At 50.9% G+C, this 57,671-nt stretch carries 52 protein-coding genes, 1 pseudogene and 2 CRISPR repeat arrays (2 of these 55 cut by a window edge); of the genes and pseudogenes, 37 read left to right on the plus strand and 16 right to left on the minus strand.

Features of this window, described 5'->3' with window-relative positions; translation table 11 throughout:
• From C6Y32_RS04775 to C6Y32_RS04815, 9 genes are all read left to right on the plus strand, one after another.
• A protein-coding gene (locus C6Y32_RS04775) for a DEAD/DEAH box helicase family protein (RefSeq protein ID WP_475600676.1) crosses the window boundary here: on the plus strand, positions 1–6,177 show its 3' portion. 1,656 nt of this gene lie to the left of the window's left edge; 6,177 of the gene's 7,833 nt are visible here — the last part of the coding sequence; the start codon falls outside the window, past its left edge; its stop codon occupies positions 6,175–6,177.
• A 1-nt stretch (position 6,178) separates the two neighbouring features.
• Positions 6,179–7,246, plus strand: coding sequence for a DUF3849 domain-containing protein (locus C6Y32_RS04780; protein WP_105204198.1), 1,068 nt, complete (start codon positions 6,179–6,181; stop codon positions 7,244–7,246).
• Complete coding sequence (locus C6Y32_RS04785) at positions 7,243–7,587, plus strand: plasmid mobilization protein (RefSeq protein WP_105204200.1); 345 nt, start codon at positions 7,243–7,245, stop codon at positions 7,585–7,587. The genes C6Y32_RS04780 and C6Y32_RS04785 overlap by 4 nt, the downstream gene beginning before the upstream one ends.
• Before the next feature lie 140 nt (positions 7,588–7,727).
• Complete coding sequence (locus C6Y32_RS04790) at positions 7,728–8,033, plus strand: hypothetical protein (RefSeq protein ID WP_105204202.1); 306 nt, start codon at positions 7,728–7,730, stop codon at positions 8,031–8,033.
• On the plus strand, positions 8,030–8,341 hold the full coding sequence (locus tag C6Y32_RS04795; RefSeq protein WP_105204204.1) for a CD1845 family protein: 312 nt from the start codon (positions 8,030–8,032) through the stop codon (positions 8,339–8,341). Before C6Y32_RS04790 ends, C6Y32_RS04795 begins: the two co-directional genes overlap by 4 nt.
• 103 nt (positions 8,342–8,444) lie before the next feature.
• On the plus strand, positions 8,445–9,038 hold the full coding sequence (locus C6Y32_RS04800; protein WP_105204206.1) for a type IV toxin-antitoxin system AbiEi family antitoxin domain-containing protein: 594 nt from the start codon (positions 8,445–8,447) through the stop codon (positions 9,036–9,038).
• Positions 9,035–9,883: a nucleotidyl transferase AbiEii/AbiGii toxin family protein gene (locus C6Y32_RS04805; RefSeq protein WP_105204208.1), complete on the plus strand. Its 849-nt coding sequence runs from the start codon at positions 9,035–9,037 to the stop codon at positions 9,881–9,883. The genes C6Y32_RS04800 and C6Y32_RS04805 overlap by 4 nt, the downstream gene beginning before the upstream one ends.
• Positions 9,880–10,230: a hypothetical protein gene (locus C6Y32_RS04810; protein ID WP_105204210.1), complete on the plus strand. Its 351-nt coding sequence runs from the start codon at positions 9,880–9,882 to the stop codon at positions 10,228–10,230. The genes C6Y32_RS04805 and C6Y32_RS04810 overlap by 4 nt, the downstream gene beginning before the upstream one ends.
• 59 nt (positions 10,231–10,289) lie before the next feature.
• Positions 10,290–11,702, plus strand: a complete 1,413-nt coding sequence (locus C6Y32_RS04815) for a relaxase/mobilization nuclease domain-containing protein (protein WP_105204211.1) — start codon at positions 10,290–10,292, stop codon at positions 11,700–11,702.
• Positions 11,703–11,874: 172 nt separating this feature from the next.
• Here the strand turns inward: C6Y32_RS04815 and C6Y32_RS04820 are convergent, their stop codons facing one another.
• From C6Y32_RS04820 to C6Y32_RS04830, 3 genes are read right to left on the minus strand one after another with little or no spacing between them, the layout of a single operon-like run.
• Positions 11,875–12,999, minus strand: coding sequence for a VanZ family protein (locus C6Y32_RS04820; protein ID WP_105204213.1), 1,125 nt, complete (start codon positions 12,997–12,999; stop codon positions 11,875–11,877).
• 39 nt (positions 13,000–13,038) lie between these two features.
• Positions 13,039–14,415 carry a sensor histidine kinase gene (locus C6Y32_RS04825; protein ID WP_105204215.1) on the minus strand — a complete coding sequence of 459 codons (1,377 nt, stop codon included), beginning with the start codon at positions 14,413–14,415 and terminating at the stop codon, positions 13,039–13,041.
• A complete protein-coding gene (locus tag C6Y32_RS04830; RefSeq protein WP_105204217.1) occupies positions 14,412–15,107 on the minus strand; it encodes a response regulator transcription factor in 696 nt (231 codons plus the stop codon). Before C6Y32_RS04830 ends, C6Y32_RS04825 begins: the two co-directional genes overlap by 4 nt.
• A 159-nt stretch (positions 15,108–15,266) precedes the next feature.
• Between C6Y32_RS04830 and C6Y32_RS04835 the strand changes: the two genes are divergently transcribed.
• From C6Y32_RS04835 to C6Y32_RS04910, 16 genes and pseudogenes are all read left to right on the plus strand, one after another.
• Positions 15,267–16,190 carry an ABC transporter ATP-binding protein gene (locus C6Y32_RS04835; RefSeq protein WP_105204219.1) on the plus strand — a complete coding sequence of 308 codons (924 nt, stop codon included), beginning with the start codon at positions 15,267–15,269 and terminating at the stop codon, positions 16,188–16,190.
• Positions 16,174–16,980, plus strand: coding sequence for an ABC transporter permease (locus tag C6Y32_RS04840; RefSeq protein ID WP_242979448.1), 807 nt, complete (start codon positions 16,174–16,176; stop codon positions 16,978–16,980). The genes C6Y32_RS04835 and C6Y32_RS04840 overlap by 17 nt, the downstream gene beginning before the upstream one ends.
• Positions 16,981–16,993: 13 nt before the next feature.
• Positions 16,994–17,800 (plus strand): ABC transporter permease, encoded by an 807-nt coding sequence (locus C6Y32_RS04845; RefSeq protein WP_105204223.1) that lies wholly within the window; start codon positions 16,994–16,996, stop codon positions 17,798–17,800.
• Between the two features lie 13 nt (positions 17,801–17,813).
• Positions 17,814–18,431 carry a hypothetical protein gene (locus C6Y32_RS04850; RefSeq protein ID WP_113998767.1) on the plus strand — a complete coding sequence of 206 codons (618 nt, stop codon included), beginning with the start codon at positions 17,814–17,816 and terminating at the stop codon, positions 18,429–18,431.
• A gap of 38 nt (positions 18,432–18,469) precedes the next feature.
• Positions 18,470–18,796: a YxeA family protein gene (locus tag C6Y32_RS04855; protein WP_279386205.1), complete on the plus strand. Its 327-nt coding sequence runs from the start codon at positions 18,470–18,472 to the stop codon at positions 18,794–18,796.
• Between the two features lie 47 nt (positions 18,797–18,843).
• Positions 18,844–19,554, plus strand: coding sequence for a transglycosylase domain-containing protein (locus tag C6Y32_RS04860; protein ID WP_105204229.1), 711 nt, complete (start codon positions 18,844–18,846; stop codon positions 19,552–19,554).
• 455 nt (positions 19,555–20,009) lie between these two features.
• The gene (locus tag C6Y32_RS04865; RefSeq protein ID WP_105204231.1) at positions 20,010–20,435 is read left to right on the plus strand and encodes an RNA polymerase sigma factor; all 426 of its coding nucleotides are present in this window, start codon (positions 20,010–20,012) and stop codon (positions 20,433–20,435) included.
• 65 nt (positions 20,436–20,500) lie between these two features.
• Positions 20,501–20,665, plus strand: a pseudogene (locus C6Y32_RS04870) (TnpV protein); the annotation flags it as partial.
• A gap of 254 nt (positions 20,666–20,919) precedes the next feature.
• Positions 20,920–21,525: an MptD family putative ECF transporter S component gene (locus C6Y32_RS04875; protein WP_105204233.1), complete on the plus strand. Its 606-nt coding sequence runs from the start codon at positions 20,920–20,922 to the stop codon at positions 21,523–21,525.
• Positions 21,525–22,208 carry an energy-coupling factor transporter transmembrane component T gene (locus tag C6Y32_RS04880; protein ID WP_105204235.1) on the plus strand — a complete coding sequence of 228 codons (684 nt, stop codon included), beginning with the start codon at positions 21,525–21,527 and terminating at the stop codon, positions 22,206–22,208. The genes C6Y32_RS04875 and C6Y32_RS04880 overlap by 1 nt, the downstream gene beginning before the upstream one ends.
• Before the next feature lie 4 nt (positions 22,209–22,212).
• Positions 22,213–23,625 carry an ABC transporter ATP-binding protein gene (locus C6Y32_RS04885; protein WP_105204237.1) on the plus strand — a complete coding sequence of 471 codons (1,413 nt, stop codon included), beginning with the start codon at positions 22,213–22,215 and terminating at the stop codon, positions 23,623–23,625.
• A gap of 5 nt (positions 23,626–23,630) precedes the next feature.
• Positions 23,631–24,590, plus strand: coding sequence for a helix-turn-helix domain-containing protein (locus tag C6Y32_RS04890; protein ID WP_087235308.1), 960 nt, complete (start codon positions 23,631–23,633; stop codon positions 24,588–24,590).
• 126 nt (positions 24,591–24,716) lie between these two features.
• The gene (locus C6Y32_RS04895) at positions 24,717–26,498 is read left to right on the plus strand and encodes an ABC transporter ATP-binding protein (protein ID WP_087384159.1); all 1,782 of its coding nucleotides are present in this window, start codon (positions 24,717–24,719) and stop codon (positions 26,496–26,498) included.
• Complete coding sequence (locus C6Y32_RS04900) at positions 26,491–28,239, plus strand: ABC transporter ATP-binding protein (RefSeq protein WP_087270565.1); 1,749 nt, start codon at positions 26,491–26,493, stop codon at positions 28,237–28,239. The genes C6Y32_RS04895 and C6Y32_RS04900 overlap by 8 nt, the downstream gene beginning before the upstream one ends.
• Before the next feature lie 11 nt (positions 28,240–28,250).
• Entirely contained in the window at positions 28,251–28,622 is a 372-nt protein-coding gene (locus C6Y32_RS04905) for a metal-dependent transcriptional regulator (protein WP_105204238.1), read from the plus strand.
• A gap of 466 nt (positions 28,623–29,088) precedes the next feature.
• Positions 29,089–29,514, plus strand: a complete 426-nt coding sequence (locus tag C6Y32_RS04910; protein ID WP_105204239.1) for an RNA polymerase sigma factor — start codon at positions 29,089–29,091, stop codon at positions 29,512–29,514.
• A 234-nt stretch (positions 29,515–29,748) separates the two neighbouring features.
• Here C6Y32_RS04910 and C6Y32_RS04915 read toward each other — a convergent pair whose 3' ends face one another.
• Positions 29,749–30,513 (minus strand): hypothetical protein, encoded by a 765-nt coding sequence (locus C6Y32_RS04915; protein ID WP_087399915.1) that lies wholly within the window; start codon positions 30,511–30,513, stop codon positions 29,749–29,751.
• Positions 30,510–31,070: an RNA polymerase sigma factor gene (locus C6Y32_RS04920; protein ID WP_105204240.1), complete on the minus strand. Its 561-nt coding sequence runs from the start codon at positions 31,068–31,070 to the stop codon at positions 30,510–30,512. Before C6Y32_RS04920 ends, C6Y32_RS04915 begins: the two co-directional genes overlap by 4 nt.
• Positions 31,071–31,422: 352 nt before the next feature.
• On the opposite strand from C6Y32_RS04920, the gene C6Y32_RS04925 reads away from it, so the two are divergent.
• The gene (locus C6Y32_RS04925; RefSeq protein WP_105204241.1) at positions 31,423–31,863 is read left to right on the plus strand and encodes an RNA polymerase sigma factor; all 441 of its coding nucleotides are present in this window, start codon (positions 31,423–31,425) and stop codon (positions 31,861–31,863) included.
• A 42-nt stretch (positions 31,864–31,905) separates the two neighbouring features.
• On the opposite strand, the gene C6Y32_RS04930 is transcribed toward C6Y32_RS04925, so the two are convergent.
• A complete protein-coding gene (locus C6Y32_RS04930; RefSeq protein ID WP_084730578.1) occupies positions 31,906–32,280 on the minus strand; it encodes a helix-turn-helix domain-containing protein in 375 nt (124 codons plus the stop codon).
• A 703-nt stretch (positions 32,281–32,983) separates the two neighbouring features.
• Here C6Y32_RS04930 and C6Y32_RS04940 point away from each other — a divergent pair.
• From C6Y32_RS04940 to C6Y32_RS04955, 4 genes are all read left to right on the plus strand, one after another.
• Positions 32,984–33,208: a DUF6870 family protein gene (locus C6Y32_RS04940; protein ID WP_176927043.1), complete on the plus strand. Its 225-nt coding sequence runs from the start codon at positions 32,984–32,986 to the stop codon at positions 33,206–33,208.
• A gap of 122 nt (positions 33,209–33,330) precedes the next feature.
• Positions 33,331–34,959, plus strand: a complete 1,629-nt coding sequence (locus C6Y32_RS04945) for a recombinase family protein (protein ID WP_105204242.1) — start codon at positions 33,331–33,333, stop codon at positions 34,957–34,959.
• A gap of 3 nt (positions 34,960–34,962) precedes the next feature.
• Entirely contained in the window at positions 34,963–36,621 is a 1,659-nt protein-coding gene (locus tag C6Y32_RS04950; protein WP_105204243.1) for a recombinase family protein, read from the plus strand.
• Positions 36,606–38,132 carry a recombinase family protein gene (locus C6Y32_RS04955; RefSeq protein ID WP_105204244.1) on the plus strand — a complete coding sequence of 509 codons (1,527 nt, stop codon included), beginning with the start codon at positions 36,606–36,608 and terminating at the stop codon, positions 38,130–38,132. Before C6Y32_RS04950 ends, C6Y32_RS04955 begins: the two co-directional genes overlap by 16 nt.
• Here C6Y32_RS04955 and C6Y32_RS04960 read toward each other — a convergent pair.
• The 6 genes from C6Y32_RS04960 to C6Y32_RS15725 form a co-directional block, all read right to left on the minus strand.
• Complete coding sequence (locus C6Y32_RS04960) at positions 38,105–39,169, minus strand: tyrosine-type recombinase/integrase (RefSeq protein WP_105204245.1); 1,065 nt, start codon at positions 39,167–39,169, stop codon at positions 38,105–38,107. The two genes, C6Y32_RS04955 and C6Y32_RS04960, sit on opposite strands and share 28 nt — an antisense overlap.
• Positions 39,170–39,279: 110 nt before the next feature.
• Positions 39,280–39,675 carry a type II toxin-antitoxin system HicB family antitoxin gene (locus C6Y32_RS04965; RefSeq protein WP_105204246.1) on the minus strand — a complete coding sequence of 132 codons (396 nt, stop codon included), beginning with the start codon at positions 39,673–39,675 and terminating at the stop codon, positions 39,280–39,282.
• 20 nt (positions 39,676–39,695) lie between these two features.
• Entirely contained in the window at positions 39,696–39,884 is a 189-nt protein-coding gene (locus tag C6Y32_RS04970; RefSeq protein WP_105204247.1) for a type II toxin-antitoxin system HicA family toxin, read from the minus strand.
• Between the two features lie 628 nt (positions 39,885–40,512).
• The gene (locus C6Y32_RS04975) at positions 40,513–41,013 is read right to left on the minus strand and encodes a GNAT family N-acetyltransferase (protein ID WP_105204248.1); all 501 of its coding nucleotides are present in this window, start codon (positions 41,011–41,013) and stop codon (positions 40,513–40,515) included.
• Between the two features lie 291 nt (positions 41,014–41,304).
• Positions 41,305–41,559, minus strand: a complete 255-nt coding sequence (locus tag C6Y32_RS04980) for a hypothetical protein (RefSeq protein ID WP_105204249.1) — start codon at positions 41,557–41,559, stop codon at positions 41,305–41,307.
• A 345-nt stretch (positions 41,560–41,904) separates the two neighbouring features.
• Positions 41,905–42,153 carry a GNAT family N-acetyltransferase gene (locus C6Y32_RS15725; protein ID WP_279386203.1) on the minus strand — a complete coding sequence of 83 codons (249 nt, stop codon included), beginning with the start codon at positions 42,151–42,153 and terminating at the stop codon, positions 41,905–41,907.
• Positions 42,154–42,359: 206 nt separating this feature from the next.
• Here C6Y32_RS15725 and C6Y32_RS04990 point away from each other — a divergent pair, with 206 nt between their 5' ends.
• Positions 42,360–42,584 carry a helix-turn-helix domain-containing protein gene (locus C6Y32_RS04990; RefSeq protein WP_105204250.1) on the plus strand — a complete coding sequence of 75 codons (225 nt, stop codon included), beginning with the start codon at positions 42,360–42,362 and terminating at the stop codon, positions 42,582–42,584.
• Positions 42,585–43,046: 462 nt separating this feature from the next.
• A CRISPR array of direct repeats spans positions 43,047–43,753; the repeat unit is 34 nt; unit sequence GTCACCACCCACCCGGGTGGTGTGGATTGAAATA.
• Between the two features lie 430 nt (positions 43,754–44,183).
• Here the strand turns inward: C6Y32_RS04990 and C6Y32_RS04995 are convergent.
• Entirely contained in the window at positions 44,184–44,867 is a 684-nt protein-coding gene (locus tag C6Y32_RS04995) for a phosphoribosylanthranilate isomerase (RefSeq protein ID WP_105204251.1), read from the minus strand.
• Positions 44,868–45,315: 448 nt separating this feature from the next.
• Here C6Y32_RS04995 and C6Y32_RS05000 point away from each other — a divergent pair, with 448 nt between their 5' ends.
• The 6 genes from C6Y32_RS05000 (at position 45,316) to C6Y32_RS05025 (ending at position 54,845) form a co-directional block, all read left to right on the plus strand.
• Positions 45,316–46,416, plus strand: coding sequence for a DUF362 domain-containing protein (locus tag C6Y32_RS05000; RefSeq protein WP_105204252.1), 1,101 nt, complete (start codon positions 45,316–45,318; stop codon positions 46,414–46,416).
• 1,659 nt (positions 46,417–48,075) lie between these two features.
• On the plus strand, positions 48,076–48,636 hold the full coding sequence (locus tag C6Y32_RS05005) for a TetR/AcrR family transcriptional regulator (RefSeq protein ID WP_105204253.1): 561 nt from the start codon (positions 48,076–48,078) through the stop codon (positions 48,634–48,636).
• Positions 48,637–48,655: 19 nt separating this feature from the next.
• Positions 48,656–49,381 (plus strand): class I SAM-dependent methyltransferase, encoded by a 726-nt coding sequence (locus C6Y32_RS05010; RefSeq protein WP_105204254.1) that lies wholly within the window; start codon positions 48,656–48,658, stop codon positions 49,379–49,381.
• 306 nt (positions 49,382–49,687) lie between these two features.
• Positions 49,688–50,600: direct repeats of the CRISPR family, unit length 33 nt; unit sequence ATTTCAATCCACACCACCCGTGTGGGTGGTGAC.
• A gap of 403 nt (positions 50,601–51,003) precedes the next feature.
• A complete protein-coding gene (locus C6Y32_RS15505) occupies positions 51,004–51,207 on the plus strand; it encodes a MarR family transcriptional regulator (RefSeq protein ID WP_207204807.1) in 204 nt (67 codons plus the stop codon).
• Positions 51,208–51,598: 391 nt separating this feature from the next.
• Positions 51,599–52,096 (plus strand): hypothetical protein, encoded by a 498-nt coding sequence (locus C6Y32_RS05020; RefSeq protein ID WP_207204808.1) that lies wholly within the window; start codon positions 51,599–51,601, stop codon positions 52,094–52,096.
• 1,801 nt (positions 52,097–53,897) lie between these two features.
• The gene (locus tag C6Y32_RS05025) at positions 53,898–54,845 is read left to right on the plus strand and encodes a calcium/sodium antiporter (protein WP_105204255.1); all 948 of its coding nucleotides are present in this window, start codon (positions 53,898–53,900) and stop codon (positions 54,843–54,845) included.
• An 86-nt stretch (positions 54,846–54,931) separates the two neighbouring features.
• Here the strand turns inward: C6Y32_RS05025 and C6Y32_RS15100 are convergent, their stop codons facing one another.
• From C6Y32_RS15100 to C6Y32_RS05040, 3 genes are all read right to left on the minus strand, one after another.
• Positions 54,932–56,329, minus strand: a complete 1,398-nt coding sequence (locus C6Y32_RS15100; RefSeq protein WP_129589386.1) for a hypothetical protein — start codon at positions 56,327–56,329, stop codon at positions 54,932–54,934.
• A gap of 239 nt (positions 56,330–56,568) precedes the next feature.
• On the minus strand, positions 56,569–57,612 hold the full coding sequence (locus C6Y32_RS05035; RefSeq protein WP_105204257.1) for a ribonucleotide-diphosphate reductase subunit beta: 1,044 nt from the start codon (positions 57,610–57,612) through the stop codon (positions 56,569–56,571).
• Positions 57,613–57,628: 16 nt separating this feature from the next.
• Positions 57,629–57,671 carry the final stretch of a ribonucleoside-diphosphate reductase subunit alpha gene (locus C6Y32_RS05040; protein ID WP_105204258.1) on the minus strand. The gene runs 2,474 nt beyond the window's last position, so only the last 43 of its 2,517 coding nucleotides appear in the window; its start codon lies off the right edge, out of view; the stop codon is at positions 57,629–57,631.

Genomic DNA, 57,671 nt, shown 5'->3' on the forward strand with positions numbered 1-57,671 from the left:
GCCGAGGAACAGGCCGAGGCAGCGGCAAAGCCGCCTGTGCCTGACTTATCCGGCCAGCCCATCACCCGCGAGGGCGACACCCTCACCATCGGCAGCGGTGAACCTACCCATGAGATCGACATCACCGTTTCTGACGAGGAATATGAGGCTATCCGGCAGACTATCCCGGAAACAGAAGAGCCTATCGCCTACGACCCCGCAACACCCCCTTACCATGTGGGCGATACGGTCTATCTGGACAATCAGGAATACCAGATCACCGAACTGCGGGAGGATACGGTGCAGCTGCTGCCTACCGGCATGAGCTATCCCATCTTCCGGGCTGAGAGCCGGGAGCGGTTCGAGCAGCTTCTACAAAACGACCTGCGAAACGGCCCCGTTACCGAGTTCCTTTACGTTGACCCGGAGAAAGCGGACCAGGACCTGCGAGAAGTGCTGACTTCCGGCCTGTTTACCCGGCACGACAAGGAGTATATTTCTCACTGGCTGCGGGATGGCGAGGGCAACACTAAAATTGCCCAGCGGTTATCTGAGCTGTATTCCGGGCGCGTGGAAACGATGGACCTTGTGACCGGCGACATAGCGGACTACCGCACCTTCACCACCAGCGTTGAGGTGGAGATCCTGGACCATGAGGAACGAAAACTTACGACCCTGGCATACCACTGGGATGAACTGGCTCCGCTTCTCCGGGGACTGTATGTGTATGAACTGGACGGCTTCTTCCAAGACCCGGAAGGCTTTAAGCGGTATGTGGTAGAAGAAACATCGGATGCGTTTGAAGAACCCTTCATTATTCGCGACCAGCAGACGGGGCGCTATTATGATCTGGATGATATATACCAGACCTTTGAAACAAGGAAAGAAGCCGAAGCCTTTGCGGTCCGGTTGAACACGCCCTTCCTGGAAGGAATCCCATCTTACCAGGTGGGCGATCAGGTAACGCTCCCTGCGCCCGACCACCCCATCGCCGGCACGATTGATGCCATTGAAGATACAACGGTCCGTATTTATACCGGGCCTTACACCTGGAGTTATGATGTCATCAGCCGGGAACAGTTTGAAACCTGGCTGCGCCAGGATGAGCGAAATGCCGGACTGTTCACGCCGGACACCAGAGAAACCCCTGCGCCGGAAATCACCTCCGAGCCGGTAACGGTCTATCCCGGCGACAAAAACGGACTTCCCTATGATGTGGTGGTGGAACGGCTACACATAGACGAGCCGGAACCCACGCCGCCGGAACAGCGTCCGCCTGAGAATTTCCGCATTCTGGACGATGACCTGGGGAAAGGCGGGCCAAAGGAAAAGTTTTGGCGCAACATCAAGGCGATTGCCACGCTGAAGCAGATCGAGCAGGAAAATCGCTATGCCACCCCAGAAGAACAGCATATTCTCTCACAATATGTGGGCTGGGGCGGCGTGGCGGATGCCTTTGACCCGGACAAACCCGCGTGGGCCGCCGAGTATGTGGAGCTGAAAGAACTGCTGACCCCGGAGGAATACGCTGCGGCCAGGGCCTCCACCCTCAACGCCCACTACACCAGCCCCACCGTCATCCGCGCCGTTTATGAAGCCGTGGAGCGGATGGGCTTCCGCACCGGCAACATTTTGGAGCCGTCGATGGGCGTGGGCAATTTCTTCGGGTTACTGCCGGAGAGCATGGCCGGGAGCCGTCTGTACGGCGTGGAGCTGGACAGCATTTCCGGGCGCATCGCCAAGCAGCTCTACCCCAAGGCCGACATCACCGTGGCGGGCTTCGAGACCACTGACCGGCGGGACTTCTATGACCTTGCCATCGGCAACGTCCCTTTCGGACAGTATCAGGTAAACGACAAAGCCTACAACAAGCTGGGCTTCAACATCCACAACTACTTCTTCGCCAAGGCGCTGGACCAGGTGCGGCCGGGCGGCGTGGTAGCTTTCGTCACCAGCCGCTATACAATGGACGGCAAGGATTCTACCGTGCGCCGATATCTGGCCCAGCGGGCCGAGCTGCTGGGGGCGATCCGTCTGCCCAACAACTCTTTCCGCGCCAACGCCGGGACCGATGTAGTGTCCGACATCCTGTTTCTGCAAAAGCGGGACCGTCCGCTGGACATCGCCCCGGACTGGACGCAGACTGGCCGGACCGAGGAAGGCTTCACGGTCAACCAGTATTTTCTGGATCACCCGGAGATGGTGCTGGGCCGCCCTACCGCCGAAAGCACCCAATACGGCAAACAGGATTACACCGTGGCCCCCATCGAGGGGCTGGAGCTGGCCGATCAGCTGCACGATGCCGTGAAGTACATTCGCGGCACCTACCAGGAGGCCGCGCTTCCGGAGTTGGGCGAGGGCGAGGACATCGACGAATCCCTCCCGGCTGACCCTAACGTGAAGAACTACTCCTACACGGTGGTGGACGGCGCGGTGTACTTCCGGGAAAACAGCCGCATGGTGCGCCCTGACCTGAACGCCACCGCCGAGGCCCGCGTCAAAGGGCTGGTGGGGCTGCGGGATTGTGTGCAGCGGCTCATCGACCTGGAGATGGACGCCGCCACGCCGGATGCCGACATTCGGGCGCAGATGGCCGAGTTGAACCGCCGCTATGACGATTTTTCCGCCAAGTACGGACTTATCAATGACCGGGCGAACCGGCTGGCTTTTGCCGATGACAGCAGTTATTACCTGCTCTGTGCGCTGGAGGTGCTGGACGAGGATGGCCGGTTGGAGCGCAAGGCAGATATGTTCACCAAGCGCACGATTAAGCCCCATGAGGCTGTCACCACCGTAGACACCGCCTCCGAGGCCCTGGCAGTCTCCATTTCTGAAAAAGCCTGCGTGGATATGGCCTACATGGAACAGCTCACCGGCAAAACCGGCGAAGAATTGGCTGACGAGCTGCGCGGTGTCATCTTCCGTGTGCCGGGCCAGACTGAGCCGGACGGAACTCCACATTATGTGACCGCCGACGAGTACCTGTCCGGCACCGTGCGCCGGAAACTGCGCCAGGCCCAGCGGGCGGCGGAGCAGGACCCGGCCTTTGCGGTCAACGTGGAGGCCCTGACTGCCGCCCAGCCCAAAGACCTGGACGCTTCCGAGATCGAGGTGCGGCTGGGCGCAACGTGGATCGACAAGGAGTATATCCAGCAATTCATGTACGAGACCTTCGACACGCCTTTTTACCTCCAGCGCAGCATTGAAGTCCACTACACCCCCTTTACGGCGGAGTGGCAGATCTCCGGCAAAAATGTTGTGGGGCAAAACAACGTGGCCGCCTATTCGACCTACGGGACCGGCCGCGCCAATGCCTATAAAATCCTCGAAGATTCCCTCAATCTGCGGGACGTGCGAATCTACGACACCGTGGAGGACGCGGACGGCAAGGAGCGCCGGGTGCTGAACGCCAAGGAAACCACCCTGGCCGCGCAAAAGCAGCAGGCCATCCGGGATGCTTTCCGCGACTGGATTTGGCGCGACCCGGAGCGGCGGCAGGCGCTGGTGCGCCAGTACAACGAGGAAATGAACGCCACCCGCCCCCGCGAATATGATGGCAGCCACATTGTTTTTGGCGGCATGAACCCGGCCATCACCCTGCGGGAACATCAGAAAAACGCCATCGCCCATGTACTGTACGGCGGCAACACGCTGCTGGCCCATGAGGTGGGCGCGGGCAAGACCTTTGAAATGGTGGGGGCCGCGATGGAGGCCAAGCGCCTGGGCCTGTGCCAGAAATCCCTCTTTGTGGTGCCAAATCACCTGACCGAACAGTGGGCTTCGGAGTTCCTGTGTCTGTACCCGTCCGCGAACATCCTGGTAACGACCAAAAAGGACTTCGAGAAGCACACCCGCAAGAAGTTCTGCGCCCGCATCGCCACCGGCGACTACGACGCCATCATCATGGGTCACTCCCAGTTCGAGAAGATCCCCATCAGCAAGGAACGCCAGGAGCGGCTGCTGCATGAGCAGATTTGGGAAATCACCGAGGGCATCGCCGAGGTGGAGGCCAGCGGCGGGGAACGGTTCACCGTCAAGCAGCTGGAACGCACGAAAAAGTCTCTGGAAGCGCGGCTGGAAAAGCTGCAAGCCGAGGGCCGCAAGGACGATGTGGTGACGTTTGAACAGCTGGGCGTAGACCGGCTGTTCGTGGACGAGGCGCACAATTACAAGAACCTCTTTCTCTACACAAAAATGCGCAACGTGGCGGGCCTCTCCACCACGGATGCGCAGAAATCTTCAGATATGTTCGCCAAGTGCCGCTACATGGACGAGATCACCGGCAGCCGGGGCGTCATCTTTGCCACCGGCACGCCGGTTTCCAACTCTATGACCGAGCTTTACACCATGCAGCGGTATCTCCAGTATGACCGCCTGCAAGAGCTGGGCATGGCCCATTTTGACTGCTGGGCCTCCCGCTTCGGCGAAACCGTGACGGCGCTGGAGCTGGCCCCGGAGGGAACCGGCTACCGGGCAAGAACAAGATTCAGCAAGTTTTTCAACCTGCCAGAGCTGATGAATCTCTTTAAGGAGGTCGCGGACATTAAAACCGCCGACCAGCTGCACCTGCCCACGCCCCAGGTGGAGTACCACAACATCGTGGCCCAGCCCACCGAACAGCAGCAGGAAATGGTGAAGGCGCTCTCGGAACGCGCTTCCCTGGTACACAGCGGCACGGTGGACCCGTCCCAGGACAATATGCTCAAGATCACCAGCGACGGGCGCAAGCTGGGGCTGGACCAGCGGATCATCAACCAGCTGCTGCCGGATGAGCCGGGCACCAAGGTCAATCAGTGCGTGGACAATATCATGCAAATCTGGCGGGATGGCGAGGCTGACAAGCTGACCCAGCTGGTGTTCTGCGACATCTCCACGCCCCAGGCCCGGCCCGCCAAAAAGGTAGCCAAGGCGCTGGACAACCCGACCCTCTACGCTTTGGAGGACGCGGTGCCGCTGGATGAGCCGGAACCGGCCTTTACGGTCTATGAGGACATCCGGCAAAAACTCATCGACCAGGGCGTACCCGCCGAGCAGATCGCCTTTATCCATGAGGCCAACACCGAGGTGCGCAAAAAAGAGCTGTTCTCCAAGGTCCGCACCGGCCAGGTGCGCGTCCTGCTGGGCAGCACGGCTAAAATGGGCGCGGGCACCAACGTCCAGGACCGCCTGGTGGCACTGCATGATCTGGACTGTCCGTGGCGGCCCGGCGACCTGGCCCAGCGAAAGGGGCGCATCGAGCGCCAGGGCAACCAGAACGAGACCGTCCATGTGTATCGCTACGTCACCGAGGGGACTTTCGACGCCTACCTCTGGCAGACGGTGGAAAACAAACAGAAATTCATCAGCCAGATCATGACCTCCAAATCGCCGGTGCGAAGCTGCGACGATGTGGACGAAACCGCGCTGTCCTTTGCCGAGATCAAGGCGCTGTGCGCCGGAGACCCGCGCATCAAGGAGCGTATGGACCTGGATGTGGACGTGGCGCGGTTAAAGCTGATGAAGGCCGACCACCAGAGCAAGCAGTACCGCCTGGAGGACCAGCTGCTCAAAACCTTCCCGGAGGAGATCGAGAAAAACAAGGGATTTATCGCCGGGCTGGAAGCGGATATGAAAACGCTGGCGGAACACCCGCACCCGGAGGACGGCTTTGCCGGGATGGAAGTCCGTGGCGACACCCTCACCGACAAGGAGAACGCCGGGGCGGCGCTGCTGGACGCCTGCAAGGAGGTCAAAGGGACCGACCCGGTGCCGGTGGGCAGTTACCGGGGCTTCGCTATGTCGGTGTCGTTTGACGCTTTCCGACAGGAGTATATGCTCCTGCTGAAAGGCCAGATGACCCACCGGGCGACGCTGGGCACAGACCCCCGTGGCAACCTCACCCGTATCGACAATGCGCTCAGTCAGATGCACCAGCGGCTGGAGGCGGTGAAGAACCAGCTGGACAATCTCTACCAGCAGCAGGCCGCCGCCAAGGCGGAGGTGGGCAAGCCCTTCCCCCAGGAGCAGGAACTGCGGGACAAATCTGCCCGGCTGGCCGAACTGGACGTACTGCTGAACATGGACGGCCGGGGCCGACCTGCGCCGGAGGCGGTGCTTGCCAAGAGCAGCCGCCCCTCGGTGCTGGAGGGGCTGAAACGCCCGGTGCCGCCGCGCTGCTCCGAAAAGAAACCCAAACACCACGAACAGGAGGTGCGATAACATGAATCCCGACAAAAACGCGGTCCTCTATGAGAAGATGGCCGCCGAACAGGACAAGTTCCGGGACTGGCTGAAAAGCCAGCCCCCGGAGGAAATTCTAAAGCATACCTATGAGTACACGGTCCGGGAGGATATTTTGATGGCGATGGAGGAGCTGGACCTGCCACAAAGCCGGGCCGCCGCGCTGCTGGCGTCGCCGTCCCCGCTGGCCGATGTCTACAAGGAGTTTTCTGACCGGGAGACTTCCTACATGGATGTGGTGCGGGACAGCATTGAGCAGCGGGCCGAGGCGGCGCTGGACGCCCAGCGGGAACTGCCGCTCTACCGGCACGACGCCACCTATGCCCGCGAACAGGGCGACCTGGATTTGTACCGGGCGTCCCGCCGCGCCAACATCGCCTGCAAGGAGGCCATTGAGGCATCCATTTCGGAACATTACCGGGACAACCGGCTGGACAAGGATGCGGTGCCCCAGGTGATCGAGCAGTTCGGCTACACCCGCACCCTCTATGTGCTGGCAAACACCGTACAGCAGAAAGATTGGGATGAGCGTTTCAGCCCGGCCAACAAGGCGTGGGCAAAGACGGTGGACATCCCATCCAACCCGGACGGCTTCGGCGGCGAACGCAATCTGGACTTTGTAGTGGACAGCCACTCCGGCCTGGTCGATCTGTTCTTAAGCCAGGCGCGGCAGGATTATCTGCGGCTCCAGCCGCTGACGCCGGAGGAAATCCGCGCCGAGGCCGCCCGGCTCTTGCAGGAGCTTCGTGCGCCGGATACGCCCAACAGCCCCCACGGCACCCACTATATAGCCCGCGTTTCGCCGGACTTTCTGGCCCGCGCAGGTTCCCAGGCCCACGACCAGCTGATGACGCTGCTGCCATTCCGCAGTCTGGCGATCACCGGCATGAAGGACCTGCCCGGCACCTATATCACCATCCTGGCCAGCGAGGACCGCAGCAAGGATCTGCGCCCGCCCCGCCGCTCTGTCCGCCGCCAACTGAAACAGGAGCCGCGCCCCGCTGAAAAGAAAGCTCACATCCATAAGAAAAAGGAGCCGGAACGGTGAGCGCCCCCAAGCGCAAGCGGGAAGTACAGCTGAACTTCCGGGTCTCGCCGGAAGAACTGGCGCTGATCGAGCAGAAGATGGCCCAGCTGGGGACAAAGAACCGGGAAGCCTACCTGCGCAAGATGGCCCTGGACGGCTATGTGGTGCGCCTGGAACTGCCGGAACTGAAGGAGCTGGTGTCCCTGATGCGCTATTCCAGCAACAACTTGAACCAGCTGGCCCGCCGTGCGCATGAAACCGGGCGCATTTACGACGCTGACCTGGAGGATATATCCCGGCGGCAAGAGGCTTTGTGGGATGGGGTACATCAGGTATTGACCCAGCTGGCAAAGCTGTCGTGACAGGGGCATACGCCCCGGCTGTGAGGGAGGTCCGGCGCGTGCGGGCTGCATCGCCGGGCCTCCCTCTTTTTTCTTTGTCGGTATCGTTGCGTTTTGGCGGGTTGTGCTTGATAATGGAGTCAGAAACGAGGTGATGGCTGATGTTGACGTTTGAAAACGTCTTGGAGATTTTTCAAGAATACCTGCTGCGCGACCCGGAGGAAGAAGTTCTCCCTTGTAAACGCGGCTATGTCCGATTGACCTGGGACAAGGATTCCCGCTACTGTGTGGATGGCATTCTCTGCCGGACCCCGGAGGAACTGTTCGATATACTTCTCTCGGATTTTCAGGATTTTGCCATGATCTGCCGGACGCGGGGGCGCCGGGAGGTGACAGAGGCGGACGAAAAGGCCGTAGAGGAACTGTGCCAGCCATACCTGGACTGGCGGAAGGAGGCGCTGAAATGAGAGCGGTGCTGTTTATTTTGAAATTGGGGCTGAAAATCCTTGCCGCGCCGGTAGTGCTGGCGCTGACGCTGTTCACCTGGCTGTGCTTCGGGCTGCTGTATGTGTCCAGCTTTATCTTCGGCCTGGCCTCCACAGTGGTGGCGCTGCTGGGGATCGCGGTGCTTGTGATCTACTCGCCGCAAAACGGCGTGATCCTGCTGGTGATTGCCTTCCTGGTCAGCCCGCTGGGCCTGCCGATGGCCGCCGCCTGGCTGGTGGGCAAGGTGCAGGACCTGCGATATGCGATCCAGGACGCGGTGTATGGTTGAATTGGAAGCGAAGAATTGCCGGGAGTGATTGACCGGCAATTTTTTGACTTTACTTTCGTGCTAATTTTGCGTATAATATTAGCATGAAAGGAAGGTGAAGAACGTGAGCCAATTTCAACAGCTGGACCAGCTGATGGAACGTCAGGATGGGATGCTGCGCACCGGGCAGGCCCTCGCGGCCGGGATCTCAAAACCTGTTTTTTATCAATTCGTGCAGTCTCGTGGGCTGGAACAGGCGGCGCATGGGATTTATCTTTCCAAAGACGCCTGGGTGGACGCCATGTATCTGCTGCATCTTCGTTGTCCGCAGGCGGTTTTTTCCCATGAAACGGCGCTGTTTTTCCACGACCTGACCGACCGGGAGCCGCTGGCCTATTCTGTCACGGTCAAGACAGGGTACAACCCCACCCGGCTCAAGGACGAGGGCGTCCAGGTCTTTACCATCAAGGCGGAGCTGCATGAGGTCGGCCTGACAACCGCGCAGACCCCCTTCGGTCACGATGTGCCGGTCTATGATATGGAACGGACGATCTGCGATGTGCTGCGCAGCCGGAGTCATATCGAGATGCAGACATTCCAGGACGCTTTGAAAGCGTATGCCCGCCGGAAAGACAAGGACCTGCGGACGCTGGTGCGCTATGCCAAGCTGTTCCGGGTCGAGAAGATTTTACGCCAGTATTTGGAGGTACTCCTATGATAAAGACAGCCAGACAGCTGAAAGATTTGATCCGTAACCTGTCAAAGAAAAATGCTGCGGATGCGCAGGTTTTGATGCGCAACTATATGATGGAGCGTTTTCTGGAACGCATTTCTCTCTCGTCCTACCGGGACAAATTCATCCTCAAGGGTGGGATGCTGGTGGCCGCGATGGTCGGTCTGGACGCCCGCTCTACGATGGACCTGGACGCAACGGTCAAGGGGGCCAACGTCAGTGTCGAGGATGTGGAGAACATGATGGCCGAGATCATCGCTGTTCCCATTGATGACGGCGTTACCTTCCAGGTGAAAAGCATTTCAGAAATCATGGATGAAGCGGAATATCCCGGCATCCGGGTCACGATGACAACGCTCTTTGACGGGGTGCGCACCCCGCTGAAAATCGACATTTCCACCGGCGACGCCATCACCCCTAAAGAGGTGCGGTACAGCTTCAAGCTCATGCTGGAGGACCGCTCCATCGAAGTTTGGGCCTATAACCTGGAGACCGTGCTGGCCGAAAAGCTGGAAACCATCATCACCCGCACCACGACCAACACCCGTATGAGAGATTTTTACGACATCGCCATCCTGCAACAACTCTATGGCAGCACTCTGGACCGGCACGTTCTCCATGACGCGCTGCTGGCGACAGCCCACAAGCGCGGCACCGAGCGCCATCTGGCCGAGGCCGCCGAGGTCTTTGATGAAGTGGAGAACAGCCCGGTCATGCAGGACCTGTGGGCGGTCTATCAGCAAAAGTTCTCCTATGCGTCCGACCTTGGCTGGGATACGGTCATGGCTGCGGTCCGTCAGCTGTTCGCTCGTTGCGAGGGCACGGTATGAAAAAGCGTGGACACTACTGCAAGGTCTGTGGCGAGTATAAGGCAAACGAAAAGTTTTCCGGCAAAGGCCATGCCGCGCACATCTGTAAAACCTGCGCCGCTCTCCCGCCAGAAAAGCAGGCGGAAGAAATGACGCTTACCCGGCTTGTCAACCTTCCCTGGCGATTATCTAAAGAACAGCTTTCATGGCTGAAGAAACGGATGAAAGACAGGCGGGATGCCGTGCGGGCCTTGGCAACGGAGCAGTATGAAATGCGGTTCCCGCCCAGGATGGAGCTGGATGAATTGGAAGATGGTATTGAGGAAGATTTCGATTTTGATATGGACGAGGAAACTGATATAGAGTAAACCGATGCGGTCTGTGATGAGCAGGCCGCTTATTTTTTGGAAAGGAGGCGGACCCCCACATGGCCACCACCCGCATCATGCCGCTGCACGCTGGCAAGGGCCGCACGGTCGGCAAGGCGATCAGCGACATCATCGACTATGTAAAAAATCCAGAAAAGACCGACCACGGCAGGCTCATTACCAGCTACCAATGCGACAGCCGCGTGGCCGACGCGCAGTTCCTGCTGGATAAGCAGACCTATGCCGCCCGCACCGGCCGGATGCGCGGAGCAGACGATGTGATTGCGTACCACTTGCGGCAGTCCTTTGTGCCGGGCGAGATCACGCCGGAGGAAGCCAATCGGCTGGGCGTGGAGCTGGCCCGGCGTTTCACCAAGGGTAAGCACGCTTTCATCGTCTGTACCCACATCGACAAGGCTCACGTCCACAACCATATTATATGGAACTCCACCACGTTGGAGTGTGACCGCAAGTTCCGCAACTTTTGGGGCAGCACCCGCGCTGTCCACCGCCTGAGCGACACCATCTGCATCGAGAATGGCTACTCCATTGTGGAGGCTCTCAAGCGGCGCGGCCAGAGCTACAACAAGTGGCTGGGTGATGCGGCGAAGCCCTCCCACAAGGAGCAGCTGCGCCAGGCCATTGACCGGGCGCTGGCACAGAAACCGGCCAGCCTGGAGGAGCTGCTGCGCCTGCTGAAACAGGACGGCTTTACCGTTCACCGGCGCGGCAAGACCATCTCCATCGGCGCGGAGGGCTGGGGCAACAACGTCCGCTTTGACCGGCTGGGGGACGGCTACACGCTGGACGATCTGCTGGCAGTCCTTTCCGGCCAGAAAGAGCATACGCCCCGCAAGCAGCCTGCCCCACAGGCCGCCCCGCCCAAGGTCAATCTGTTGGTGGACATCCAGGCAAAACTCCAGGCCGGAAAAGGTGCCGGGTACGCCCGCTGGGCCAAGGTGTTCAACCTCAAACAGATGGCGCAGACCCTCAACTATCTGTCCGAACACGGGCTGCTGGATTATGCCGATTTGGAAACCAAAACAGCAGAGGCGACGGCTCACTACAATGCGCTGTCCGATCAGATCAAGGCCGCCGAGAAGCGCATGGCCGAGATCGCCGTGTTGCGCACCCATATCGTCAACTACGCCAAGACCCGTGACACCTATGTGGCCTATCGCAAGGCCGGGTATTCAAAGAAATTCCGGCAGGAGCATGAGGAGGAAATCTTGCTGCACCAGGCCGCCAAGGAAGCCTTCAACGAGCTGAATGTGAAGAAGCTGCCCACCATCAAGGAGCTTCAGACCGAGTATGCCCAGCTGCTGGCGGATAAGAAAAAGGCTTACGGAGAGTACCGGCAGGCCCGCGCCGCCATGCGGGAGCTGCTGACGGTCAAGAACAATGTGGATCGGGTCCTGGCGATGGAGCAGACCGAACCGCAACAGAAAGAAAAAGACCACGGACAGCGGTGAGCTGGTCGCGGTCAAAAGCGTTCGCAAGAACGCGCAGCCACAGATTGAAAATCTGTGTTCAAAGGGGGCTTGGGGGACTTCCCACAACAAGCGCGTGGGGCTATCTGGATAGCCACAGGCATCGCTTGCCAGTCACTCCCGTCCTTATCTTGCAATATTACAAAGTCTGATTTTATGTGCGTTTTACTGTACTTATTAACTTTGTCCGTGACCATCGCTCATAGAACAAGGGTTTGTGCAGGGCCATGCGAATCCCGGCAAAGAATAGCCAGAACAAATACCCACCGATCAACAATCCATGCAGTACGAGTGATGCTAAGCTGTCCAGATGCAATACATCCATCAGAATGAATAGTAGCCGGTTCAAGCAATACGGCGCTCCGACCAGACCAGTTATCAGCAGGCCATACCGAAGAAAATATTGATACCAATGCGCTGTGTCGCTGTTCGCTTGCACGATTTTCATTCGTGTCAGCCGCTTACCTGGGGTCTGCCCGTGACAAAAAGCAGGAAGCAGCCCAAAGTATAGAAGAAATAGAACCGGCAGCCATTGAATGGAAAGGGTGATTCCAAACGGGACTACGAACACGGCCAGGATGCACGATGCAAAGGTCAGGCAAGCCATATCGGCCAGAAAGGCAAAAACACGCCGCGTAAAGGATATGGAAGCACCCCGTTGGAAGCTGACGGTATCCAACTCTTGCCGGGTGGGCAGCAGACGGCTCACCGGCCCGGCCAGAGCAAATCCAATCATGCTGCCCGCTGTGTTAACGATCAGGTCATCCACATCAAACAGGCGGTAGCTGCCCGGATAGACAAAATACAGACCGCTGAGCTGGGTCAGCTCGAAAAACAAAGATAATAAAAAGGACAGCCGCAATGTTTTACGCCAGTGATAACAAAAGTAGTATCTCAGATAGACGCCAAACGGCATCGTCATAAATAGATTGAAAATGGTTGTCCAGAAGGCGCTGCCTGTGAAAATGTGAAGCCAGCTGGCAGGCTGTCCAGGTTGGATTTCTGCTTGCTTGACTATATCGGCAAGAAAAGAAAACGGGATAAGCTGCGCCTTATGCCCATGCAGAGTGGCGGCCTTTTCCGGCGTAGGCAGCGGTAGAATGACAAGGCAGTAGACACAGAGAAGGTACAGAAGAAAGCTGTACACGATCAGAACCCGTAAACTGAGGACCGATCCATATTTATGATAACTCCATGCGATGTATGGCACCGTAAACAGGACGACGATCATCGGGTAAATGACCATCGCCTGCCGCAGTGCTTCAAGATATTGGCTCATCTGTTTTCCTTTCGGGGTTTTGTTCTATATTGCCGAGATTTATGAAATAAGTGGCTGGGTCGGCAGAGAGATTCTGACTTCCAACCCATGTGGGGTGCTGTCGGAAAAAGAAACGGTTCCGCGATGAGCTTTTACGATCTGCATCACCAGTTTTAAGCCAAGACCATGCTCGTTCTTTTCATCGCTGCCTTGGGTACTGGTAATGTCGTCTCCGCGATTTAATACTTTCAGACGTTCCGGCTCGATCCCTATGCCATCGTCAGAAACTATGCAAAGGCAATGTCCTTTTTCTTCTCCGACAGAAACGGAAATTCTGCACCCATGCGGATTGTGGGTGATGCTGTTGCGGATCAAATTATCCAGCATACGCCGCAGCAGTCCATCGTCCCCCAAAAGGTGGAGCGAGCGCCCTGGCTGCATCTCGGCAAATACGATTTCATACCGGCTGTCCAGACCACTATTCAGCACTTCACTGACAGCCTGGCGGCTGGTCTCTACCCAATCCATATCTTGGAAGTGAACGGGCTGGAGCGCATATTCCAGCTTGGTAGTCAGGTTCAAATCATCAATCAGCCGTTTCATCTTTTCGCTTTCCCGGCGAATGATCCCTGCCTGCTTTCTTGCGTCCGGCGGAAGGTTGCCGTCATCTTCCAGCTCGCTGGCATACCCCAGCACCATTGAAAGCGGTGTGCGGATGTCGTGGGATACACCACGAATCCACTCCGCTCTCGTGTTGTCCTTTTGCCTCATATAGTCTGCGGCCCGGTTCAACCCGGCGTTGATCTCGGCAAGCTCCCCCTGTTCCGCCAGATGCTCCGCTTTTCCGTGACTTAGATTCTGGATACCTTGCAGAATGGGTGTCATCGCTTTTTCCACATTCCTCGTATTTCGCAAAATCAGGAAAACGATCAAAAAAAGGTTGATAAAAAATACGGCGACTCCACCAGTGAGGAGAGCGCCCAAATAGGGCTGTTCCACAGCGTAGTAGAATTTCACCAGAGCTTCGGGAGGAAAGCCCACGACCATCAGCTTGCCATCTGGCCGCGTCCACACTTTGACGGGATAATCCTCCAGATACCAACGGCTGAAAGAGGCCACCTCTGCACTGGTATAGGAGCGCGGCAGATTCTCCGGCAGGTCCTGCTGCCAGATGACATCGCCCTCTTCGTTCAGCAGCATCGCCCAGGCATCGTGTTCTTCCAGCATAGAACGGGCAACATCATCGGCCCTCCACGTTCCATCCTGGCGGCTGACATGATCGGAAAATGTTTCAACAGAAAAAACGGCGTCCGAACCGCTCATGCTTCCAAGAATGAGGATGGCAAAGAACAGGACAATGTTGACGGCCAAAAATAAAACTACGATCCCGATGGTGGAAATGATATAACGGCGGAAAAACCGCTGCACTGCGTTCATGGCGACACCTCCTTGAGATTGAGGCGATAGCCAAGCCCTTTGACCGTGACAAGGGAAACCGGCTTTGACGGGTTTTCTTCGATTTTTTCCCGCAAATGCCGGATATGGGTGGAAAGGGTGCTTTCATACCCCTGCCAAAACTCTCCGCATATCGTTTCGCACAGGATACCTGTCGTGACGATCCGTCCCGCGTTTTGATACAGCTTTTCAAACAGCTGCATCTCTTTGGCGGTCAGTGTCTGTTTCTCACCATGTTTCCAAACTTCTGCATTGGTCATATCCACGGTGGCTCCGGCAAGTTCCACCGTTTTATTTTGCTCCGGGTAGGCGCGGCTGAGGATCGCACCGACCCTGAGCAACAATTCTTTGGGCAGGAACGGCTTGGCGAGATAGTCGTCTGCACCAATCTCTAACCCTTCAATGCGATCCTCCGCTTCACCACGAGCGGTCAGCATCAGGACGGGGACCCGGCTTGTGCGGCGTATCTCCTTCAAAACGGCAAAACCGTCCATGTCCGGCATCATCACATCCAGCACGATCAGGTTTGGCTGTTCGTCCCGCCATACCCGTAGCGCCTGCGCACCAGATGCGGCGGTCAAAAGGTTCGTATAGCCTGCCCGCTTGAAAATCGAGAACAGCATTTCCAATAGATTCTGGTCATCATCGACCAGCAAGATTTTATGATTTGTCATCAGATATTTTCACCACCTGTCTTTACTCACATTATACCGCAAAGAGGCGCGGATGCCTATTCTGCCAACCAAATCTCAGAGATAATTCAAGGTTGGCTCAGAGTTATCTCAAGGTTGGGATGGTATGATTCAATCATCACGACAAGGAGGTACTCGCACATGAGCGATTATGTGATTGAAACACGCGGCCTTACCAAACAATATGGGGCGCAAACCAGTGTGTCCGACCTTTCCATCCATGTGCGCCAGGGGCGCATTTATGGCTTGTTGGGCCGCAACGGCGCCGGAAAAACAACGACCATGCGGATGCTTCTGGGATTGACCGACCCTTCCTCTGGTACAGTCAGCCTGTTTGGCAAGCCGCTTCGCGGCAACGAGAAGAAGATTCTGCCGCGCATTGGGTCGCTGATTGAGTCGCCGGGGTTCTACCCCAATTTGACCGGGACAGAAAACCTGCGCATCTTTGCCGATCTGCGCGGACTGAAAAGCCCCAAGTATATCAAAAGCGCGCTGGAGGTCGTCAATCTGCCGTATCGGGATAAAAAGCTGTTCTCTCAGTATTCTCTCGGCATGAAACAGCGGTTGGCCATCGCATTGGCCATCATGCACAACCCGGAGCTTCTGATCCTGGACGAACCGATCAATGGCCTTGACCCCATCGGTATCGCAGAGGTGCGCGATTTCATCCGGGAACTGTGCGACGCCACCGGGAAAACCATCCTGATCTCCAGCCATATCCTGTCTGAGATCGCCCTGCTGGCGGATGATGTGGGGATCATTGACCACGGCGTACTGGTGGAAGAAGAAAGCCTGGAGGAGCTGGAAGCAAAGAATGGGAAATATTTCCGCTTTACGGTTTCCAATGCCGCAGCGGCCGGAAGGCTGCTGTACGAAAGGCTGGGCATTCACGATATGACTGTGGACAGCGCAAACGAGCTGACCGTCCGGGATCTGCACCTGGATACGGCGCAAGCCATCAGCCTGTTTGTGGGGGCCGGGCTGACGGTATCCGATGCGCACCTGTATGAAGATACCCTGGAAGATTACTTCAAGAAGGTCACAGGGGGTGAAGGCATTGCTTAAACTGTTGCGCTGTGAATTTTCCAAGCTGAAACGCAAGCCGCTATTCTTTGCAGCGGCGGCCATTTCTGCCCTGATTCCACTGTGCTGTGCGCTGTTTCTGCCGGAAATGCAGGACTTTGCCAGCGGCGCGGAAGCGGTAGACCGGCTGATGTCCACCCTGTTTCAGTTGAGCGCCTATCTGCTCCTGATGCCCGCCGTGGTGGTTTTGGCGTCCAACCTGCTCTTTGAAGAACAGGACAACGACACCTTAAAGAACCTGATGACCATTCCTGTGAGCAAACCTGCGCTGGCCCTGGCAAAGATGACGCTGCTGTTTTTGTTTTCCATTGCGTTTATGGCGATTGGCGGCTTGGTCAATCTGGGGATCGTGCTGGCATCCGGGCTGGAACCGGCCGGCTTTTGGAGACTGTTTTTTGTAGGCATCGGGCAAGGGATTCTGATGTGGGCCGGGGCGCTGCCCTGCGTTCTTTTGGTCGTGCTTTTGAACCGCAGCTATATTATCTCTGTGATCATCACCTTTTTCTACACGGTGATCAATTACATCTTGGGCACAAATGATTTTTTTATCACGCAGCCGTTTGGATTCAATCCGGGTACGCTGCTGCCCGGACCGCTGGCTTTCCGCTGGTTCTTCCAGTATCTGGACACATCCGGCGCACAGATGACGAAATTGATGGAGCGGATCAGTCCTTACTTTGTGACAACGCCCCAGGCGTTCCTGGTCGTAGTCCTGGAGTCGGCAGTGTTCCTGACATTGATCGCGCTGGTCTATAAGCGCCAGAGCTGTTAAGGAGGTGTGCGTGATGTGGAGTATTCTAAAAGGGGAATGGCGCAAGCTGCGGCGCTGCCAGATCCTGCTGGTTGGTATTGTGGCTTTGGCCCTCTGCCCCGTGGTGCAATATGGCAGCCAGTTGATCCTCAACCCGGAGATGCGGGACCCCAACTATAATTTTGTCACCCTGTTTTCCAATGTGGTTTGGGGAAATACGCAGATGTTCCTGCCACTCTCGCTGGTTATGATCGGCGGTTGGTTGATTGACCGGGAGAACACAAACGATACCATGAAAAATCTGTTGACCGTGCCGGTATCCTACCCCAAACTGTTGGGCGGGAAATTGATCGTCACGATGAGCTTATCCCTGCTTTTTGGGATTTACAGTGTAGCTGTCACCGTTTTGGCCGGATGGCTCGTCGGTCTCGGCGGGTTTTCCTCCACTGTGTTGCTCCAGCAGGGCACACAGGTAATTGCCGCTGCCTTTACCACGGGCCTTGTCTGTATGCCGATGATCCTGATCTTCGGCCAGATACGCGGGGCTTATCTGGGTGGCTCGCTGCTGACGTTCTTCCTGGGGTATTGCATCTTGTTCTTCAAGGGCGGCTTCCTGCTCTCCGCTTATCCGTTTTCGGCGGCGCTGATTCTCGCCGGTTTTGATATGCAGGAATATAACGGTGCCACGCAGGCTCCCAGCGTTTTACTGGCATTGGCAGGCATGGCGGCGGTGCTGGTTCTGACGATGGCGATTTTGCTGCTTTCCCACCCCAGCCAAAAAGCAGGCAACAGCAAACGAAAAAAGGTCAAAAAGGGACGCGGCAGACGCCGCGCCAGATGAAAGGAGCGAGTTCATGCGAAAATTAAACGATACAAGTAAAATCTGTACCTTTCTCTGTATAGTCCTTTGTGTTGGCAGTTTGTCTGGATGCGGGGCAGCTATGCAGTTTTTGGCCGACGGCACGGATGCCGTGTTGAACGGCTTGGCAGATGGCACGAATATTGTGATGAATGGCCTGGCGGATGGAACAGAGCAGATCCTTAGTGATTTATCTGAAGCTGACGACGGCCAGGCAAAGGACAGCATTTTGAAAGCCTTTGGTGAACTTGTTGGCGATGCGGGAACAGCGGCCTTGACGCCTCAGAGCAAATTGCAGGGTCACAAAGAAAACGGAGCTGACGATTACACGGGAGCCTATGAAGCAACATATTCCGAGTTTACGGGCACAGAAATTTTATTTGGTGGGACTACGCTGGAGCGAGGAGCGGGAAGTACGATCCACATCACCTGTTCACTTTCTCTCGAAAGCGGCGAAGCAGCAGTTTTTCTTCGCTCAGGGGCAGATGATCCAGTCATTCTTCTCTCGGAAAGCGGTGAGTACGATGGCACGGTAGAAGTAGATGGCACAAGCACTTATATCGGTGTGTGGGGCGACCAGACAGACGGAACCGTATCCATCGAAATTGAGTAAGGAGTACACGTTATGAGCGCAAAGAAAAAACAATCATTATTGCTGTTATAGCTGTCCTGGTAGTAGCATGTATCGTTGTTGCTTTTCTTGCCACGCAGAAAAGCGCCGATTACTACACGCAAATTGACAACGACTGTGTGACCGAGATCGCACCACACGGAGCGATGAATGATCGCTACACATTAAGCGCCTACGATGAAACCGGGGCCGAAAAAGAACTGAGCTTTGAAACGAGTCGGATTCTCACTGACGATGCCTACTTATGCCTGAAGGTGGCCCCATTCCGTGGTGTCGTTACCTGGGCAGAAGTGCAATTTGATGAAATGCCCGCCGCCGTGCAGGAACAATACGATGGTAATTCGTAAACTGGAGCCTGTATAGGCGCTATTTCAAACGGAAAGGCAGGTGCAGCATGAAAAGAATAAGAAAGTTCCTAATTCGTTCCTTCGCGCTGGCGATGCTTGCTATGCTCGTTGTTGGCGGTGTTTTGGGCGGATTTGGTTATAAAATGTACCGTGATGCACTTGCCGAGCAACCTCTTGAGGAAAAAGTTGCTGAGATTCGAGCTGATCCCGATTATACGACCCTTGCTGAAATCCCAGAGATTTATTTGGACGTCGTTGTGGCAGTGGAAGATCACCGTTTTGAACAGCATTTTGGAATTGACCTGATTGCCATAGGCCGAGCTGCCTGGAACAATCTGACCTCTTGGAGTCTGCGTGAAGGCGGCAGCACCATAACACAGCAACTTGCCAAAAATCTGTATTTTACGCAGGAAAAAAGTTTTGTCCGCAAGATCGCTGAGATGTTTATGGCATTCCGCTTGGAAAACACCTATACAAAAGATGAGATTTTAGAGCTGTATGTCAATTCTATCTATTTTGGAGATGGCTACTACTGTATTTACGATGCAAGCCAAGGATATTTTGGGAAAGCCCCCATTGATATGACTGATTATGAATGTACTCTCTTAGCGGGGATTCCCAATGCGCCCTCAGTTTATTCGCTAACATCCAACCCAGAGCTGGCAGAACAGCGTCAAGAGTATGTCGTACAGAGAATGGTTCAATACGGCTACATAAGCGAGGATGAGGCACAAAGCATTTTGCAAGACCAATCATAACTGATAGATATATGTGATCTATCTGCCGGGCGACGGCAAAAGAAAAAAAGCCGTCGTTCAGCAGGCAATCACCATGCCTAATCACACTTACGGCGGCTTTGACAAAATCAAGGCCGCCGTTCTTTATGTCCTCATACGGATGACGACCCTGTGCTGAATATGACGGCGGCTTTAGGAGGGAGCCGCCGTGAAGCACAGAGGGTTTCGACATAATTCGGCAGGAATTTGCCTGCCAAAAAAAGCCTGGCCGTCAACCGGCCCCCATCTGCTTATGAACAGGCACTATCGTGGCTGGTTCATAAGACCTATAAGACGCATATAGAAAGCGCCAGCCACCGTACATCGGAAGCTGGCGCTTTTCCTTGTCGTTTTTTCGGGAATTTCCCCGAACGGTGTCGCCCGCCGCCTTCGTTTCGGTTCACCTGTCAACCAGTGAATTGAAACGGAGGTACATCATGCAGAAGATCAACCTTCGGGACCTGTATCCCGATACATATAAAACCGATGTCTTTGTGGACGTAGCCGAGGAAGTCCTGGCCGCGATCCGGGGCCACCAGCAGGACGATGCCGCCTATGAGCGCCGGAAGTTCCGGCACAAGGCCCATTACTCTCTGAACCGGGAGGATGGCATTGAAAACGATGCCCTCAACCGTCCGCTCACCCCGGAGGAAATTCTGGAGCAGAAGCAACTGCGGGAAGAAGTGTATACTGCGCTGATGAAGCTGCCCGCCATCCAGGCCCGGCGTATCTACGCCCGGTTTTACCTGGGCATGACGGTGGCCGAGATCGCCCAGATCGAGGGCACCGACCGCCGCCGCGTGTGGGACAGCATCCGGCGCGGGCTGAAGAAGCTGGCGCGTCTGCTGGACGTGGCCCGATAATCTGACCGCCGCACAGCGGCAAAAAAAGAGCCGGTGGGGGCAATTTGTCTCCATCGGCTTTTACTAAGGCCGCGCGTGAACGGATGGACGCCATATTGCCCCGCATGATGGAGGCGGCAGGCGTCACCGAGGAATTGAAAGCCCGCGACCCTATGCGCTGGGTAGGGCTAATGAACACGCTGAAAGCACAGGCGGAGGAAGTTTTATTTCAAGAACTAATCTACATATAAATTTAGTGATATAGCAGAAGTCGGGAGCAAAATACTGTAAGGTGTATTTCCCCGGCTTTTGCTTTTATGTTCTTAGAGTTGTTTGAATGACACCATGTAAACGGCAAAGAGAAAAAAAGTCTTATCGGAACAAAAAAGGCCGATTGGAGCGGAAAAGACTTTTCGGGTCTGCTATGATGGTTACTGTAAGCGCCGAAGGGCGCTTTCAAAAAGCCTATGGGTTAGCACAACCTAACTAAAAGGAGGAATTTACGATGTCTGATGTGATTACGGACAAAAAACTGAAAGGAAAAGACCTCATTACCATCGGTATCTTTTCCGCAATCTACTTTGTCATCAACTTTGCCTTCATGCTTCTGGGAGGCATTCACCCTGTTCTTTGGATGCTTATGCCTGGCTTCATTGCTGTGTTTGCAGGCATTCCCTTTATGCTGATGGTCGCAAAGGTTCAAAAACTGGGTGCAGTTTTCCTGATGGGGCTTATCACTGCTCTTATCTATTTTGTCACTGGACAATTTACCCTTGTAATCCTGATCTCGATGGCTTCTACCTGTATTTTGGCCGAAGTTGTTCGAGCGGTGACTAAGTATAACAGCTTCAAGGGGAATTCGATTGCCTATGTGATTTTTTCGCTGGGGATGGTTGGTTCTCCCCTTCCCATCTGGTTGTTTAAGGCCGATTTCCTAGCACAGATTACAGAACAGGGAATGCCCGCTGATTATGTTGCGGCAGTTGAAGCTCTGTCGTCCAATGCAATGTTAATCGTTCTGTTTGTTGCTCCAATCATCGGCGGTATCATCGGAGCATTTATTGCCAGAGGTCTGTTCAAAAAGCACTTTGTAAAGGCAGGAATTGTGTGATGAATGGGGCGGGCAAAAAACATACATTAAGGTTCGATCCACGGACGGAATTGCTTTTGTTGGTGCTGGCAAATATTGTGGCCTTTACCCAGCACTCCGTATGGGTTGAAATTACATGGGTTGTTTTTCTGCTCCTGCTGATCGTTGCCTGCGGGTGCCAAAAATCCGCAGGCAAACTGGCAATCGCATTTGGGGTTTGTCTGGCGCTGCAATACTATGTATTCCCAAACGGGCCAAAAATTTTAGCCAGCAGCTTCACGATCATTGTATCTTATGCAAGAAAGATTTTCCCTTGTTTGATTGTCGGTACGATGGTTTTACAGAAAACGCCCGTCCGGGAATTGATGGTTGCACTTCGGAAATGGCATATCCCGCAGGGACTGATTATTCCTTTGTCTGTAACCGTCAGGTATTTTCCGGCCTTGAAAGAAGAAACCGGCTATATCCGGGATGCCATGAAGCTCCGTAATATTCATGGGGTACAAAAAATTGAGTGCTTGTTGGTGCCGACCATGATTTCTGCAACAACGACAGCGGAAGAATTGTCCGCAGCCGCTGTTACGCGGGGCATTGAAAATCCTGCGCCAAAGACAAGCATGATTGAAATGAAGTTCGGCGTGCAGGACTTTTTATGTCTGGCGGCAGGTGTGGTTTTCTGTGTGATTTCAATTACAGTGGGATAAGGAGGTGTTCCATGTGATCCAAATTCAGGATGTATCGTTTGAATATGAGAAAGAGCAGGGAACGCTTTCCCATATTGACCTAAATATTAAGCAGGGAGAATGTGTTGTCCTTACAGGGGAGTCGGGCTGTGGCAAAACAACAGTGACAAAACTGATTAACGGCTTAATCCCTCATTTTGTCGAGGGCGGCACTTTATCCGGTACAACGATTGTGAACGGTATGGAAGTGCCGAAAACAGAAATGTACCGTCTGGCAGAACAGGTTGGCTCTGTGTTCCAAAATCCGAAATCTCAGTTTTTCAATATTGACTCGGACAGCGAAATTACTTTTGGTCTGGAAAATGCAGGCGTCGAACCAAAGAAAATCAAAGAGCGCTATGAGGCCACTGTTTCCGCCCTGAAAATTCAATCGCTTTTGGGAAGAAACATTTTTTCCATGTCTGGCGGGGAAAAACAAAGTCTTGCGTTTGCCTCTGTATATGCCATGAACCCGTCCGTTTTTGTGCTGGACGAGCCGACAGCAAATCTGGATGCCGACGCGATTGACACTTTACGCCAGCAGATTATCCAGATCAAAGAAGAAGGACGGACGGTTGTTATTGCCGAACACCGTCTATATTTTCTGATGGACCTGATCGACCGGGCGATCTTCATTCAAAAAGGAAAAATTGTTCAGGCTTTTTCAAGAGATGAGTTTCGCAATCTTTCGGATGAGCAGCGTATCAGGATGGGGCTTAGAAGTCTTGTCCATCCTGTGCTGGAGCTGCCTCCCGCCGATCCGCCAGGAGCGCAGGAAGGCTTATCCGTAGAAAATCTTTCCTGTGCCTTTGATAAGCAGCCGGTATTCAGCGGCCTTGGCTTTTCTGCAAAACGGGGCGAAGTGTTGGGGATTGTCGGTCATAACGGCGCGGGAAAAACGACGATGACGCGCTGCCTGTGCGGGCTTTTGAAAGAAGTGAATGGAACAGTCCGGCTGGACGGGCAAACACTGAAAGCAAAACAGCGTAATAAGGCCAGCTTTTGTGTTATGCAGGATGTGAACCATCAGCTTTTTTCAGACAGCGTATGGAACGAATGTGAACTGGCGCAGCCAGATTGTCCGCCGGAGCGGATTGAAGAAATTCTCAGGTCTTTTGATTTGCTGGATTTCAAAGACCGTCATCCGATGGCCCTGTCAGGAGGCCAGAAGCAGCGCCTTGCGGTGGCAACCGCTATTCTCTCCGACAAGGATGTGCTTGTCTTTGACGAGCCTACCAGTGGGCTGGACTATCATCGTATGCTGGAAGTGAGCAACATGATCCGCAAGTTGAATGATGAAAATAAAGTTATCATCATTGTTTCCCATGATTTTGAGTTTTTGGGCCGGACTTGTGATAAAATATTTGATATGGAGGGATGCTCCAAAGAAAGGAGGTAGCGTCTATGCCGGAACTGTTCCGGGAAATGTACTACGGCCCCAATGTTCAAAACCTGGTCGAGTCCGATGATTGCAAGGTCATGCGTTTAAGCGATAATTCTGGTGAAGGCATGATGACGCTCTATCATGTCTTTCCCGGTGTATTTCTCATGTATAATGATTTTCACATGAAGGAGTGCATTTCGGGTTTCCAGACAGATATGGACCTGCTTTGTATCGACCACTGCCGGGAAGGGCGCATTGAGCAGGAAGTCGGCCAAAATGCCTTTAGCTATTTAGAGGCTGGCGATCTTCGGGTGGATCGCCGCATCCATCATTCCGGCAAGGTGGAATTTCCACTTTCTCACTATCACGGTATTTCCATTGGCTTTCAGATGGAGACTGCGGCAAAGGAAATCCCGGCCTCTATGAAAGACTTTTCTGTGGATCTTTATGAATTGCAAAAAAAGTATTGCAGCGACCGTACACCCTATGTCATTCCAGGAGAACCGGCCATTGAGCATATTTTTTCCGAACTCTACAATGTCCCGGTCAAAATCAAAAAGGACTATTTCAAGATCAAAGTGTTGGAGCTGCTGCTGTATCTGGACGCACTGGAACTTTCGGGCCATACAGAAGAACGCCCCTATTTTTATAAAGGCCAGGTTGAGAAAATCAAAGCGATCCAGGCACTTCTGACGCAGGATTTGACCAAAAACTATACTTTGGAAGAACTCTCCGCGCGGTTTGATATTGCCCTGACCCCTATGAAAAACTGTTTCAAATCGGTATATGGCAGCCCGATTTTTACATACATGAGAAACTATCGAATGAACTATGCTGCCTCTTTACTGAAATCAGATAAGTCGCTGAAAGTGGCGGAGATTGCGGGACTTGTGGGATATGACAGCCCCAGCAAATTCGCGTCCGCATTTCATCAGACAATGGGAAAAACGCCGTTGGAATATCGAAAATCAATTATCTGATTGGAATAAAAAAGGCCGTGTGGAGCGGAAAGAAAAATTGAATTGTGATAGCATTAAGGATGGTTAGCAAAGATTAACCATCCTTATTTCTTTGCTGGCTAAATTGATCGAGAGAGGTGAATTGATATGAAGCAGCAAAAAGAGCATTGGGTCAAAACGCTTTTCTCTTTTGCAGGTCCCTGCAAAGGGAAAATGACCCTCTCGGTTTTGTGTGCCATTTTAAGTGTTGCCGGAGGCTTTGTTCCGTTTTGGGCGGTGTATGAAATCCTGCTCCTGTTCATTAACCGGACCGCTACTTTGAACAACATCCTGCTCTGGTGTCTGGTAGGAGTAGGCGGATACCTGATCCGTGTCATCTGCTTTGGCATTTCCACAATTTTGGCACATATCTCCGCTTACACGATACTGGAAGGCATTCGCCTGAAAATCGCAAACCGTCTGATGAGGGCGCCCCTTGGCGAAGTAATGGGACGAAGGATCGGTTACTTGAAGAATATTATCATGGACAAGGTGGAGGATTTGGAGCCGCCTTTGGCTCACATGATCCCGGAGCTGACATCGAACCTGCTCCTTCCGGTTGCTATTTTTATCTGGTTGCTGGCGATTGACTGGCGTTTGGGCCTTGCAGTTCTGATTGCTCCGGTTCTGGCTATGATCCCCATGTTCTTTCTCATGCGGAACTATAACAGCCAGTACGCAGCTTATATGGAGGCAAACAATCATGTAAACAATGTCATTATTGAGTATGTGGAAGGCATTGAGGTTGTTAAGGCGTTCAATCAAAGCACCAGTTCCTATGAGAAGTTCGTGGGAGCGGTAAAGTCCTTTAAGGACTTTACCCTGGCATGGTTCAAGAGTACCTGGAAAACAATGAACCTGATGATGGCGATCATGCCCACCACCCTGTTGGGGGTACTTCCCATTGGTTTGCTGTTGACGCAGAGCGGGAGTATCACGCCTGCTGAATTGGCGATGGGAATTATTCTCTCGCTGAGTATTGTCGGCCCGCTGATGAAGGCTACTACTTTTATCAACGAGGCAAAGTCAATGGAATATGCAGTAGAAGCCGCAAATGAACTTCTGAACCTGCCCGTATTGCCAGACTCTGGCAAAATTGTTCCGATCAGGCACACAGATATTGTTTTACAGGATGTATCTTTCTCCTATGATGGCACCGGGCAAAACGAAGTGCTGCATGACATCAGCCTGAAAATGCCGCAGGGAAGTTTTACAGCCCTGGTTGGGCCATCCGGTGGCGGCAAGTCCACCGTTGCCCGGCTGATTGCCCGATTTTGGGATGTGACCGGCGGCAGCATCTCCATCGACGGCACGAATATCAAGGAACTTTCCATCCGGCAGCTTTCCGAATTGGTCAGTTTCGTGACACAGGACAATTTCCTGTTTAACTGCTCTCTCAAAGAGAACATCCGCCTGGGTAATCCAAATGCTACGGATGAGGAAGTATATGCCGCCGCAAAAGCGGCCTGCTGTGATGATTTCATTGTTCGACTGGAAAAAGGATATGATACCCCGGCCGGTGATGCTGGCAAGCGGCTCTCCGGCGGAGAAAAGCAACGAATTGCTATTGCGAGAGCAATCCTGAAAAATGCGCCTATTGTGATTTTGGACGAGGCAACTGCCTTCACTGACCCGCAGAATGAAGATAAAATCCAGAAATCCATCATGGCCCTTTCCAAAGGAAAGACCCTGCTGGTGATTGCACACCGTCTGTCTACCATTCAAAACGCAGATCAGATTGTCGTTTTGAAGAAAGGACAGATTGTTGATTGCGGAAAGCAGGAGGAACTCCTGGAACGCTGCCCGCTTTATGCGGATATGTGGCAGGCTCATATTGGTGCAAAGAACTGGTCTGTGGGCGAGAAAAAGGAGGTGGCTGTCAATGTTTAAGTCAATGAAACGCATTATCCGGTGGGCTGGTAAATATAAAGGCCGCCTCTATCTTGGTTCTGTGTGTTCCTTTTTCAGCAGTTTGTCTACTGCTATTCCTACAATGGCAGCCGCGTTCGCACTGGATAAAGCGATCCAGGCATACTGGACGAATACTGCGATTGATACTGTTTTAATCTGGCAAATGCTGGGGATCATTATTGGCTCGATTGCATTGAACTTCCTGCTTTCTTATCTCCGGGCAGTATTGCAGGAGAGCATTGGATATGAAGTGGCCGCCGGGCAGCGTATTCATCTGGGCGATGTACTGAAACGGGTTCCCCTTGGGTACTTTTCACAGAACAGTGTCGGTGACATTCTGGCAGGCGTTACCACGGAATTGTCTACTTTGGAATTACAGGGTATGAAAATGGTGGATGTCATCATCAATGGATACGCAAAGTTTATTGCCATCGTTTTATGCCTGATCTTCTTCAGCCCCGTTGCTGCGGTTATTTCCATTGTTGGCGTTGCTCTTTCAGCGCTGGCTTTGCAAGGGATCAGCAGACACAGTGAAAAAAACGCTGCAACAACCCATAAAGCAATGGAAGATATGTCCGGCGCAGCGATTGAATACATCCGAGGGCTTTCCATTGTGAAGTCTTTTGGACAGGAAGGGGCCTCTATTGAGAACTTTCGTAATGCCAGTAAAGACCTGAAAGATATTCATATCAAGGTGGAAAAAGGCTTTACTCCCTTTAACTGTCTGCATTTGTTTGCCTTAAAACTGGCTTCGATGGGAATTGTCTTTATTTGTGCATGGCAGGCGTTGCAGGGACAAATGAGTATGGCATTCTTCCTGATGTTTGTTCTGTTCTCTTTTGTGATGTTTGGCAGCGTGGAGAATATCAATGACGCGGCCCATATGCTCGGAGTTGTGGACTCTGCCATGAATAAGCTGGAAGCGTTGGAGAATGTAAACTATATCGACCGGGACGGCACCGACATAAAACCGACATCCTATGATATTGAGTTTAGGGATGTTTCTTTCGGATATGACAGCCGGATTGTTTTGCATGACCTGAACTTCAAAATTCCGCAAAATAGCACAACGGCCATCGTGGGGCCATCTGGCAGTGGAAAATCTACGCTGTGTAACCTGATTGCCCGTTTTTACGATGTTAACAGCGGAATGATTACCATTGGTGGAACGGATATTCGCAGATTTACCTGCGATAGTCTACTCAAAAATATCAGCATGGTTTTTCAGAATGTCTACCTGTTCCGGGATACCATTAAGAATAACATTAAATTCGGCAGCCCGGACGCTACGGATGAACAGATTATCGCCGCCGCAAAAGCGGCCCGCTGCCATGACTTCATAATGGCTTTGCCAGACGGATATGACACGGTGATTGGTGAAGGGGGTTCTTCTCTTTCCGGCGGTGAAAAGCAAAGAATTTCTATCGCCAGGGCAATGCTCAAGGATGCTCCCATTGTTATCTTGGATGAGGCAACAGCAAGCATTGACCCTGAGAATGAGCATTTGATCCAGGAAGCTATTTCTGCCCTGACACATGGCAAAACCATTATTACGATTGCCCATCGCCTGGCTACGATTGAGAACGCCGACCAAATCCTTGTGATTGATGGCGGAACTGTGGCTCAGAGAGGTACGCATAAGGAACTGTTGCAACAGGAAGGTACTTACAAGAAGTTTATCCAAATCCGCGAACAAGCCGAGGGCTGGCGGATACAGTAAGGGAGGTCTTAATGAAACTTCATGCGTCCGGGGAGGACTACCTGGAAACCATCCTTGTTCTCCAAAAGAAACTCGGTATGGTACGCTCCGTAGATGTGGCCCGGCACATGGAGGTGTCAAAGCCCAGCGTGTGCCATGCAGTGGCTACCTTGCGGGACGGCGGCTTTCTTACAATGGACGAAGATCACTTTCTCCATCTGACCGACGTGGGCTGCGAGGTGGCTGAAAAAATCTATGAGCGCCATTGCTTCTTTACCGAGCAGCTTATCGCCGCAGGCGTTGACCCCAAGACTGCGGAGGCCGACGCCTGCCGGATTGAACACATCATCAGCGATGAGAGCTTTTCGCGGCTGAAAGAGGCAGCCGCACAAGAGCAAGAATAAACCGAATAAGCCAAGCTATCCTGCCCCGCTAAACGGGGAAAGAAAAAAACCGTTGCAGGGCAGGCAGCTTCGTGCGCCCATAATGGACTTTCAGGGTACTGCGGCGGTTTTGAGTAACATCAAGGCCGCCGTTCCTTATGCCCTCGACAAAGGAGTGACGCCTATACGCTGACACGGCGGCTTTAGGAGGGAGCCGCCGTGAAGCAAAGACAGCTTCGACATAATCCGGCAGGAATTTACCTGCCAAAAAAAGTCTGACCGTTAATCGGCCTCCATCTGCTTATGAACAGGCACTATCGTGGCTGGTCCATAAGCGTCATAAGTCCTCTTTTAGCAGCGCCAGCCGCCGTTCTTCGGATGCTGGCGCTTTTGCTTGTCGTTTTTTCGGGAATTTCCCCGAACGGTGTCGCCCACCGCCTTCATTTCGCTTCACCCGTCAACCCGTGAATCGAAATGGAGGTACATAATGCAGAAGATCAATCTTCGGGAGCTGTATCCCGATGTGTATAAAACCGATGTCTTTGTGGATGTGGCCGAGGAAGTGCTGGCCGCGATCCGGGGCCAGGAACAGGACGATGCCGCCTACGAACGCCGGAAGTTCCGGCATAAGGCTCATTATTCTTTGAACCGGGGGGATGGCATTGAAAACAATGCCCTCAACCGGCCGCTCACCCCGGAGGAAATCCTGGAACAGAAGCAGCTGCGGGAGGAAGTGTACGCCGCGCTGATGCAGCTGACCGCCATCCAGGCCCGGCGTATCTACGCCCGGTTTTACCTGGACATGACGGTTGCCGAGATCGCCCGGATCGAGGGTGCTGACCGCCGCCGCGTGTGGGAGAGCATCCGGCGCGGGCTGAAGAAACTGGCACGTTTGTTGGATACGGCCCGATAATCTGACCGCTATTTAATCAACTCCCAATTCCCTTTTGTGTTCCCGGAGACTAAAATCCAGAAACCGATGTAGAAATATTCATCTGGGGCATATGATTCCCCCACCTCAAGTCTTGAAAGTCAATTCCTTGCGAGTTTTCTCTCTTGGTTTCGTCATAGCTGGTCGCTCCTTTCTGCCCGTAGGCATGGAAAAAGGGCAGTCGATTTTCTCGGCTGCCCTTGTGGGGAAACAAAGTTATTCTTCTGCGTTTGAATCAAGTGTTCCTGCACCGTCATCGGTATATAGGTCGGCAGGGATTGAACTAACAGCAAGTTGTTCTTCTGGCGACAAGGAATTATACCATTCAAGCCATTCAAGAGTTTCTTCGGTCAAGTCAGATTTGCTAAATGACTGTCCATTAAATTCAATGGTTCCATTAGAACCTATATCCCCAGAAATAGGGGTCAATGCCTTTAATAAATCTTCGCCTGTAACACCTAACTGAGCACCATCACTTGCAAATGGAATGTGCAACAAATATTCTCCGTCTACTTCATAAACATAAATATAGATGCCAGAACCAATATCTTGTGTATTGCCCAAAAGGGAAAGGACTTCTTCTCTTGTCATAGCTGGCTCTAATTCTCTTATCTGTTCAGATGTTACTTGTGTCGGCACGTCAATCTGCTCTTCGTTACCTGGCAATAGGTTAAGGATTTCTTCGGTTAATGGACTACTTTCTCCAGCATCGATGGTTTTTACTGCTTCTTTTATTTCTTTGTGGGAGTAGTCGCCCAAATCTTCAACAGGAATACCGAGGGAATTCAGATAATCGACTGCCGCATTATATTGAATTGTATCAATAGCAAATGCGGTTAATGGTACCATCAAGCACAAACAAGCCGCAATAGCTCCCCACTTTACCCAGCCGGGCTTCTTTGCTTTGTGATATGCCCTTGCCTCGTTGATATGATTCTCATTGATGTCACCGAGGACTTCATACAGTTTTTCATTCGTCATAGTTCAAAGCCCCTTTCTAAAAGGTAGTTGTGTAGTTTTAGGCGGATGCGGTTAAGGGTCATTGATACTGCTCCATCATTCATATTGTGTCGGACAGCAATTTCTGAAATGCTATCTGTGTACCAGTATCGGCTGATAAAAATGCTTCTTTTCTTTGGTGATAGACGATCCAAAAATGTATCAATGGCTTTCGTGAGTTCCTTTTGGTCAAATGCCTGCTCAACATCATCCTTGCCAGACACCAGGTCAGAAAGTTCCTCCAGAACCACAGGCAATTCTCCGCTACCTCGTTTGTCGGCGCTATTGTGTTTATACCTGTTAAACGACAGGTTTCTTGTAATTTTTCCAAGGAATGTGGACAGAATGCTTGGCCTGTGAGGCGGCATGGCGTTCCATGCGTTTAAGTAGGTATCGTTGACACATTCTTCAGCATCTTCCTGATTGCCCAGTATATTCTTAGCAATCGAGGTACAGTAGTTCCCGTATTTGTCAGATGTGGCATGGATGGCCTGCTCGTTTCTATCCCAGTATAATTGGACTATCTGTGCATCATCCATCGGTTTTCACCTCGCTTCCTTATTTACCTTTTCACCTATATACACAACTTTTGAACTCAAATCTCACACATTTTTTCAAACTTTTTTCTATCCAATAATACCATATTGTTATCACTGCAGTATATAGCAATAGGACTACCATCCAGTTATGAACGATAGTCCTACTGCTGGTTGCCTTTTAAACTACCAGCGGGAACTCTCCCTTGGTGTTGATGTCCATAGGACGGACTTTGATTTTATCGTAGTTCTCTGCGTAATCATAACTGTCCGCTATGGTTCGCTTAAGTAGCAATTCTTTGTCTGCAAGGGGAAGTCCCTTATGTTGCCATAGCCAGATAAACAATGCCATGTATTGGTTAAGATCAATCTTCGGGAGCTGTATCCCGATGTGTATAAAACCGATGTCTTTGTGGATGTGGCCGAGGAAGTGCTGGCCGCGATCCGGGGCCAGGAACAGGACGATGCCGCCTACGAACGCCGGAAGTTCCGGCATAAGGCTCATTATTCTTTGAACCGGGGGGATGGCATTGAAAACGATGCCCTCAACCGGCCGCTCACCCCGGAGGAAATCCTGGAGCAGAAGCAGCTGCGGGAGGAAGTGTACGCCGCGCTGATGCAGTTGACCGCCATCCAGGCCCGGCGTATCTACGCCCGGTTTTACCTGGGCATGACGGTGGCCGAGATTGCCCGGATCGAGGGTGCTGACCGCCGCCGCGTGTGGGAGAGCATCCGGCGCGGGCTGAAGAAGCTGGCGCGTCGCTGGACACAGCCCGATAACCTGACCGCCGCATAGCGGCAAAAGAAAGCCGGTGGGGGTTTTTATTCCTCCACCGGCTTACTTATCCTCTAAATGTTCATCTGGGCCAACTCCGGCCGTCTGCACCATCTCTTTCAGCTCATCAGCCAACGCACGGGTCGAGTTTAACAGCACTTTTCTGGCAGCCGGAGGGCACGAAAGGTAAAGCTGCCGCATATCGTTGGCGGCTTGCTCATCTTCTGGCAGGTCGAGATTCATCAGGGAATCCAAAGATAAATTCAAGACTTTGCAAAAAGCGCGCAGGACCTCAAAAGAAGGGTTCTTCACCCCTCTTTCGCAGCCTTGAACGTGCTTCAGAGAAACGTGGCTCAGATCTGCGAGTTCCTGCTGCGTCAGTCCTTTTTCCTTACGCGCTTTTTGTATCCTTCGTCCCAGCTCTTTTATCAGTTCCATAGGCACTATCGTCTCCTTGTTTATATTTTATCGTGCCCATTTCCTTGCAGGAAGAACCTTATAAAAGGTGTATTTGAGTACGATAGTACCTATTTTATTGTGCTTGCTGTACGCTTGACTCGCCCGCGGCTCTTATTGAAGCGGCAAGGCAAAAATATTTTTCAAAAAAATCGCATTACAGGCAGGACAAACTGCCTGTTTTTGTCATGGTTAGCAAGAAGGGGATTTTTCCTTCGCTGATCTTTGACAACTGAATACACGGCAGAACAGGTACATAACCCGCGTATGAGCGAGTGCAGGGCGCCGCGAAGATGGAGCAGCCAGGAGGTGATGGACAAGCTGTTTCGGAGCGATCAACGTCCCTGTGACCCGGATGGTGGCACATCCGGCGCGATGACTGCGCGGGGGCTTAAAGATACTTCCTCACGGCCCGCCAAAGACTTGGGGGGAACCCTGCGGCGCACGCTATGAACGACGCTGCGGAGTTATGACAGCCGCGCCAGCGGAGACCTGTTCTGTCCCCAGCGTCAGGGATGCGTGGCAAATGTGGCGTGATAACCAAATTGATTTCGCGGCGATTCCCCATCGGTGCATGAGCGCCGATGGGGGTTGCCTTTCAAAGTTAGATACCATGTGCTGGCAGTTTCGGCTGCCAGCGTATTCATGTAACTTTGAACACGACCACAAAGAAAGGAGTATCCCTATGAGCCAGTTGATGCAAGCCTGTTCACCAGCTACAACCGATGAATTGGTTGACATCCGTGAAGTTGCGGTAGATAAGGCACTACCCAAAGAGGAACGGATTGCAGCCTTTCTTCACCAAATCAAAAATCCATATCGCTTCCGCTGTGGCGATTTTGTGGTAAACGCTGCTTTTGCCAACAACGGGGTCACATTGGAGGAATGCCTGCAAGGAATTTTGAGATGACTGACATCCTCGATTTTTTCCAAAGACCATGTTACGATGGACTTGGAAAAGGATGAAAACTGAAAACCTCAAAAACCACTCTTTTCTTGCGGGAGCTTCCGGGAGGAAAGGAGTGCTTTTTCATGCCAAAATATCAGGCAACCTCTTACATTCGTCTGTCTTACACAGATGACCGCTCCAGCGAGAGCGACAGCGTTACCAATCAGCGAAAGCTGATTGAGAATTTTATTAAACGGAACCCGGACATTGAAATCATATCCGAAAAAATCGACGATGGTTACAGCGGTATCATTTTTGACCGTCCGGCGTTTAAGGAAATGATGCAGGATATTACCGATGGCAAGATCAACTGCGTCATAGTCAAAGACCTTTCCCGCCTGGGGCGGGAATACATCGAAACCGGGCGCTACCTGCGGCGGGTGTTTCCCGCTTATGGGGTTCGCTTTATTGCCATCACGGATAATATCGACACTGCCCATGAGAACAGCGGGGACGACTTGACCGTATCCGTTAAGAACATTATGAACGAAGCCTACTGCCGGGACATTTCCATCAAAACCCGTACCTCTTTGGATATAAAGCGGCGGAACGGAGATTTTGTTGGGGCTTTCCCTGTTTACGGCTATATGAAGTCAGAGGAAAACAAAAACCTGCTTGTACCAGACCCGTATGCGGCCCGTGTTGTCCAGGACATTTTCCGTATGCGTCTGGATGGGACAAGCGCACTGCGGATCGCCACTACCTTAAATGATATGGGCGTCCTGTCGCCACTGGCCTATAAGAAAAACAACGGTTTCCCTTATGCCAAACATGGATACACAGACAAAGAGGACTGTAAATGGTCTGCTACGACGGTTATCCGCATTTTGCAGGACGAAACCTATACTGGCACGCTGGTACAGGGAAAACAGGGTACGCCGCACTATAAAATCAAGCAGATGGAGCAGCGGCCATCCTCTGAATGGATTCGCGTTCCCGACGCTCATGAGGCGCTGATCCCCAAGCAGGATTTCGAGCTTGTTCAGCGTATCCGCAGACTGGATACCCGCACGTCACCAAAGAAAGACACTGTGTATTTGTTCTCCGGCATCTTAATCTGCGGCTGCTGCGGGGCGCGCATGACGCGGAAAACGAACCGGGTCAAGGGCAAGGAATACCACTATTATTACTGCCCCACCGGGAAAAAGCATGGCTGTGCCAATCCTGTGATGCTCAAGGAGAGCGATCTGGTGGAGTGCGTCAAAGACAGCCTGAAGGGGTACATAGACAATGTGACCTGCCTGCAAGCCATTCTGGACGGCATCGACCAGAGCAGCATCAACCAGGCGCTGGCGAATGAATACGCTTCCCACATCGCAGCCAATGAGCGGCAGTTGGCGCAGGCGTTGGAGTTTAAGGCCCGCCTTTACGAAAACCTGGTTACCGGCACAATCAACAAAGAAGAATACACCGATTATAAAGCCAAATACACAAGGGCTGCGGAAAATGCGAAAGAAGCGATCCGCACTCTGAAAGATAAGCTGTCCGATGTGTTGGAAAACCGAAGTGAGCGAAACCGTTGGATTTCTCATTTCACGCAGTTTTCCACGATGGAGACCCTGGACCGCAAAGCTGTGGTCCACATGATACAGAGTATCAAGGTGATTGGGAAAAAGGAACTGGAGATCACCTTCACATATCAGGATGAATATCAGAAAGCCATTCAGCTGATTCAGCTGGCGGAGCAGACAAGCCAAAGAAAGGTGGGATGATTTGTGGCAAGAAAAAGCAGAAAAGAAACCGTGGTGCTTCCTGCACCGGAGATAGATACAACTTGCCGTGCCGGAGTTTATGTGCGGCTTTCCGTTGAGGATAAGCATACCCGTACTGCCTCTATTGAAACCCAGCAGTTGATTATCGCCCGGTATCTGGAGCAGAACCCGGAAATCATCGTGGTTCAAACCTACATTGACAACGGTGCAACGGGTACGAATTTTCACCGGCCCGGCTTCCAGCAGATGCTCTCCGATATTGAAGCGGGCCTTATCAACTGTGTCATTGTCAAAGATCTTTCCCGCCTGGGGAGGAATGTCATCGACACTGGCTACTATATCGAGCGGTATTTTCCTGCACAGGGGGTTCGATTTATCGCTGTGAATGACCGCTATGATTCTTCCTCCCCGGATCATGCCCATGATGGCATCATCATTCCTCTGCGGAACATGATTAACGAAGCCTATGCGCTGGATATAGCGAAAAAGATCAAAGCGCAGCAGCGGCAGGCAATGAAAGATGGCAAGTACGTTGGCGGGCGTACACCCTATGGATATTTGAAAGCCCCCGATGATTGCCACCAGCTGATCGTTGACCCGGTGGCGGCTGAGGTGGTCAAAACTATGTTTCAGTGGGCCGCTGAAGGCGATGGCCTGAACACTATTGCGGTTCGATTAAACGAGGCCGGAGTCCTCGCCCCAAGTCACTATAAGAAAAGGCTGGGCGAGATTACCCATGAGAATTTGATTGGAAATGGGAATTGGCAGACGCGCACGGTTGCCAAAATTCTCCGGGCAGGCGTTTATGCCGGCGATCTTGTGCAGGGCGTTTCCAAGGTCATCGACCACAAACAGGTCAGGGCCAGCGCCGATGAATGGACGGTCGTTCGTGATACGCATGAGGCCATTGTGAGCAGAGAGCTGTTCGATGCTGTACAAAAAGTCTTAGACTGTGCCGCACAACAGGCCAAAGACAGGGAAATACATTCCTGGTCCCCCAATCTTTTGAGAGGGAAAATTTTCTGCGCCCACTGCGGACACAGCCTCCACCGGCAAAAATGCGTCCGCAAAAAGACGCCGGATGTATATGTCTACCATTGTATCAGCAATAACCGCATCAAAAAGGGTGCTTGCCCCGGCGTTTTCATTGATGAAATGAACCTGCTGGATGCGTTGGCGGATATATTGCAGGAACAGCTCGATACCACGCTGGGGCAATACTCCCTCAGCCCGGAAAATCTCTCCAAAGAAGCTAAGGAACAGAAAAGTATTCAGGATAAAATTGCCAGCCGGAAACAGGAAATCCAACAGCTGCGTACCTACCAGCGCGGATTGTATGAGGGTCTGATCCAGAACCATCTGTCACAAGACGAGTATTTTGCCTTAAAGGACAAGTACGAAGCCAAAATCGAGGCGGTCAGCAAGGAAATTGAGCAGCTGAAAGCAGGGCTTGCGATTATTGCCAGGCAGCTGGAACAGTATAAAATGCTGTCCCAGGATGCACAGCATATCAAGGAAGATCGCCATCTGACGGCAGCCCTGATTGACCGGCTGATTGAACGTGTGGAGGTTTCCAGGGAGAAACAGATTACAGTTCATTTCCGTTTTCAAAGCGAATTTGAGCATTGCGAGGAGGTGCTGAACCAATGCAGAAATATGTAATCGCCCTATATATCCGTCTTTCCCTGGAGGATTACAAATACGACAGCATGAGCATTGAGAACCAGCACCTTGTGCTGAACGAGTTCGTTTCTTCCATGCCGGAGTCCACTGACGCAGAGGTTCTGGAATTTATCGACAACGGATATAGCGGGACAAATTTTGAGCGTCCCAAAGTCCAGGAACTGATTGAACTGGTTCGGGCCAATCAGATTGACTGCATCATTGTCAAAGATTTTTCTCGATTTGGGCGAAACAGCATCGAAACCGGATACTTCATCGAGCGGGTGTTCCCATTGTTTCACACCCGGTTCATCTCCATCAATGACGATTTCGACAGCGATCAGCACAAAGGCGATACCGGCGGGATGGATGTGGCTTTCAAATATTTGATCAGCGAGTATTACAGCCGCGATATGTCCATGAAAACCAAAAGCGCCAAGTACGCCAAAATGCAGCGCGGAGAATATCAGAGTAAGATTTGCCCGTATGGGTATCGCAAAAGCGCCGATGGCAGAATGGAGCCAAACCCGGAAACTGCTGCGGTGGTACAGCTCATTTTCCAGCTTGCGGCAACCGGCATTGGGGCGGCAGCCATTACCAGGGAACTATTTAAGCGAGGCATCCCAACCCCAGGGGAATATAAAGCCACTCATGGACAGCAGTACCACGATGTCTCACGCTCTCGTGGCCGCTGGAGCAGTTCTACGGTTCTCCGCATCCTGGAGGACGAACGCTATATCGGTTCCTACGTCATTGGACGGCGGGCAGTCATTGAAGTGGGAGGTACACGGAGCCGCATGAAGGACCGTGACAAATGGTTCATTATTCCCGACCACCATCCGGCAATTATTGAGAAAGAGCTGTTTGAGAAGGTGCAGGCCGTGCAGCGCCGGTTTTCCTTACCGACCCGGAAAATCAGGGAGTATCCACTGAAAGGCAAGGTCTATTGTGGCTGCTGTGACCATGCACTTTCCCGCATTGCTCAAAAGAAGCCGTTTTATATGTGCCGTCATTCGACTGCCGACGTAAACAGCCGCTGCCATACTATACGAGCGGACGCTGCCGGGCTGGAAGAAGCGGTGCTTATCACATTGAAAAAACAGCTGGAAATCCTGCTGCCTGCACATGAGGACGGAACCCTTCACCTGGACGCCACCGCCGCTAAATGCTCCGAATATGAGAAACAGTTGGAAGATTTGAGGGATCAGAAGCAAGCTCTCTTTGAACGGTATCTCCTGGGGCAGATCGAGCTGGACACTTATAAATCGCGGAAAACAGATTATGACGCAGAAATACGGAAAGTCAAAAATGCCTATGCTGCTGTCACCGCCCAGGCAAAACTGAAGCGAGAAGAACAGGCCCGCCAAAGCAACCGGCAAGAGATCGTTCACTCGATTGCAGAAGCGGATGCGCTAACTTCCGAGCTGACCGATCTGCTGATTGAAAAGGTATATATATTCCCCGACAACCGCATTGAGATTGTTTACAAGGTCCATGACCGCTTTGAATAACAGACGAAACAAAAACAGAAACCCCAGGCTATCAAATCCACAATCTTGGTAGCTTGGGTTTTCTGCTTTTCAGAATTATATTTTTTTGTCGTGTGCTTGACATACGGGTGCCGCAAACCGTGTAGAGTAGTCTCTATCCCGTGTTGTTTACGGTATGTATCCCAGCGATCATACAGCGTATTAGGGTTAAGCCTTGTACCGTCTTCAGCAGGGAAGAGGTAAGGGGAGATAATATGTAAGCGTTTCAGCATGGCAGACTGGTCATCCAAGATCCTTAAAGCAATTTGAGACAGAGCAAAAGACCTTTCCGCATTTTGGTTCTTACCGCCAGTGACCTCACCAAATCTGTTTATAGACCGACTTACGTATAATATGTTGTTGTCCAGATCACTGCTGCATAGCCCACACAACTCACCTCTACGCAATGCAGTGACAGTAAGAAAGCGCCAGGCATGGATATAGAACGCTTCTACCTCTTGATTATGTATACGCACAGTGTCACATGAAAATAGTGTTTTGATATCTTGGGGTTGTAGGATCTTTTTAGGTTTTACCGGAGCATCTTTGGGGATGTCCAAAAATTCAGGACGGACGATGGGCACCCCTCGTTTAAAAGCATAGCGATAAAAAGCAGTTATAGATCCCCTTATATTCTTAATGGTCTTTTTGGCCAGCCCACTTACATAAGCATCTAGGAGGCAGTTTTGCCAATCTTGTAAAGTGATCGCAGCCACTCGTTTTTTAGCAAGCCGGGGGAGCAGCCATTTACGCCCATATAGCTCATGAGATTTGTAATTAGATAGGCTAGTGGTTAACTGCACTTCTGCGAGAAAGTCGCTCCATAAAGACCCAAACCGAATATTTTCGTCACAGCTGCCAACTTCAAGCCAATGGTCTGCTTTGCGCTCTGCTTCCACCTTGCCGCGGCGGCTGGGGTTAGAGCTATAAAAAGTACGGCGCTGGCCGTCCTTTTGTACCTTGATCTGCCAGCGCTGCTGCTTTTCCATCCACTGCGCATCATTTTTGCGTGTAGACATAATTGTACCTCCTATAAAATTATGCTATTATAAGAGGGTAGATTGTCCGCCAAGATTATCTACCCTTTGTTGGACTCGTCTGGTGTTGGTAGCGCCGGACGGGTCTTTTTTTATCTGGCTTGCAATTTGTCGATAAGGGCCTCTTGCAGCACCTGCGAAAAGTTCACACCACGCGCCGTGGCCTCCTCGTTAAGCCACTCAGGGATAGTCAAAGTCTTTTTGACTGCCCGTGAACTGGTGCGTTTTTTGTAAGCGGTCATGTCAAACTCTACAATTACCAGAAAGCCGTCATCCACGACCACTTTGCTTGGGTCGGAGGGTTGAGGGAAAGCCTCGCCCGCTGCCGCTCTCTCGGTCAAGCAAAGCCCCAAAGCATCGATCGCCATCTCGTATGCCTGCTCCATGTTGTCGCCCTCGGTCAGACATTCGGGCAGGTCAGGGAAAGACACCCAAAATCCACCCTCCTCCGCCTTATGAAACACAGCCGGATAAAATAGTTTGCTCATCTCTACACCTCCATACAGAGCTATTTTAGCCCTGCTTGTTTAAGTATCGCTTGCTCTAGCCCTTTTTTCATGGCCTTGTTGTGATTGGGTACTACTGTTTGTTTGCCGGTTACTCTGTTTTTCAAGATTATGTGGGAGCCTGCTTGTCTGGCAACTTCAAAGCTGTTGCTTTTTAGTAGCTTTACCATCTCGCGAGGTGTCATCGGCATATTGGTTTTCCTCCCTTATCTTGATTACATTATAACACGTATAAACACGTGCGTCAATAGAGGCGGTTTGAAATACGTATATAAAAATGTGAAAAGTTTTTGTTGCGTGTACAAGCGAAACATGGTATCATATAGGTGTAGGTTTGTTCTACCGGCAGGCCTACCATTTCGACGTGCCCGCCTCTTGCCTTTGTGTGAGGGGCGGGTTTTATTTTGCGCGATCTATATCTTTACCTCAAAGATAAGAGTATAGTAGACTTGTAGGTGGTTAACTCTACCTACATCTCCTCGGGCCAGTCAACGGATGCAGCTGTTGGCTGGTCTTTCTCTTTTTCCATCAAATCTAACATGTGATAATAATCAATGGCTTTCTCCATAAACGGCTGTGACACATTAAATAGTTCTGCTAAAAATAAAACAAAGCCCAAACATTAATCGTAATATAGAATTTAACCCGGGCATACTCACTCCTCCAATACCCAGATCATACCAATACTGGCCGTCTTATCTATTCGCACAACAGAGAGATATTAACAGAAAATATGACATTTTTTATAATGCGCATGTATGATTAAGCCCCCGGCCGTCCTTTCGGATGGTCGGGGACTATTTTAGGGTTTTCCCGCCTTTAAAAGCTCTTATCAAATGCGATTTTTTCACTATTATCAAACCAAATTGTCCCACAATATGAAAATCCATTTTTTTGTAAGATATGCTGCATTTTCTTATTATCAGCATCCGTATCTACTCTAAAAGAGGATATGCCTTTTTTCTTACTCATCTCCTCTACTAAGCGAAATGTAATACTGCTAATTCCTTTTCCTCTCGCATTATCAGTAAATGCCATACGATGTACAACAACATAGTTCTCCGAAGTGTTCCATTTGCCCTGCATATCCTTGTATGCAGGCTCACCGTCATAGTCCACACATAAATATCCTAAAATGTTCTCATCATCAACTACAAAAAATCCTTTTTCATATTCAATATCATTCTTAATACACTCATAATCTGGATAACCTGTCTGCCATTGGTCAATCCCTTGTTCTTTCAAATGTGTTTTTGCAGTATTGATAATATCCATCACAATCTGTATTTCTTCTAACTTTGCCAATCTAAGTGCCAACATTTTATTTCCTCCTCGTTTTAAATTTCGATTTGTCTGGTGATTTGATTATAGCATGGCTCCCTATACCTGTCCAAAAAACACATATCCGTCTGGACAGTTAGATCTTCCGAAAACCTTGTTACCACCCGTCTTATCTATTCGTACAACAGAGAGATACTGTGCTGAAATATGACATTTTTGATAATGCGCATGTATGATTGATTAAGCCCCCGACCGTCCTTTCGGATGGCCGGGGGCTTTTTTATTTGTGGCACGTGTAAATCAATTTATGGTATCGGATCTTAATTATATTTAATTTTTGCTATTGTAGGCCTTGTAGTCATTAGAGAGTTGAACCTCACCTGCAAGATCTAAGCTCATACCGATAGCCGCAATAACAACGCCAATGATGTACCCTATAATCTGTGCTGAAAAGCTTTTCACTAAAACCATTGTTGCAACGACAACGATAACTCCAAGTACCGCGAAAATCCCACCTGACAATATTAACTTGTAGCTGGTGGATTTTTCCTCTTTACACTTCTTCCTAAATTCCTTTTTTGTCATAAAAACGCCTCCTCAACGCATTTGAAAAATGATACCCTCAATACCTAAATCATATCAAACACTAACTACCATATCTATTCGCATAAAAGAGATATATTTCAATTGAAATATGGCGCTTTATATAAAGGCTTTTATATTTAAGTTACTGGGTCGCATATTATATCCTCATTTAAATGGGATTGTTTTTATTAAGAATAACTCCATGGGCTGAGCGTACTGAGGGAGATCAATGATGAGACCCCCGCAATCTTTGTAGCCTAGCTTTCGATAGAAGTGCTGGGCCGTTTCGTCAGCTTGTGTAGAAGTCAGTAGCATTCCATAACCCTGATCTTCCATATCATTTTCCTAATGTGTCATTAGCTGCTTTCCATATCCTTTACCTCGATAGCCCTCGGCGACTATGAGCATTGTGCAGAACGGGGTATTATCCCAAAATAAATTATACCTCAATAAGCCCACAGGATTGTCAGAGTCTAAAAGCACATAGCCCATTTTGGTACATATTTTATTCTGGAACTCTGTTTCTGGTAGATACCGATCGAGAGTATACCAAAACTGCTTATCCGTTTCTTTTAAATATCTAATTTCTATCATTTATATCTCCTCAATTGGATCCAACTAAATTTTTACACACTAACTTAATTATAACGGATTATGGCAGGATAATCTATGGACACAATGCCAGGTATAAAAGAGAAGGTTTGTAGAATTGACAGAACTTTAACTATTTTCACAGAAGTGCACTATAAGACGTTGAGTGTACATATATAAAGCATAAAATCTCCGTAAAGGAGGTTATTATGGAAATATTAGTCGAATTTTCAAGAAAAATGAAAACCTACAGAAAAGCAATTCACTGGACGCAAGAAAAAACAGCTTTTGAGTGCGAGATATCTTTGGAGCATTACAAAAGAATCGAGTTGGGCAAATCAAATCCAGGCCTTATAATAGCCGTGCGCATAGCTCGGATACTGGATATTGATCTAAACGCTCTTAAGTGTTTAGAAGATGAGCCTGAGGAGTAAATAAAAAGCCTCCATCTGTCATTTCAAATAGTTGGGAGTTTTTTGTTCACATTGCAGTAATATTTATTGAATACACTTTATGTGTACATATTTTCCGTAAGAAAGGAGATGAGCCCATGTCAACCGTTGAACAGCTATCTAGAATGCTTAGTGAGTACAGGAGTGCCCACAAATTAAGTCAGGAAGAGATGGCAAAATTATGCGGCATACCCGTAGAGTATTATCGGAGGGTAGAAATGCCCAGTAAAATCTAAAGTGGGATAGTCTCTAGTTGCTGTCTAACTAGAGACTATTTTACTGGTGCGAAGTATAAGCGCACAGAGAATGCCTATTATGTTCGCACCTGTGTTTTATCTCTTTTGCCGAGAAGATCTACTGTATGAGCAATGGATATGTTGACATCTGACAGCAATATAGCTACAATAAATACAAGCAATCTCCTATCTTTTGGTAGTGATTGCCGTCACCACCCACCCGGGTGGTGTGGATTGAAATCTGGTTTGAGTGGTGGGAAAAGGGTAACTATCGTGGTCACCACCCACCCGGGTGGTGTGGATTGAAATCTGGTTTGAGTGGTGGGAAAAGGGTAACTATCGTGGTCACCACCCACCCGGGTGGTGTGGATTGAAATAGGATATCGGCATATCTGGCTATAGCTGTATCGTCGTCACCACCCACCCGGGTGGTGTGGATTGAAATACCATCCGTTTGCAAAACCATTACAGCGCCCCATGTCACCACCCACCCGGGTGGTGTGGATTGAAATATAGCACCCTCGACCACGGAAATAACAGCGTTAAGTCACCACCCACCCGGGTGGTGTGGATTGAAATGATAACGATAGTATTTTCGGTGTCACCCTCCCAGTCACCACCCACCCGGGTGGTGTGGATTGAAATAACAAGGACCAGGCCCTCATCCGCAGCTTATCGGCGTCACCACCCACCCGGGTGGTGTGGATTGAAATACTCACTCACTGACGCTTAAGGTGGGCAGCACCAGTCACCACCCACCCGGGTGGTGTGGATTGAAATATCACAAATTTGGGTATGTACAACGAGGGTCGTCGTCACCACCCACCCGGGTGGTGTGGATTGAAATATCGAAGAAAGATGCTGCCGCATCGGTATCGGCCGTCACCACCCACCCGGGTGGTATGGATTGAAATTGGGAGAACTCCGAGAAGATGCTGTACACTTCGCGTCGCCATCCACACGGGTGGTGTAGGTAAAACCGGAAATTAAGAATAACCCTGGCTATACTTAGTCAGGGTTATTCTTATACTTATCATGCGGGCTTAATATCTGAAAATCAATAATGTTAGAGAGGATTATCCATGCGCAAAGTGATCGTGCCCGCTGTCGTCCGCTATGATACTGAGAGTAACATGGCCTCGATAAAATAACCCACTTTACTGCCAAAATAGCGATTTTAGATAGCTAAACAGGAAAACAGAAAATGTTAATATTTCGCGTAGATAAGCCGTTTTTTTAAGTTTCTACGTAAGTGGAAAACCAGGTGTTTTGAGTTCAAGTCCGGTCAGCGGCACCAACAAGGACCGCATGGATAAGCCATCCATGTGATTCTTGTTAAAGAGGTCTAGATATGGGTGGAGTGGGCCAGGTGGCAAAATTGGCGGACTTTGCCGATATCTTTGTGCAGAAGTTTGCCGCTTGCATTTTTTACACTGGTCTTGGTGAGCGAGTCGACGCCGAAGGGGTGTACGGTGTGGATGGCGTTAACGACGTTGTCAGGACCCAAGCCGCCGGCCAGGATGACCGGGATGTCGACTGCATCGACGATCTTTTTGCTGATGCTCCAGTCGTGGGGAACGCCCACAGCGCCGATGCCGCCATTTTGGGCGTTGGGAGAGACTGAATCGAGCAGCAGATAATCAGCGTATTTTTGCCGCTGTAGCGCTTCGTCGTAGGCCTCGGGGCCCGACATGCCGATGGCCTGCATGATCTTGGCGCCGGGCAGAGCAGCCTCGAGTTTCGCCTGGAAGGCGGCGCTGGACTTAAAACTGCTGCTGAGATGGACGATATCGGGCTGTGCGGTGCGCGCATAGTGGAGGATATTTTCTTCCCGGTCTGAGGCGGGGATCATGACCCGGGTGGCTTTGCCGGCCAGCGCGCGGAAGATATCGGCGGCAGTCTCCAGAGGGACCGCACAGGGGCAGCCGCGGCCCGCGTCCTCTACCAGGACACCGATGTAGTCGACGCCGGCCTCGACGCACTGCAGGGCCTCCTCTACCGAGATGATCGAATAAATTTGTGTGATCATGAACAGCACCCCTTTCTTGTTGCATTGTTGCGGTAAAGTGGCGGTTTAATGACAAAATATTGAGCTTTGGGAGCGGGTAGAGGTAAAAATAAGTGGAAAATACAGCTGTTTTGACCCAATATCTACCTGTATTATAGAGCGAGTGTGGTGATATTTCAATGTTTAAGGCCCTATACAGACAAAATGAAGCGGCGGTACGGATAGAAAAATTGAGGGACGTAAATGTTACGAAATTGTAAATTCGGCCCTTTTTGGGGGAATTGGCGGTACGATTTGCCTTTTTTGACTGCGTTGACATAATGGGAGCACCTGACTGCTGATTTTAGAAATGGAAATATTTTGATAAACAGGGGGACAAAGGACCCGCCGCTGCGGTATAATGAGAGCGACCCAAAAAGAAGTGGACCGGGTGACCGGACCAGCAGACCAAAAAGGAGAGAGAAGATCTATGAGCCCATCCAAGGTGTATTACACAGACTTTCATGCTACGCTGGAGGAAAATCTGCTGCAGAAACTGGCCCGGTTGGTGAGAGCGGCGGGAATGGAACAGATCGACTTTAAAAATAAGTTTACCGCTATCAAAATACATTTTGGCGAGCCGGGCAACTTGGCGTACCTGCGCCCCAACTATGCCAAAGTGATCGCCGACATCGTGAAAGAACAGGGGGGACGGGTATTTTTGACCGATTGTAACACCCTGTATATCGGCCGCCGCAAAAATGCGCTGGACCATCTGGACGCCGCCTATGAAAACGGCTATAACCCGTTTGCCACCGGTTGCCAGGTGATTATTGGCGACGGGCTGAAGGGGACCGATGAACAGCTGGTACCCATTGACGGTGAGTATGTAAAAGAGGCCAAGATCGGCCGCGGCGTGATGGATGCGGATATCCTCATTTCGCTGACCCATTTTAAGGTGCATGAGTGTACCGGTATCGGCGGAGCACTTAAAAATATCGGTATGGGTTGTGGCTCGCGGGCAGGCAAGATGGAGATGCACTCCGCCGGCAAGCCCTATGTGGAGACGGAGCAGTGTATCAGCTGCGGCGCCTGCCGCAAAAACTGCGCCCACGACGCGATCTCGTTTGTGGAGAAAAAGGCGTGTATAGACCATGATAAATGCGTGGGCTGTGGCCGCTGTATAGGCGTGTGCCCGGTGGACGCTGTTCAGCCGGCCCAGGATGAGGCCTTTGACGTGCTGAACAAAAAGATATCGGAGTACACGCTGGCGGTCATTGGCGACAAGCCCAGCTTTCATATCAGTCTGGTGGCGGACGTATCTCCCTACTGTGACTGCCATGCGGAAAACGATATGCCCATCGTGCCGGATGTGGGGATGTTCGCCAGCTTTGACCCGGTGGCACTGGATACGGCCTGCGCCGATATGGTAAATGCCCAGCAGCCGCTGCCGGACAGCCTGCTTGACAAAGTACCCCACACCGGCGACTATTTTGCCGATATCCACCCCACCACCAACTGGCGCAGCGGCGTGGAGCACGCTGAAAAATTGGGGTTGGGCAGCAGTGCTTATGAGCTGGTAAAGATCTAGCACTGCCCGGGTGATAGCCGGTGGGGCGTGTTCCCACCACGACCGGTATCTGTGTAAAAGGCGCCGACGGCAGTGTTTGCAGTAGTGGGAAAGTATACACAACAAATTGATATGCATGCTGACAATAAGATGTGAGATAAAAACGAGTGAAAGCTGGACTTTTCGCTCGTTTTTATTTTTTTAGATCTATTGGCTATTGCGGTAATGTTTAGTAGATCCTGGAAGATTCGGGATGACCGGTCAACTATGGCGACAGAAATTTAATCATGACAGCGCCCGTAGATCCTTCTTTTTTACATGACTTAGGTGGGTATGCATGACTGCTTACATAGTTGCAGCATCTCTTTCAGTTACCAGTTCTTTGCGTTCGGGAATAGAGTTTTGGATTTGATATAAAATGTGTTTGATCTCTTGGGCACGCTGTAAATCAGTTGGATCATACGCAAGTGCTCTTATTGTGTTTACATCGGACGGTATACCGGCTCCTTTCTTTTTTAGGCGGATGATCAGTCGACCAGTCTATCTGTACATTTTCTATCATTCATCTATAAGAGTACGTTTGCATTAGCTCATGTTCCATAACGACCAACACGAAAACGCCGCTAATAAGCGGCTCATAACAGTCGACCAGTGGTATTTGACCCGAAGGGCGGGCGAGCACCGACGAGTTGTGGGGCGCGTGCGCCAGAGGGGCTGGTGGAGATACCGGAGGAGCTGAGCACTGGGAGCAGTTGGACCTATGAAGAGAAATGCCTGGAGGAACTGAAATAGAGAACAGGGAAACGGAGGACGCTGTAGAGAAAACAGATTAGAAAAGACAGCTGCCGCAGTCATGGGTATGTGAGCCGCACAGACCCGGATTTAGGCCAGATACAGCGCCCGGGCAAGCCGCAAGGACCGCATTGTCTACGACGAGGTGCAGGACCTATACCGCTGTTCCAATGGGAAGGCGCTGCGTGTGGGGACCTGTACCGCAAATGCCGGCGGCGTAGACCGGAAATATTAGGGCGGAGCGGGCGGACTGCCGGAGCTGTCCCTTTTAGGCCAAATGCCTAGGTGAACATGACAAGCGCGGGGCGAGGAAACTGTTCGGTATCTATTTTTGCCTTGTTGTTCGGCGGGACCTGACATGGCAGAACGAGCAGAACTATCTGGACGCCCTATTTGAGAGACAGATTTGGTGTAACGGTGCCTTTATCGCCCAGAAAGGGGGACACAGTGGAAACGTATATTTTGCGGTGAAGTTTGGAGGCAGCGGAGAACCACTGACTCCTCTTGGCGACAGCGCTGAACCTCAAACGGATGGTAAAGTATATGTGTTGCGCCTAAGGGCGTCTTTTTTCTTGTTTGACGTTGTACGGACATAATTTTGCACGTTGTCAACAGCTCCAAGTTGGCCCGAAGTCCGGGGGTGGGGGAGACTCACCGACAGGTGTTTTGCAGGGCTGACCAAAACGGACCAGACGCAAAAAGTGGCTGACAACATACACAGCTTGCCACTTTGCGAAAGTCGTGAAGCGCACAGAAAAGGAGAGGGATCTATTTGACCTTTTTGACTTCCGGAATACAGCTTTTTTTGCGTGTATTGACGGCTTTAAAAAGAAACGTCATAATGAAAACAAATGTTGCGCAACTTAAGTTGCTAAAGGAGATTACAGGATGCCACCAAAACCGATTATTAGCAGACAAGATATTATAAACGCAGCGATGCAATTGGTGCGGGAGGATGGGATGGATGGTGTCAATGCCCGTAGTTTAGCGAGCGCGCTTACCTGCTCTACAAAACCGCTCTTTCGTATTTACAAAAATATGGAAGAACTCAAAAGCGATATCCTTACACAACTTGACGCCTATTACAATGCTTTTATGGAGTGTAGGATAACTGAAAATAATCGATTATTAAGTCAGGGGATCGCGTATATCGAATTTGCACGAACTGAGAAAATGATCTTTCATACGCTGTTTATGAATAGGAACATGGAGGGGTCATCGCTGCGGGATATCGTTTGTGCAGAGTGGAATAGAAGGTCGATAGAAAATGCTCGGGCAATAACCGGGTTACCCATAGAGAAGGCCGAAATGCTCTTTATCAATATTTGGCTATATGCACATGGAATCGCTACTCAGATCGTGTCTAATGGTATAGATATTTCCTTTGATACCGTAAGGGAATTGCTGGATCATGCGTTTAAGCAGTTTTCGATCGATCTATCAGAATGAAAAATGAGGTTGAGTAAAGATGCTGGAAAGCAAAACTAGAACAAAAGAAGAAACCAAAAGGTATATGTATGAGCTTAGAGATTGGCTGAAACAGGAACGGAATACACCAATAGAAGAAATGACAGATTTCTTTTCTAAGCGAATGGATATTTATGAGAAGGTCCATCTTGAACACTGGGAAAAAGAATATGCCCATATTGCTGACTATTTTGATGGAGCGTTACACGCTTTGTTGGATATTGGTTGCGGCACGGGATTAGAGCTTGAGGCGATTTATCAGCGATTTCCCAAAGCCAGGGTGACCGGGATCGATCTGTCGGAGGATATGTTGAAAAAATTACAAGCTAAGTATAGGGACAAGGACATTGAATTGATCTTATCCGATTACTTTGAATATCCATTTGGAAGAGAACGATACGACGCGGCCCTGTCTTTTGAAACGCTCCATCACTTTAAATATGAAAAGAAACAAAAAATTTACGACAAGCTCTTTCAGGCGATCAAGCAAGGCGGGTATTATATCGAATGTGATTATATTGCCTGCTCGGATGAAGAAGAAACGCTTTGCCTTGAACAGTGTGCGTATAAACGCAGAGTAAACAACATACCTGATGATGTTTTTATACATATCGATATCCCGTTGACGCTCGAACATCAAATAGAACTGATGGAAAATGCCGGATTCAACGACATAAAGGTACTTTATGAAAACTGTGGGACCATGATAATCAAGGCTAAAAAATAGTATTAGAAATTTTGCTATTGAAAAGCCTTGAACGGTGAAAACGATCGCCAATAAAGGTTTTTCCCGCCGATTAGGACACGCATAACAACATTGTGCCTATATAGTACCCCAAATTCCTGTGGCGATATAAAAAGATATAGGCAGATATAAGGGAAACCAGACTATGTAAGGGCGATGGTAGCGAATGCTTTTGACCTCTTGTCTGGCATATCAGCAGGGACAGGTGTACTTGTCGGCGGCTCATTTATGCGCTGTTCATGTTAAACGTTGACGGGGGCGGCTGCCGAAAGGCTTTGACGGGAGTATGCTTCAAGCTACACCACCCGTGTGGGTGGTGACTACGCTCCTGTAAAGTCATATCGCCCGCATAGTTATTTCAATCCACACCACCCGTGTGGGTGGTGACCGGTTGCATCATGACAAGAGCATACAGCATCACGATTTCAATCCACACCACCCGTGTGGGTGGTGACCCCGGCACAATGGCGGAGATAGTCGAGATCACAAGATTTCAATCCACACCACCCGTGTGGGTGGTGACCAAGACCGAGGCGGGCACCGCAGATATGCCGTTCAACATTTCAATCCACACCACCCGTGTGGGTGGTGACACTCTTGCCGCTGCCCGGTGTACCACTATACAGCCATTTCAATCCACACCACCCGTGTGGGTGGTGACCATGGGCGCCGGCGGCGAGCAAGCGCCGACAGAAATTTCAATCCACACCACCCGTGTGGGTGGTGACCCGTGCAACAGCTCAAAGACTACGCCGCCGAAAAGGATTTCAATCCACACCACCCGTGTGGGTGGTGACTAACCCCCGCGTATACGGCGACCCGGAACGGCTCAATTTCAATCCACACCACCCGTGTGGGTGGTGACCGCGCAGCGTGATCTATTGATGATCTTGTCAGATATTTCAATCCACACCACCCGTGTGGGTGGTGACCGCGTAAAAAGCACTGAAACGGCCCGCCAATATATATTTCAATCCACACCACCCGTGTGGGTGGTGACATAGTCGATCAATCACAAATCCAAAATCATTTTTATTTCAATCCACACCACCCGTGTGGGTGGTGACCGGTGTAGACATAGGCTTTATCATCGTCAACATATTTCAATCCACACCACCCGTGTGGGTGGTGACGACACCAATAGTCAAAATGACGGTACAGTACGAGTATTTCAATCCACACCACCCGTGTGGGTGGTGACTGCAATCACTACCAAAAAATAGGTAGTTGCTTATATTTATTGTAGCTATATTGCTGTCTGGTGTCAACATATCCATTGCTCATACAGCAGATCTTCACGCCAGAAGAGATAGAATACCGGTGCGAACATAGCAGGTATTCTCTGCGTGCTTATACTTCGCACCAGCACAATAGTAGCCATCACTTAGGTTGAGGGCTATTGCACCTTACTCGCCAGGCTCGTCCTCGGAATACCTGAGAGCATTCAGATCCATATCCAAGTACCGGGCTATGCGGCTATGTGCACAGCTGTTATCAGGACTGGATTTGACTTGCCCAACTCAATCTTTTGTAACGCTCTAATGATATTTCGCACTCAAAATATGAGGTTTGAAAAACAGCCCGCTCTACAAGAGTTTGACTGTTTGAACAATGCGATTGATGAGCTTTATCACGAAATATGCGTGCTGCAGGGACTATTCGACAGTGCGAATGCTATTTTGCAAGCCATTTTGGCACTTGGTAACGGCTGTACTCAAACAGAAATTTACAAGTACACACTTTTGAATAAGCAGCTTGTAGATGCATCTGTAAAAAGACTTGATCAAGAGGGAGTGATCGTATTTTAAAGCAGGTGCTGGGCGAGAATTAAAAATCTATTTGACAGCGAAAGGCAAAGCGCTGGTTCGGGGAAAAATATTACCTATGAAATAAGCGGAAAACAAAGCCTTTGAGGAAATGACAGAAAAGGAACATCAGAAGATATTGCGTTTGATGGAAAAAATCTAACATCTTTCCGCAGTAGAATGAAAGATCTATAGGGGAAATACTGATGACACATAAAATAATCAGCACGATCGGGTTAGGCATTTTAGGTGTTGACCCATTTACAGCGGTCTACCTTTTGTCTATGGGGCTGCGGCAGGAAAAAAGTCGAATATTACGCTGTTCTTCCTCTCCTATGCGGGATTTAGCATTTTTATCGGTGCTATACTCTCCTCTATTTTTGGTGCGGCGGCGGTGGATATTCTCAAAAGCATGGTACCCGGGGACAATAGCCCAGTTTGGGCGGTTTTGGAGTTTGTAGTATCTGTTTTTATTCTGGTGTGGGTGCTGCGAAGGCTTTTTAGTGCTCGCAAGAAAAAAGGGGAGAAGGAGAAGAAAGCCGTTGATGGGCGTTGGATCAAGTACCTAAGTACTGGCTTTGCGTTTGCGATCTCTTGTTTTACTGACCCCACTTACTATGCTGTTATCCTCATGGGCGGCGAAACAGAAAATTTTCTGACCGCAACGCTGCTCCTGACGATTTGGTTTGTAGTCAGCCAGTTTATGGCGCTGATCGTCTATGCTGCCAACGGTCTGAATCTTTTGGACAAGCTGGTTGCATGGGTGGATAAACTGAAAGCGAAAAATAGAAAGCCTATCACCTATACCTTTTATGCCGTATTCGTAATCATTGCTGTTGTGTTGCTGATGGATATAGGATCTTATTTGTTTGACGGCAGATACCTGTTTTAATTGCTTTTTTGTGTTTTTAGTGTTCTGCCCGTGATGTGAGACAGAGGACAGTTGTTGCGCTTTTTCTCCTTTAGTTACCAAAGGGCTCATACGGATCTATTCTAGAGGTAGAAAATAAGGCAAAAGGGGTTGGGTACTTCCCAACACCGAAAAATGTTTGCATTTTCTGAAAAGGATGCCCCTTGGCAATGCTTGCTAAGGAATGGATACTCTAAACGAGTAGTATCCTCTTTAAAATGCTACGCAGTTAGCGTACATTTTTGAGGGAAACGGCATAGACACCTTACTCTGTTGGTTTTAGTGCCTGTAATGCCTTTCTTGCAAGGCTTACCGAGTTTCTATTGCGCAACAAAAAACGTAAATACAAGAGCGTTGCGAAACTGTTTTTGCGCGTGAGGTAAAGTTGCCCTATACTTGTGGTCGTTGCCCTGTTTGTGGTGCTAGAAATGATCTTTGGGCCAGGTCGACTCAAAGCCCATGAGATCCCCGTCGCTTTAGCGGCGAAAGAAAAAACGCTGTTGCGGGGATGCGCGGTGTTGACTGCTATTTTGGAAATCTGGTTTTACGAGCTTTTTGTATCTTTTAGCAGTTGCCCCTACGTGGCAGCAAAAGGGCGACAGCCGGTTTAGATGTTTTGATACGGGGACCTACCGGATCGGGCGAAAATAGAAGGGGTGAGACGGGGAAACCTGTTTGCCCGGGTCTGCTGCCGATGGGCGGACAGTACTTACAGAGCTGGGCGGAGGAACTTGGGAACATTGGCTGCGGCGCGCTTTATGGTGGAGTGTCGCAATGATATCGTGTATTATATATTGGAACGGCCCGGGGAGTGAAAGAGCAGCCGTAGGTGATGGAGATAGGGAAAAGAAGTTATAAAAGATCGGGTGCGTGTGGCGGCTGAGAAAAATGGAGCGGTATGTGTTTTAGATCGGGATACAGATCTTGTGGGAATAGAGCAGTGCGAAAGCGGAAGAGCGCTGATGCAAGATGGAGGAGAGGGGGACCTACACTTTGCAGGGCTTTGGGCGGTGTATAGATGGTAGGCAGTGAGGGGTAGACGGTACATAGATGGTATTTCGTACTGGGGCTTATTCACTGCTGTACCATGGTGCAGTCAAAGACTGTTTTATCGGGCGCGGAGATAGTAGCCGAGACCGGGTGACTGTAGGGTGGAAAAGCAGGCGGTCATTGCCGGCCGGCTGCTCTGGAGCAAAGAGAGGATGCCGGATCTATCTTGTAATCTTGTCGGCCGGCGATCGGAACAGCTGTGGCAGAAAAAGACAGCCTGGAGCACAGAAGACCAACTTGAGAAACAGGAACCTGTGAAGGGGGCCTGGTATGGCTGTACAGCAAAACGATAGCTGTACTTTGTGTGTGTAATGTATGTGCGGGCAGAGGGGCGGGGATATCCTGGCGGGTAAAACGGTACCTGCCAGATGACCTGTACCCAGAAAAGCAGTATCTGCAAAAAACAGGTGTGAAGGCGGGCGAGGATCGATGAAAATTAAAAGGGGCAGCCGGAAAAGCGGCAAATGATGCTATTATGTAGAGGTTAGAGGCGCTGCTTAAAAAGGGGCGTACCTGTATGCGCATGGGAAAGACAGCGGACAGGCGGTGAGATCGGGGTGGGGACAGCGACTGATCATGGCTGTATAGCAGGGGAAATTGCCTACCGGTGAAAAAGACGGCTTCTATATAGGGCGTTTACTGACGATCTAGTATGTGCTGCTGTGCGAAAAAGCAGGGCTTTGACGTGCGCTGACGATAAGGGGCACATAGAGGGCGAGAGGAGGACAGAGAGATGACATTTTTCTATATGATGGCGTTATTTGCGGTGGGGCTGGTGCTGATCATCAAGGGCGGCGACTGGTTTGTAGATGCCGCGGTCTGGTTGGCCGGGGTGCTGGGGGTGCCCCAGTTTTTGATCGGCGCCACGGTGGTGAGCGTGGCCACCACACTGCCGGAGCTGACCGCCTCGGCTATTGCCGCCTTTGAGGGAAAGGTGGATATGGCGGTGGGCAACGCAGTGGGCTCGGTGACGGTGAACGTGAGCCTGATATTGGGGGTAGCGGTGTTGGGCGCCCCGTTTTTGATCCGCCGCTCGCAGCTGTGGGGGCAGGGGGCGCTGCTGGCTGCCGGTTGCCTGGTGGCGCTGCTGTGCAGCCTGCGCGGCAGTTTGTCGGCGCTGGGGTGTGTGCTGTTGCTGCTCCTGTTTTTAGGGTATGTGGCCTTTAACATCTACACGGCTAAAAAAGAGCGCAGTACAGAGCGGCCAGCGGCCCGGCCAGGGGACAGGCGGCGGCAGATAGCGGGCTTTTTACTGGGTGCGGCAGGCATTGTTGTGGGGGCTAAGCTGCTGGTGTACAGCGGCAGCGGGATAGCCCGGATGGCCGGTGTGCCGGAGGCCTTTATTGCGGTGACCATCATCTCGTTTGGCACCTCGCTGCCGGAGTTTACCATCGCGGTGACGGCAGCGGTGAAAAAGCACACCGGGCTATCGGCCGGCAACATTGTGGGGGCAGGGGTCATCGACATCACGCTGATCTTGCCGCTGTGTGCGGTATTCTCGGGGCGGGCACTGCCCATCTCGCCCCAGGGACTGCTGCTGGATATGCCGGTGAGCCTGGTGGCGGTGCTGGTCTGCTGTGTGCCGGCACTGCTCACCCAGCGCTTTCGCCGTTGGCAGGGAGCCTGTATGGTGGGGGTGTATGTGCTGTATGTGGCGGCGCTGCTTTGGCTGTTTGTGTGAGTGTTCTACCGTTTGAATCGAAAAGGAAAAAGGACATTCGCCTGCCGCGAATGTCCTTTTTTAAAACATCGATATAGAAACCATATTTAAAATGTTAGCTGCGCGGTACAGGCTTTTTTGCTGAGAAGGCTCTCCTTTAGCTCATTCATGATGTCGACTAAAAGGCGAACTTTATATCCTTTAATCTCATAGATGGTCGGTTCAAGGATAAGAAGTTTTTTGTTGGCCTTATCAAAATAGAATAACGAGATGAAATTCATATCCGTCTGTCTGTTTTCTTCCCGCTGATGTAATACGCCGAGCTCCTGTGTTAGATTACTGATCCCTATTTTCTCTTCGTGCAGTTCATCGCAAAGAGTATCTACACGACTTTTTATGAGCGATAGAGGGATCCCATTTTGAACGTAACTCATCTCGCTCTCGATAATAATTTGAAGAACGGTTACGATGATCTTTTGCCGCATATATTTTGACTTCCGCGTATCACGTTGTGGTAGAGCAAGATTGATAAACCTGTCGTGGAGTGGAGAGAATGCTTCAGTGACGACTTCCTCTGCTACTTGATCAGCTGAGTCTCTGTCGCAGAGCTCCTTTTTGATTTTTTGTGTCTCGATAACATTGAATTTTTGACAGTATTTCTGAACGAAATCCTTAAAGATACCAATATTATTTGCACAACAGCTTTTGAAAAGATCTTTTGTATAATCGTCTATATGTATATTGAGTGCGAGCTCTCCTTTTTTGATGACCTCATCTAATTCGGTTTTGGACCAGGAACCAATATCGATATGTTCACATCGATTGACCAAATCAGGAGCAAGAGCGGTGATTCTAGAAGCGTCTTTCCAAACACCGACAATAATAACTTTGATACCTTGATAATTAAACTCTTTGAGCATGGCACAAAATTGCTGCTGAATATTTGGAGATAGGTAATGGAAATTATCAAAGACAAAATATTTTCCTTCACTACCAGAGCGTAAAATCTCTAAAAACTCGGGAGTATTAGATAGATCGATCGTTGGATAAGTTGTCGACGTAACTTCTTTATGTGCGTGACCAGTTGAGGTACTTAAACCTGCAGTTAGAGTCAATTGTGTTCCTATGGTACCTGAGACTCCACCCTCTTTTGTGTATGCATCTGTAACAGTATGCTCGACCACTCGGATCTCTTTGTCGATTGCATGAAGCATAGCGATCTTGATCTGTTCAAAGGACATATTAGCTGTACAGCCAATACGCAGTTGAACGGGGCAATACCTTTCTATGCTCCAAGTCTTACCCTGTCTGGACTCCCCATACACGACAATGATATTATAGCTTTGGAGGGCATTTTGAAATTTCCTATGAACTTTGCGTACAATAAATGTCGGACAATCCTGAGGCGGACATTCCGTACATCCAAAAGTGTCTATAAGGCTATATATTTTTTGCTTACTTGAAGAGCGTGGAAAAAACCATTCTTTTAGCTTAGATAGCATCATTAAGCCTCCAATAAAATGCCAATACATACAAAATAGCATATTATATGGTTTATTTCAACAAAAAATATATTGTATACATTAAAATATACAAATTTTTTCTAATACAACAATAGACAGGTGGGCGAGATAGAAAACAAAATAAAGTATGGCTGAAGGCCCGTGAAGGAAAATACTTGCGTATGCTGTTCTATGTACAAAAGAGAACTAGCTTAACTGTTGTGGTCTATGAAATGCGGTATTTACAGGTCGTCGATGAGGGCGGTGCTTTTGGCGTAGGCAGTACTTTTGGCCTCGAAAAAGTCGGTCTTGACCATGTTGGCGCTCGCGTACTGACTGACCCAGGCCATGCTGGCGGGCTCGTTCTCGCAGCCGGGAAAGAGCGGCTCGAAGCCCAGGCTGGTCCAGCGCAGATTGCCCAGGTAGCGTATATAATCGGTGAGCATATCGCGGGTGAGACCGGGTATATCGTCGCCGATGACGTAGTGGCCCCAGGCGATCTCTTGCCGTACGCCCTCGAGCAGCATGTTTTTGAGGGCGGCGACCTGCGGCGGGGAAAAGAGGTCGGGCTCCTCTTTTTGCAGCTCGAGCAGGATGCTGCGAAACAGCCACAGGTGAGTGTTCTCGTCGCGGTTGATGTAGCGGATCTCCTGGGCGCTGCCGGGCATTTTGCCGTTGCGGGCCAGGTTGTAAAAGAACATGAAGCCGCTGTAGAAATAGATCCCCTCGAGGATGTAGTTGGCCATGAGCACCCGCAGCAGCGTGGGGGCGTCTTTTTTTTGCTGAAAGGCGTTATACTGCTCGCCGATAAAGGTGTTGCGCTGCAGCAGGTGCTGATCGGTCTTCCACTGATAGAGGATGTGGTTGCGCTGGTCGGGGCTGCAGATGCTGTCGAGCATATAGCTGTAGCTCTGGCTGTGCACACATTCCTGAAAGGCCTGGATGGAGAGACAGAGCCCGACCTCGTTGGCGGTGATGTAGGCGCTGACGCTTGGCAGGTTGGCCGTTTGGATGGAGTCTAAAAAGACCAGAAAGCTGAGGATCTTGTCGTAGGCGGTGCGCTCGGCAGTGCTCAGCTGGGGATAGTCCTTGATATCCTGGGAGAGGCTGATCTCCTCGGGGACCCAGAAGTTGTTCATGGCTTGGCGGTACCAGTCGCTGACCCAGGTGTAGCGCAGATTATTGAAGTCGTTTAAGTTGGTGGTGTTGCCGCCGATCATGCGGCGGTGGCGGATGTCGGTATCACCGCCGGGATTAAAGAGCGGTTTTTTTACCAGTGTACGCATGAAAAGGTCACTCCTGTCAGGAAGAGCAGCTCTCGCAATCATTTACTTCCAGCGATCTG

It is taken from the genome of Neobittarella massiliensis (ex Bilen et al. 2018), assembly GCF_900289145.1.
Classification (GTDB): domain Bacteria; phylum Bacillota; class Clostridia; order Oscillospirales; family Ruminococcaceae; genus Neobittarella; species Neobittarella massiliensis.

Excerpts from the sequence above, each read along its gene's own strand:
- C6Y32_RS15100 (WP_129589386.1), bottom strand. The coding sequence starts at position 56,329 with ATGATGCTATCTAAGCTAAAAGAATGGTTTTTTCCACGCTCTTCAAGT.
- C6Y32_RS04860 (WP_105204229.1), top strand. The coding sequence starts at position 18,844 with ATGAAAAGAATAAGAAAGTTCCTAATTCGTTCCTTCGCGCTGGCGATG.
- C6Y32_RS05005 (WP_105204253.1), top strand. The coding sequence starts at position 48,076 with ATGCCACCAAAACCGATTATTAGCAGACAAGATATTATAAACGCAGCG.
- C6Y32_RS04805 (WP_105204208.1), top strand. The coding sequence starts at position 9,035 with ATGATAAAGACAGCCAGACAGCTGAAAGATTTGATCCGTAACCTGTCA.
- C6Y32_RS04795 (WP_105204204.1), top strand. The coding sequence starts at position 8,030 with ATGAGAGCGGTGCTGTTTATTTTGAAATTGGGGCTGAAAATCCTTGCC.
- C6Y32_RS05035 (WP_105204257.1), bottom strand. The coding sequence starts at position 57,612 with ATGCGTACACTGGTAAAAAAACCGCTCTTTAATCCCGGCGGTGATACC.
- C6Y32_RS04895 (WP_087384159.1), top strand. The coding sequence starts at position 24,717 with ATGAAGCAGCAAAAAGAGCATTGGGTCAAAACGCTTTTCTCTTTTGCA.
- C6Y32_RS04980 (WP_105204249.1), bottom strand. The coding sequence starts at position 41,559 with ATGACAAAAAAGGAATTTAGGAAGAAGTGTAAAGAGGAAAAATCCACC.
- C6Y32_RS04810 (WP_105204210.1), top strand. The coding sequence starts at position 9,880 with ATGAAAAAGCGTGGACACTACTGCAAGGTCTGTGGCGAGTATAAGGCA.
- C6Y32_RS04815 (WP_105204211.1), top strand. The coding sequence starts at position 10,290 with ATGGCCACCACCCGCATCATGCCGCTGCACGCTGGCAAGGGCCGCACG.
- C6Y32_RS05025 (WP_105204255.1), top strand. The coding sequence starts at position 53,898 with ATGACATTTTTCTATATGATGGCGTTATTTGCGGTGGGGCTGGTGCTG.
- C6Y32_RS04915 (WP_087399915.1), bottom strand. The coding sequence starts at position 30,513 with ATGACGAATGAAAAACTGTATGAAGTCCTCGGTGACATCAATGAGAAT.
- C6Y32_RS04965 (WP_105204246.1), bottom strand. The coding sequence starts at position 39,675 with ATGAGCAAACTATTTTATCCGGCTGTGTTTCATAAGGCGGAGGAGGGT.
- C6Y32_RS04845 (WP_105204223.1), top strand. The coding sequence starts at position 16,994 with ATGTGGAGTATTCTAAAAGGGGAATGGCGCAAGCTGCGGCGCTGCCAG.
- C6Y32_RS04900 (WP_087270565.1), top strand. The coding sequence starts at position 26,491 with ATGTTTAAGTCAATGAAACGCATTATCCGGTGGGCTGGTAAATATAAA.
- C6Y32_RS04990 (WP_105204250.1), top strand. The coding sequence starts at position 42,360 with ATGGAAATATTAGTCGAATTTTCAAGAAAAATGAAAACCTACAGAAAA.
- C6Y32_RS04875 (WP_105204233.1), top strand. The coding sequence starts at position 20,920 with ATGTCTGATGTGATTACGGACAAAAAACTGAAAGGAAAAGACCTCATT.
- C6Y32_RS04890 (WP_087235308.1), top strand. The coding sequence starts at position 23,631 with ATGCCGGAACTGTTCCGGGAAATGTACTACGGCCCCAATGTTCAAAAC.
- C6Y32_RS05000 (WP_105204252.1), top strand. The coding sequence starts at position 45,316 with ATGAGCCCATCCAAGGTGTATTACACAGACTTTCATGCTACGCTGGAG.
- C6Y32_RS04820 (WP_105204213.1), bottom strand. The coding sequence starts at position 12,999 with ATGAGCCAATATCTTGAAGCACTGCGGCAGGCGATGGTCATTTACCCG.
- C6Y32_RS05010 (WP_105204254.1), top strand. The coding sequence starts at position 48,656 with ATGCTGGAAAGCAAAACTAGAACAAAAGAAGAAACCAAAAGGTATATG.
- C6Y32_RS04880 (WP_105204235.1), top strand. The coding sequence starts at position 21,525 with ATGAATGGGGCGGGCAAAAAACATACATTAAGGTTCGATCCACGGACG.
- C6Y32_RS04830 (WP_105204217.1), bottom strand. The coding sequence starts at position 15,107 with ATGACAAATCATAAAATCTTGCTGGTCGATGATGACCAGAATCTATTG.
- C6Y32_RS04945 (WP_105204242.1), top strand. The coding sequence starts at position 33,331 with ATGCCAAAATATCAGGCAACCTCTTACATTCGTCTGTCTTACACAGAT.
- C6Y32_RS04970 (WP_105204247.1), bottom strand. The coding sequence starts at position 39,884 with ATGCCGATGACACCTCGCGAGATGGTAAAGCTACTAAAAAGCAACAGC.
- C6Y32_RS04930 (WP_084730578.1), bottom strand. The coding sequence starts at position 32,280 with ATGGAACTGATAAAAGAGCTGGGACGAAGGATACAAAAAGCGCGTAAG.
- C6Y32_RS04920 (WP_105204240.1), bottom strand. The coding sequence starts at position 31,070 with ATGGATGATGCACAGATAGTCCAATTATACTGGGATAGAAACGAGCAG.
- C6Y32_RS04960 (WP_105204245.1), bottom strand. The coding sequence starts at position 39,169 with ATGTCTACACGCAAAAATGATGCGCAGTGGATGGAAAAGCAGCAGCGC.
- C6Y32_RS04865 (WP_105204231.1), top strand. The coding sequence starts at position 20,010 with ATGCAGAAGATCAACCTTCGGGACCTGTATCCCGATACATATAAAACC.
- C6Y32_RS04975 (WP_105204248.1), bottom strand. The coding sequence starts at position 41,013 with ATGTTGGCACTTAGATTGGCAAAGTTAGAAGAAATACAGATTGTGATG.
- C6Y32_RS04825 (WP_105204215.1), bottom strand. The coding sequence starts at position 14,415 with ATGAACGCAGTGCAGCGGTTTTTCCGCCGTTATATCATTTCCACCATC.
- C6Y32_RS04850 (WP_113998767.1), top strand. The coding sequence starts at position 17,814 with ATGCGAAAATTAAACGATACAAGTAAAATCTGTACCTTTCTCTGTATA.
- C6Y32_RS04955 (WP_105204244.1), top strand. The coding sequence starts at position 36,606 with ATGCAGAAATATGTAATCGCCCTATATATCCGTCTTTCCCTGGAGGAT.
- C6Y32_RS15725 (WP_279386203.1), bottom strand. The coding sequence starts at position 42,153 with ATGATAGAAATTAGATATTTAAAAGAAACGGATAAGCAGTTTTGGTAT.
- C6Y32_RS04790 (WP_105204202.1), top strand. The coding sequence starts at position 7,728 with ATGTTGACGTTTGAAAACGTCTTGGAGATTTTTCAAGAATACCTGCTG.
- C6Y32_RS04910 (WP_105204239.1), top strand. The coding sequence starts at position 29,089 with ATGCAGAAGATCAATCTTCGGGAGCTGTATCCCGATGTGTATAAAACC.
- C6Y32_RS04835 (WP_105204219.1), top strand. The coding sequence starts at position 15,267 with ATGAGCGATTATGTGATTGAAACACGCGGCCTTACCAAACAATATGGG.
- C6Y32_RS04995 (WP_105204251.1), bottom strand. The coding sequence starts at position 44,867 with ATGATCACACAAATTTATTCGATCATCTCGGTAGAGGAGGCCCTGCAG.
- C6Y32_RS04905 (WP_105204238.1), top strand. The coding sequence starts at position 28,251 with ATGAAACTTCATGCGTCCGGGGAGGACTACCTGGAAACCATCCTTGTT.
- C6Y32_RS04940 (WP_176927043.1), top strand. The coding sequence starts at position 32,984 with ATGAGCCAGTTGATGCAAGCCTGTTCACCAGCTACAACCGATGAATTG.
- C6Y32_RS04780 (WP_105204198.1), top strand. The coding sequence starts at position 6,179 with ATGAATCCCGACAAAAACGCGGTCCTCTATGAGAAGATGGCCGCCGAA.